Genomic DNA, 57,671 nt, shown 5'->3' on the forward strand with positions numbered 1-57,671 from the left:
TGGGCTACCCGCCGAGGACTTTCCTCAGTGCCGGCAATTCTTCGATGACGAAGTCGATGAAGGCGGAAATGCGAGGCGTTGCCCTTTGATCGGGGTGACACAACAGGTGCCAGGCTCTTGCCAGCGCTTGAACCGGTGGAAGCACCTGGATGAGTTCGCCTTCTGCATCTCCGATCGGCGTTGGCAATGGCGCTATGCCAAGGCCCGATTTGACCGCAGCCACCACGCCTAGAACGCTGTTGTTGCGAGCTGCAACGCGCGCCCCCGGCAGAGTGCTTGCGAGCCACTGGGTTGCCCGATGGTTCTCCATCACGCCGTCAAAGCCGATGAGATCGTGCTGCAGCAGGTCCTCGATCGAGTGTGGATGTCCGCGGCGCTTCACATAGTCTCGGCTGGCATAGACGGCCCAGGTGGATTCCGCAATCTTGCGCCCAACCAGCCGCTCGTCACTTGCTTCTCCCGACCGAAACGCGACATCGGCATCGCCGTTGGCAAGGTCGAAATATCGATCGCTGATAATGAAATCGATCCTCAGTCCCGAATAGCGGTCGTGGAAGCGGTCGACAAAACCCGAAGCGACGATGCGGGAAAGGACCGGCTCGGGGCAAGTGAGCCGCACGGTGCCGGTAAGGTCGTGCTTCATACCGAGAACGGTTCGTTGCAGCTTTGCGATGCTCTCTTCCACATCGGCCAGGGCCGGTAGCAACTGCTCACCCATCTCGGTCAGGCGGTAACCTGTCGGGTGCCGATGCACCAGCCGCAATCCCATTTGCCGTTCGAGCTCGGCAATGCGGCGATGGACTGTCGACTGGTTCACGCCTAGCGCACGCGCGGCCGCGAGCGTCGAGCCCTGCCTTACAACGGACAGCAGATAGCGCAGGTCGTTCCAGTCCAACATGCTCTAGTTATGCATTTTTGCACCGACCTTCCGCAACCTTGCTGCTACCGCTGTTACGGCCGGCCGGCTAGTCCTTACCCACGATAAGTGAGGAGAAGCCAAATGGACAAGGCAACAGTCCAAACGATGATCGCTGGCCTCGATGTCGGCGTGACCCGATCGGCCCAGGATCACGGCATGGCAAAACTGACGCCGGTACACCGGGAGGTGCTGAGCACTCTGCCGCAGGGAAGTCGGCAGGAAGTGCGCGTGCTGCACGCTGTGCTTCAGCCTGGCGATGTCACGCCCTACCACTCGCATCGGTTTCCTGTAACAGTCTACGTCACCGAAGGAGTGTTCACCCTGAGGCTCGATGGGCGCGAGCCGATTTCGATCGGGCCGGGCGAGGTTTTTGTCGAGCCCCCGCACGTCAATATGACGGGCAGCAACGAGGGGAACGCCCCGGCGACAACGATTCTGTTCTACGTCTGCGATCCCGACACGCCCTTCGCCGACCCGGTTCCTTCGACTGCGTAGTCGCTCGAGCGCTATGTGCGTTCGGTTGGGTCGCTGACCCGCAACGGTTCGCCTAGAGCGGGAGGAAGCCTCATCGTTATTCCCCTTAGACGCTACCTAACCTTCTACGCCCACCGCCTTGGGCCGTCTTGGAATCTCATCCTCTGCCGGTTGAGCGTCCGCTATCGGTCTGCAGACGCCAGAAGCTGTCAGTCTGTGCGCGGCCCGAAGCGGACAATCCGAACACGGAGGTTCGACTATTCTGGCTGTACCCGGATCCAGAGGTCGTTGAAGGCAACGCTGTCGTAGAAAGCCGTCGCCTTGGCGAACTATGCGCCACTCAGATCGAGAAACAGGCATAGGTGTTGACATAGGGCTTGCCGTCCTCGCCGTACCGGCCGCGTCGAAGTGGACGATGACCGTGCTCCCGTCCGCGTGGGTTTCGCGGATCACCGGCTTCAGCCTGACCTCATCTGGCGACGAACGGCTGAATGACCTCGCCGATGAAGGCGGCCCGGCTAGGATATGTCTTCGACGCGCGGGCGATCGTCCAGATCGCATCTTCCGCGAGCAGATCATAAGGGCTGCCGGTTCCTGCCGCCCATGTATCGAACGAACGCTAACGACGCCTTGTTCGCCTCGTCGGCAGAATTCTGCGCCTGCGCCATTGGCACGAAAGCCGCGATGGCGAGGCCTGCCGTAGCAATCAATGTGCTGAAGCTTGTCATATCATTATGTCGAGAACGGGATTGTATACCCTTGAGACGAGCGGGGACGACCATCTGCTTTCGACTGCGGTTATCGGCGGCAAGGACAAGCTCGTTGACGAGAACGGGCCGAGACGGAAGGACTGGGGCTATGGAACCCTGAACAGGCGCCTGTTGTTGATGGTCATTGCCGGCCTCCTATCCGGGCCCGCAAAATCCAAACAGAAGGAGTAACGAGTGTTGGCCAGTCAACGAGGAAGGCGCGTCCGCGCTGAGATTGCTCTTGCCCAGAACCTGATGCTCGCGCCCTGGGTTGTAGGGTTGCGGTTGCCGATCCTGGTTGCCGAGGCAACCGGTTCGCTGGTTTCAGGTCGGCCGGAAACCGTCAAGGCGGTGAGCGAAAAAGTTTCGGCCCTTGCGCAGGGGATTCTTGCGGCACAGGTGGCTTGGACGCGGGGCGCATTGACATTGCCGCTCGCCATAGCCGACGCGTCATCGCCGCTGGCCGATATCGGGCGATCAATGGCCCTTGCTGCTCTTGAGCCTGCCGGGCGGCAGGTTCGCCTAAATCACCGCCGGCTTTCCAGGCGCCGCAAACGGTGAAGCCGCAAGAGGCGAAAACACCCGCAGCAAGGCTGCAACTGCCGCAGTCCATCTATGAATGTCCGATGGCAGTGTAAAACTTGGCGGAATTTCAATGAAAACCTCTTCCGGGGCGGCGGCGCAGAAAATGATTTCTACCACCGTATACCCGGGCGGTCGCAATCACCTGACAGACGCGAAAAGAACGCGCCGTCGGCGGATTGACACTTCAGTCGGGATACAGCTCCTTGCCGTTAATGGAGGTGTCGGGAACTGAGCTTCGGTTCGGCGGTTAAAAAGAGGGAGAGTTATGGAGGTTAAGGTGAACGGCTTGCTGAAGACTGGACTTTCGACAGGCGTGACCGGCACGGTGGCAAGTGTTGTGACGGCGGCGTTCCTCGTCCTTCTGGCCAAAGTCGAAGGAAAGTCGGCGCTGCAGCCGACCAACGCCACCAGCCACTGGCTCCACGGCGACAAGGCTGGTGCGGTTAGGAAGGCCGACCTTGCGCACACGGCGGTCGGCTTCGGCACCCATCATGCTTCGGCCATATTCTGGGCCGCTCCCTTCGAGGCTTGGCTCGCCAGAAATCCTCCGCGGTCGCCGCGACTGATGCTGCGCGATGCCTCCGCGGTAGCCGCGATCGCTGCGGCTGTGGACTATCTCGTTGTGCCGAAGCGGCTGACCCCGGGCTGGGAGACAGTGCTTTCTAAGCGCTCCATCGCAGCTGCGTATGTAGCGCTCGCTCTGGGTTTGGCTGCCGGCGGACTAGTCGCGCAGGAGATGCGAAAAGGCGAGGTAGGGCCATAGCGCCGGGCATTTCGTGGCCATTGAACTCCCGTGCAAAAGCTTCTGTACTACGGCACGAAGTGGAGAACCGTTCGGCCGCGACCGCGGATGTGTCGATTCAGTTCGTGAACACAAACCCCGACGGCCTCGCAAATCTCGGCCTGATGACCACCCGCCGCTGACGCTGCGCTGCGCCCAGATGGTGCTTGCGGCGCGCGCATGGAGTGCGGCAAAGCCGGACCAAGATACCTCGTCTACGGCCCAGATGGGGCCGCTGGCGCGTCGCTCCATTTCCATAACTACGTGCCAGAAGCAATGAGCTCCATCATACCATCCACTGCGAACTTGTCCGCGCAGTCGCAGATCCGGAGCTTTGACCGGTCGGATTCGGATCAACGCCTGGAGCTCTGCGATGATCGCTTCCCATACCTTTCTTTGATCATCAGTTTTACTCCCGAATACCAGATCTCTAGCCCCGCCAGCCCAAGTGGAGGCGCGCTGTCGGCCGGACGTGAGTAAGAGCAAAAGCCGTTTTTTGGCTTATTCGCGACAGATCCAGCTGCAAATCCTGTTCAGGCACTTCATAGGACATGTCGCGGGACAGCAGCCCGTATCGCCTCCTTCATCAGCACCACGATCAAAACTTCTCCAGGATAGCGATGCCGAATGCCGCATTCCGCAGCCTTGCGGGATGAAATCGAATCCGTGAGTCTTCCAGCTAATTCCCGCTCTGGCGAAAAGAGGTCCGGCGACCGGAAGCGGCGGGCAACATCTGTGCCGTAGAGATCGAGCAGCGCCGCTTTCGGCAGGATGATTGCCGACGTTCTCCTATAGCCTGTTTTCGAAGAACTCTTTTGTAGGGCTCATGCGCATCTCCTTCGGGAGATGAACGCCCTCCAGCCGAGGCGACGGCTTTACTCCCCTTCAGCACGTCCAGGCACCCCTTAATTGAAGCACGCTGCTGCACGACCATCTGTCGACGATCGAGGGTGGAGAGAGATTCGCGCCGGCAAAAGTTGGCCGCCTTACAGGGGGGCTGCCAGGCGGCCAGACCGCTATCTACTTTGTTTGAGCAGTTCCAAGGAACCAACGGGTTTTCCCGCAGTTTTGTCAGTCAATGGAGGAAATTATGAACAACCAAAACATGGAACGGGATTCCGCGCCCAAGACACCAGATGACAGTGCAAAGAAGGACGTTGGGGCAACAGTGAGCGGCGCGTTCTCCAAGGCATCCGATTTGGCTCAAGAGGCAGCCGAGACGGTCAAGCAGTCGGCCGCGGATGGTGCGTCAACAGTTGCCAGCCAAGTAAAGGAAATGCTGGATCGTCAGGTCGGCAGCGGTGCCAAGGTGATGGGTCAGCTCGCAAGCTCGACCAAACGCGCTGCCGAGGACCTCGACGAAAGCGCACCGCTAGTCGCCGGTGTGGTCCGTACGTTCGCGAACCGAATCGACGGGTACGCAGACGATCTGCGGGACCAGTCGGTCGATCAGCTGGTCCGCGCCGCCTCCGATTTGACAAGGCGTCAGCCGGCATTGGTGTTCGGACTTGCCGCCCTTGCGGGTTTTTTGACATTTCGAACGCTGAAGAGCGCACCTCCGGCGTCGCCGCTTTCCAACGAGCCTATGCACGAACGTAACCGGCAAGGAGCGAACGAATTCCATGGCACATGAGCAGCTCAAGAATTCCACGCTTCCTCGCGCACTGTCCGACGTCGTTGCCGACCTTGCCGATCTTGTTCAGAAGGAGCTGCGACTGGCGCGCGCGGAGTTGTCTGAAAATCTCTTTGCCAAATTTCGGGCGGGTATTTGGATGTCAACTGCTGGCGTGCTGGGGCTGATCGCGGCATTTTTGGCAGTGCAGGCGCTTGTCTTCGGGATAGCCAGCCTTGGGATTGCAGTGCACTGGTCCTGCCTGATTGTTGCCGCCATCACGGCCGGGGCTGGAGCGCTCGCCTATTACAAGGGCCGCATGGACGCACACAAAGAGATAACGCCGACCCGTTCCATCCATCAGATCAAGCAGGACATCTCGACAACCAAGGAGCATCTGTCATGAGCCGCGAATCACGTACGGCCAATCTCGGAACGGCGGAATGGCTCATCGGCGCCGCCAAAAACAACCCGGAAGGTCTTCTCCTCGTTGCGGCCGGCTGCGCATTGTTGATGCGCCGCGGCGGGTCATCGGCCATCAGTAGCTTCGGGCATGCTGAGGAATCCCGCGGAAACAATGGCCACCGAAAGGCTCAGTCAAGGTCTTCGAGCACGCGCCCCGATAGACACGAGGCGGAAACCAGAGAAGGCGGCGCCCCAGCGGCGGTAGAGGCAGCACGTGAATATGTTACCGAGATCGGCGAGAAGGTGGCGGCAACCGCAAGTTCCTACGCATCCTCGGCATCGACATATGCGGACGAGGCGCGGCGCAACGTCTCCCAGACATCGGAACAATTCGCCCGGCAGGCCCAATCCACTCTCCAGGATACGATGAACCGTGTGGCGCAAGAGCAGCCACTGACGCTGGCGCTGCTCGGTTTTGCCGCCGGGGCGGCTGTTGCAGCTGCCTTCCGGACCACCGACATTGAGAACCGGACCCTTGGCCCAGCCGCAGAGCAGCTGACGGACACCGCAGAAAGGGCTGGCGAACGGCTAAAGGAATCGACAGAGGAGGCGGGCAAACGTCTCAGGAGGGCAGCCAAGGAGCGCGGCCTTGATGCCGATGGCCTCAAGGAGGTTGCGAGCGACGTGGCTGGTGCGTTCGGCAGCGCCTTGTCGGGCGAGCAGCCAACCGAGTCCGCGCAGGCGCCATCCGCGAGTTCGGGTGGATCGCGCGCTCAATCGGCTCAGCGCGGCATGCCCCAGTCGGGCGGCATGGGCCGCTCGCAAGATAACTCGGGCAAATCGGACCAATCGCCACAATCGGATGCCTCTCGGCCGAGCAAATCCGGACGGTCTAGCGGCAAGCGAGGTGCATAATGGGTGAGGCAAGTCTCCGCCAGCTCGAACATGATGTAGAGGCAGCCCGGGCTAGGCTCGCCGAACATCTGTCGACGCTGCGATCGCCAAATACATTGTCCGAGTTTACCGACGAGCTGAAGCAAGAGGCGCTCGAGGCAAAGGACGCGCTGGTCGAAAAAGCAAGATCGACCGCGCAGTCGACGGCGCAGGGGATCCTCGATGATCTCAAGGCAAAGGCGGCAGCCAACCCAAGCGCCGCATTGGTGATTGGGGCTGGTCTCGCTTGGCGGCTCCTACACCGTCCGCCGATCGCAACTGCTTTGATCGGAGCGGGACTATTCAGCCTGTTGCGGACACCTTCAATACCAGACATGGGCGAGCAAGTTGATCATTTCTCCTACGCCACTGAGCGCTTGAAGGAGCAGGCCGGCGAGCTGGCGGAGAAGGTCGGCGAACTGAGCGCCGAGACGGCGGAAGCAGTGAAGGAGCAAACAACTGAGCTGGCCGGCGCCGTCAAAGAGAGAGTGCGGGATTGGAGCGCCGGGACGCCGAACATGATCGACGATATGCGGCAGACCTCCGGCGAGGCGGCCCAGCGAGTAGCCGCCACAGCCGGCCGGGCTTCATCGGCTGTTCAGGACGTCATGAGCGATCGAGAGACGCGAGACAAACTCCTGCTGGGGGCCGCGGGAGTAGCCATAGCGGCCGCTATGGCTCTTGCGTATCAGCGGCGGGAAGAGGAGAGGGCGGCGGTCGATTGATCCGGAAAGCGGAGTGAACTCGAACAGCAGCCACTGAAGCTTGCGCACGAGCGACAGTCGTGGGAGACGCCGGTCTGGTCAAGATATCGCGCAGGAGCCTCTTGCTGGCCGCCGCCGCGGGACAAGCAGTTTCCACCGTACAAACTGTTTCCGCCGAGGACGTGGCTGTGATGAACAAGGTTGTGCTACTAGGCGATTCGGTGTTCGACAACAGCGCCTATGTCGCCGATGGAGCAGATCTATTGGCCCACGTTTTGCGTCAGCTCCCGATCGGCTGGTCGGCCATGCTGCTTGCCGTTGACGGCAGCGTCATGGCGGATGTGGGCCGGCAACTGAACCGCCTGCCAGCCGACGCCACTCATCTGGTGGTAAGCGTGGGAGGGAACGACGCGCTCGGCGTCTCCTCCGTTTTGAACGCTCCATCGCGGTCCGTTGCCGACACTCTGCTGAGGCTCGCCGAAATTAGAGAGCAGTTTTGCTTGGAGTATATGTCGACCCTGGATGCCGTTCTGGCGGTAGGGCTGCCGACCGCGATTTGCTCGATCTACGATGTCCGGTATGCCGACCCCGACCAGAGACGCATTGCGGTAACGGCCCTGTCGATCCTCAACGATTGCATTACACGAGCAGCCGCCGTGCGCGGCGTTCCGCTGATCGACCTTCGCATCGTCTGCGGCGAGGACGCCGACTTTGTCAACGCCATAGAGCCTTCGGAACAGGGCGGCAAAAAGATTGCCGCGGGGATCGTGTCGTTCCTTGCCAAGCACGAATTCCGAAGCGGGCGTGCCGAACTGATTGTTCGGTAGCAGCGCTTGCAGTTGACACTCTAGCTCTGTTGCCGGGTTGGCTGGCCCTGCGTCACTCAAGCGGTCCCGGCACCGACGCGGCGGCACTCACCAGGCCGCCGTACCAATGTATTTTACATACCGCTGCGCTTTGACAGCGGCTGCAAAGCGAAAACCGTGCTGCAAAGAGATCCGCTGACCGGCTGGATAGAGGCATCACCGTGGTTGTGGGTGGCACAAGGGGTCTGCAAGGAGGCCGGTACGAAACGGTCTCGAGATTGCTTCGCAACTGGGTCATATCGGGAAATTGTCACTCACTTGCCGAGCGAATAGAACCGATCACGCTTCGTAGATCCTCGAGTTTTGCAATGCCTGGTTTGGTTGACGGCCTGCAGATCAAGCGGCCTCGTCGAAATTCGAACCCGTCCAGCCCGATAAGATTCTGCCGGACTGAGGCGGAGACCTTTGTGCGAAAGGTGATCGCAATTGCTTCGGGTCCTACGTCGACCTGGCTCAACCCTAACTCCGCTGCATCTATTCGCAGTCGGCTTACCTCCAGCAGCGTGGCCGCTTCGCTCGGCATGGCTCCAAAGCGATCCTCCACCTCGTCGGCAAATGCATTGACGTCTAAATGCGTGCTCATGCGGAACAATCGCGAATACAGGCTGAGGCGTATGGCTGGCTCCCGCACATAGCTTTCTGGGAATGACCCTCCGGCCTGCAAGTTGATGTCCGGAAGTTGCATGTCAGAGCCGGGCTCGCCTCGCGCAATCGATGAGGCACGCTCGAGCAGTCGATGATAGAGCCCGACGCCGATGAGCTTGACGTGGCCCGCCTGTTCTTCGCCGAAAAGATCGCCGGCGCCGCGTAGGTCGAGGTCCCTTTGGCTGATGGCCAGGCCAGAGCCAAGCCGGTCGAGAGCTACAAGAGCCGAAAGTCGGGACCTTGTGGCTTCAGCCAATTCCTTGCCGGGCTCGGTCAAGAGAAGTGCAATGCCTTGCACCCTTCCTCTGCCTACACGACCCCGAAGCTGGTGGAGTTGTGCAAGTCCGAAACGGTCGGCCCGCCAAACGAGAATGGTGTTTGCCCGCGGTATATCAAGTCCGCTTTCGATGATGTCAGTGGCCAACAAAATGTCGCCTTCGCCTGCGGCGAACCGGACAACTATCTCGTCCAGCTCACGCCCTTTCATTTCGCCATGCGCGATCTTCACCGAGAGCTGCGGAACCAGCCTGCCCAGTTGTTCAACGACAGTCTCGATGTCATCTATGCGTGGTACGACAAAGAAGCTTTGTCCCCCGCGGCGGTATTCGCGCAATAGAGCAGCCTTGGCCGAACCGGCATCGAAAGGAGCCAGGATGGTGCGAACCGGACGCCGCTTGGCAGGTGGTGTGTTCAGGACGCTGACTTCCTGCGCGCCCGCCATCGCCAATTGAAGCGTTCGGGGTATCGGCGTAGCGCTCATGGTCAGTGTGTGGAGGCATGGCGCCAACCGTCGCAGTGATTGCTTCAGCTTGGCCCCGAACCGATGCTCTTCGTCGATTACGAGCAGCCCGAGATGGCTAAAGGACACCCCTTTGGCCGCAATAGCATGGGTCCCGACGACGACTGCGATGTTACCACTTCTCAGACCATCCTTCACTTTCCTTGTCTCTGTCGATCCGACCACCCTGGATAGGTGAGCAACTTGGATGTTGAACCCTGCGAAACGCCGGCAGAACGTATCGTAGTGCTGACGCGCGAGCACCGTGGTGGGCGCAACGATAGCAACCTGATTGCCGCAGAATGCGGCCGCAGCACACGCCCGAAGCGCCACCTCTGTCTTTCCAAAGCCGACGTCGCCGCAGACCAGCCGGTTCATGGTTTTGCCCGACGACAGGTCATCCATTACGGCTCGGATTGCGGCGGCTTGGTCGGGGGTCGCGGGGTAAGGGAATCGCGCCGCGAAGCGAGCAAGATCAGCACGCGGCGGCTTGATCATTTCGGCGGATTGGCGGGACCTGGCCTTCGCAATGGCGACCAGCCGCTTGGCCACCTTCTCGATCTCGCGGACTACAGACTGGCGCCGCTTCTTCCAGCCTTCACTGTCTAGTCGGTCCAAGGCTATCGCTTCTGGCTCGGATCCATAGCGCCATATACGGCCAAACTCCTCCACTGGTACCAGCAAGGAAGCTCCACCATGATATTCAAGCTTCACGACATCCTGTTGCAGGCCAGCCACTTCAATTTGTTCGATCGCGGCAAGGACGCCCACGCCATGGTCTTCATGGACAACCAGATCGCCGAGCCGCAGTTCGGGTTCGGCTATGCCGTTGCCGGAGCCCGCGTTTGCAGTCGATGACGGGCCGAATATGTCCGCTGCCGCGACGACTGCAATTCGGGATGGCCCGTCGACAAAGCCATCCGAGAGATCGAATTCCGCCTTGAGAAGAGAGCCTCTTTCGACAGAGAGGATTTGCGGCCAATCGGCGACCGGGTCCATCTTGCGACCGAACTTACGGTCGAGCAGCCGTTCTGCTCGGCGCAGTTCCGAAGTTTCGCCCGTGACCACCACACTAAACCCCGAGCTTGTGCGCGCCTGGGCGAACTCGGCGAATCCGTGCCCGGCTCGCGGCAGGTGGAAGAATTTGGGAATTCGGCCAACCGGGATCGTAAGACGCAAGCACTGGCGATCCCGTAGCGAGTCGTCCCATTCCTCACGCGACAAATAAAATTGTTTCGCCGCGGGCCGCCCCATCGCGGATACTTGCCGCCTGCCGCGCCACGCCTCCTCTATGAGGTCCAAGACGCGAGCTAGCGAGATTTCTTCCAATCCATCCAGGAAGCAGATGGTAGCTGTTGATGCGACGTCGAAGAGCGCCGGCAAATCGGAGTAGAGCGAGACTAGACGTTCCTCCATCGGGATCGTGCGCATCGCTGCAGGGTCGAACTCGTTGCCGGGTTCCAACATGAGCTCGGACGCCGGGCCAATTACGACTCTATGCAGCGATCGCTCGCTTCGTTGAGTGATTGGGTCATATGCCTTAAGTTCGGAGATGGCGCCGCCAGCGCCCAGTACAACACGAATAGGGCGGTCACGGTCAGCAGGAAAAACGTCGATAAGATCGCCGCGGACGGCCATCTCGCCTGGTTCGTCCACCCGATCGTCGACAACATAGCCAGTTCTCTCAGCCAATACACGCAGTGCCCTCGGGTCCACCTCCTGTCCGATCTGCAGGGTCGCGAAACCCTGGCCGATTGCCGAGGGAGGCGGTACCCGCTGCAGGGCAGATTCGATTGAAGTAACCGTGATGCGGGGTCCTTTCGTAGCGGCCGCAACAGCATGAAGAACGCTGACCCGCCGCCCCATAGTGGCTCGAGTGGGCCACACCCTGTCGTATGGCAGGCAATCCCACGGCGGCATATACAGGATGTCAGCTTTTGGGAGGAAGTGGCGCAATGCCTGCGTGATGTCAGCGGCACTGCGTTCGGAACTCGCGATATGGAGCATGTCCCTATTTCGAGTGGTTTCCAAAGCGCTGATCAATGCCGCAGCTACTGCGGCAGCTGGCGGTGTGTCGCCTTCTCCTCCTGATGCAAGTTCGCACTGTTTCGCAGACGCGCGATCAAATTGCTCGAGTTGTTCAGCCTCTCCGGCATTGCAGGTCTCTCTATCCACGTCTCACCTTCCGAACCCGGGACGAACGGCCGCGACGCGCCCGGCGTTCCGTTGGGACGGCACAGTTACCGACGCTCGGCTTTCAGCAACGTCGCAAAGCGGCAATCCGTTGCCTTGCCCAAAGTGTGATCCGGATCCTGCGCCGTGAGAATAGAGTGCCGCACTGTCTAGCAATGCGTGGATGGCGAGGTTTCCTGAGGTCAGATCGACCCGTCGTTTGTCACCCACACTGCCGGGCTCGAACAAGGACCCGGGATGTACAAGATTTTTCGCGACAAGCAGAACAGTTGCGTCAAAGTCGTACTGAAGCCATAGGACCAGTATCATGAACATGCTTAGCAAATTCGGCAATCTCAGCAGACGGCCAAGTGACCCAAGGGTCGTAAAATCTGGCCCGAAGGCGCTCGCGCCCTCCGATATGACAGCGCGCAAACTCGGATGGTTCAGCATTGCGCTGGGCATGGCCGAACTCATAGCCTCCGAGCGCGTCGCCCGCGCACTCGGCATGCCTGGTAAGGAAGGCTTGATCCGTGCCTACGGAGCGCGGGAAGTCAGCAGCGGCATTCTGTCCTTGTCGGCAGACAAAAAGCCGGGGCTTTGGAGCCGTGTGGCCGGTGATGGGCTCGACATCGCAACGCTCCTATGGGCGTTCCGGCACGACAACCCAAAGCGTGACAACGTCGGACTTGCATTGGTGCTCGTTGCCGGTGTGACACTCATCGATTTATTGACCGCGCAGAAGGTAAGCGTCTGGCATGCTCGAGGCGGCCGGCAACCGCAGGATTTCGGTGACCGCAGCGGCTTCCCGCGGGGTCTTGAGGCTGCGCGGGTCTTGCGCGTAAAGACATGTGACCTGCCAGCCAGAATTGAGCGGTGGCTACTGGCGCGAACCTGATCCTCCTTCTCTCGGCGTCGCCGCCGATAGCCAGGCATGATGCCGATCCGTCCCAAGCTGCAGATAGGCAAGGTGACGGGTGATGCTGTCTGCCCGGTCGCCACATCCTGCGTCGCAGCGCGGTCAGCCGCCAGTAATCTGATCTGGTCGACCAAGTCTTTTCCTTCTAGCGAGTTTTTGCTTTTCCTTCAGCAGCCGAACGATCGCGTCGACGGGCGGCGCAAGGTCGGGCGGCGACTTGCTGTTCGAGCGCCACAAGTATCCAAAGAAAGTTCTCAGTATGCGCATTGTCGTTACCTCCTGGACCACCAAACTTGGCTTGGGCGTTGTTGTTCCTGAACCACAGGCCAAGCGCCGCTGGGGGTGTCGTGGCGATCACCGACAAGCTGAAGGAGCGGGTGCTTCCCGCCGCTCCGAGCTGGCGCTACTGGGCCGCATGTTCGACCGGCTGAAGGGTCGAGGCTCAATCTGAAACGACGTGAAGTGCTCACGTCTCCGATTTGCAAATTATGACAGGAGGGCGGACGAGTAGAACTTCTTTGCGCTTCGAGACAACCGTTAGGACGGGCATGTCAGCAGGCGGTGTGTCTTCCGTTCGGGAACCCTGGCCGAGCCATTGCGTTCGGGGCGTGCAGCACTTGCCCTAGTGCTGAAAGATGGACAGCACCCCCTCCGATCAGCCCGCGTCCTTCCCATCCCCTCGGGGCGCGGGCTTCTTACTTCGTTTGGTGGCCCGTGGAGCGGCGCGGCTGAAGCGCGGCGGGCCTTTTTTGCTTCCGTGTGGAACTTCGGCGCGGACTGAAAGTTTCATTCGTGCAGCTGCGACATGGATGACTCCCGATGGGCCCGCGCCTTTTTTCCCGAAGGGGCGCGGGCTTTGTGCACGGAACACCGGGGCGGGTGCACATTTCGCCGGCATGCAGCGAAATGGCCGCTGCGCGCTGCATCAATCCCCTCGCATTCCAGACCCGTGTTGTCTTCACGAGATGCTAGTGATCCCCGCTATCACAGAAATATCTTGGCACACCATCGCCATCCGTCACTGGGCGCCGTAAGCGGAGATGCTCGACAGTGATTACCAGCCCCGTGTCTTTGGAACTTATTCAGGCTTATCAACGTTCGTTGACATGCCTCACGATCGAGCCAATCGTCTGCCGGGCGTCGCCACCACTGCGAAAATCGGCGGTCATCCGATCCACCCCATGTTGATTCCCTTTCCGATCGCATTGTTTGTGTCGGTGTTCCTCTCAGACCTGGTGTTTTGGTCGAACAGGAATGCTTTCTGGGCCGAGGCTTCTTTTTGGCTACTCGGCTTTGGCTTGCTTATGAGCGCCGCAGCGGCGCTGGCCGGCTTTGCCGATTTCCTTGGAAATGCGGTCGTACGCTCTTTCGGCGCCGCGTGGCACCACATGGTAGGCAATGTGATCGCAGTGGTACTCGCCTTGGCTAACTTTGTTTTGCGGCTCAGTGCAGGCGCAGTCGAGGGGACTCTGCCTTGGGGGTTGGCCCTGTCTACGCTTGTTGTCCTGCTTCTTGTTTACACTGGCTGGAAGGGCGGGACGCTCGTCTACGAGCACAGGGTAGGAGTACACCCTGAGGAGGGAGAGGACACCAGTTCTCGTGCGGGACGATCTTGATTGAGGTCGTGGCATGGTGCGGGGACACGTTGTCGTAGTCACCGGCGCTTCGAGCGTCTCACGAAAAGGGCGCGGCTGGTACTGATTTCGAGAAACGAAGCGCTCGACAATATCGCTAAGGAAATGCGTCGGCTCAGGCGTGAGGCACTACTGAGGGGCGTTGCGGTTTGTTCGTTTACGTCGAGGACGTCCAGGCACAGAGGGCCTAAGGAACAAACAGCACCCACTTTGGTTAAAGCTGCGCGTGCCACCAGACACGCGTTTCTCACACTCGGAGACGACGATGGCTACGAAAAAGGAACCGCAGAGCAAGGCCAAGGGCCTCGAAGATCTTTTCCACGACGGACTGAAGGACGTCTACTACGCTGAGCGCAAAATCCTGGCTGCGCTGAAGAAGATGGCCAAGGGTGCCGAATCCGACCAATTGACCGCCGCATTCGAAAAGCACCGCGACGAGACGGAAGCTCAGATCGAACGGCTGCAGCAGGTCTTCGAGATTTTCGGCAAACGGCCACAAGGAAAGACATGTCCCGCGATCGACGGCATCATTGAGGAAGGGCAGGAGATTCTTGAGGAATTCAAGGAAGCTCCAGCTCTGGACGCCGGTCTTGTGGCGGCGGCGCAAGAGGTTGAACACTATGAGATCGCCCGCTACGGCACCCTGATCACCTGGGCCGGACTGCTCGGCCTGAAGGATGCCGTGCCGCTGCTCGAGGAGACGCTCGAAGAGGAAAAGGCGACTGACGAAGCGCTGACGCAGCTTGGAGAAACCAGCGTCAACGAGAGAGCGATGCAGGAAGCTGCCTAGTTAACAGAGAACGCGCCTCCGGACGACGGCGGCGCGCCTTTGTCTCCGGTGCAGGCGGGCCGGGCGCCAAGACTGCGGCAACTCCTGTTCGAGCCTAACATCTCGGTCACGTGCTTAACGAAAGCACGATCGCGTCCTAGACGTTCTTCGGCTGCACTAGACTGATCGACGTCGTCAAACCACACCTGCAGTCCCCACGCTGCGCTGTCGTGCTTGCACTTCGACACGGAACCCATGCGCGAGGGGAACGTCGAGCCGCGCGTGGTGCAACTGAGAGACTGGGCGCGCGGGTGCGCGCGCCGCGGAGGTTCGCGGAGCCGCTGGCCGTGTTGGCGTGCCGGAAGCGCCGATCAGAGTGTGTCGCGGCCGGTGCGCGGGCGTGCCTCCTGATGACCAGCGGATTGCGGGAGCGATCAAAGACGAAAGGCGCGGCAAGCATTACGAGCCGTGGTGACCGGAGGATTGGCTGCCGAGGTCACCCTCCCGCCGCCTTAAGGCTCCGCGCGGCTGCCTCAATGGCCGCGCCATCATTGCCAAGCCTATCGATCAGTTCTTGGGCCTGGCCACCGCTTATGCCCGTTCGCTTGCCAGGGCGTCGACGGTCAAAACGTCTGAGCTGGCGATCTCGCGAGTTTCCGGAAGAGCATCGTCTGCGGTAAGGGGCAGTGCGGCCTCTCGATCAATTTCGGCTTTAGCCTATGTGTCGATCGTGATCGCCGTGAATACTGCCTTCACGTCCAAATTTGGTATGCGCGGTGTTGGATTTTTCGTGCCGTTCGTCGCCCATCTTAAGGCCTCCGTGCAGATTTTGTCGTCAACGCGGGACGCGACCGAATGATCCGGCGCCAAGCCCAGTCGGACAAAGCAGATCTTCACCGGGTTCAACGCATGACGATGCCGATCGAAGCGGACGCATCGGCGGGCTTTTTGTTGTGCGGACCAAAAAAGCGCTGAGGGGAAGCGGGGATCGCGCCAGTGCTTTGCGAAAGGCCAGGTGAAACAAAGCAATGAGCGCGCGAACGGTGAAGTTTGTTGACCGCTGGCGCGCGCGCCATTCGACCTGCTCTCTTGCTGAATTCCTGCGCACCTGACTGGCTGCGAGGTCCGGCGTGCCCATAAGGGGGCTTGGTGCGGCTCACGCAACCGAGGCTTCCCTTTGCCGGCCCGCAGACCTCAGCATAGGAATCAATGTACGGGAATTACCAAGCCGTAGCCGCCTTGGAACGAATAATCCCGCTCGAACTTACTTTAGCAATCCAGGTCCCTCACTCGGATCACCGGTCACTCGATCGGATTGGGCCCGCCCTCGCATAGGGGCGGGCCATTGTTTCCGGGCGACCTGACTGACAGGAGTGAACAACAATGTTTGCAGATGAGATTGCGGCAAGGCGTCTGAAAACCCTAGTCGACCACTATATGGAGACCAGGAAAAGGCGGCACGATGTGGTTTCAACATCGAGAGCTGAAACCGCCATACGGGAAGTTCTTCCCAATTGCCCTGTGTCCGGGAAAGCCCTTGATGACATGGTCGCCGCCTGTGCCGTCGAGCATGGTCTCGGCGTGCTGTTCGACAGGTCAGAAATCACCGACAGCGTCACCTGACCCGCTGGCCTGCGCCAGCGCTCAGACACGTCGAATGTCCGGTTCCTACATATCCCCGGTTGGTACGTTTCCGACACTATCCATGAGCCTCCATGCATCGAGATAGTCCATGGAGGTGGACTGAGCATGCCGAGATATTTTTTCCATATCCGGAACGAGGAGGGGCACCTCATCGAGGACCTCGAGGGGCAGGAATTTGCGGATTTGGCGCAGGCTGAGGAGAACGCGATGGCATCCGCCAAGGAGATCCTGGCGGAAGGACTGCTCAGCGGGAAGCCAATGCTGACAGGTGCGATCTTTGAGATATGCGACGAAAAACACGTATTGGTGTTGCGATTTCCCTTCTCCGATGCCGCCAAAATGCCCGGTACCCGCCCTTAATGCTTAAGTGATTGGCTTCGGGACTTTAGCACCCCATATGTAGTCCTATCGTTCGCACGTTGTCACGTGTCGCTTGGCAGTTAATTGTAAGAATGCGGCCGTTTCGCTCATTTTTTGCAGTTAATTATAAAATTGGTCGGGCTGAGATTCTCAAATTAGCTGCTAAGGAATTAACTCTCAGACCACGCGATTTGGGCATTGGTGGCCGAGCCACAGCAGATACGGTTCCGCCGATTCTCGAGCGCTCGATTCGCATATTATCTGCAGCGGCCGCAGCACGATTATCAAATTAAGTGCTCATTCTCAAATTACGTGCAAAGCTAAACCTCTGATATCATTGACTTTGCATTCTCACAATTAACTGCCAAGCGACATGAATGTCGAAAATGACATCCCCGGCCGCAAGAGCGGCCGAGGATGAGAAATCAAGCATTCAGGGTCTTGGTGAAAGGCATCGCGCGGATCCGTTTGCCCAGAGCTTTGTAGACAGCATTGGCAACAGCTGGCCCGATCGGCGGTACACCCGGCTCACCGATACCAGAGGGCGAATTGGCCGAGGCGAGGATATGTACCTCCACCACCGGCATCGCATCGATCCGGAGAGGCGTGTACATATCGAAGTTGCCCTGATCGACCTTGCCTGAAGTCAAGGTAATCTCCTCGCCCATGATGGCGCCCAAGCCGAACCCTATGCCACCCTCCACTTGGGCGCGGACCTGGTCGGGATTAACCGCCAGCCCGCAATCCACCGCAGCAACGACGCGTTCGACCTTGAAGCCGCCGCTATCGTCTGTCGAGACTTCGGCAATCTGTGCGACGACCGACCCAAAACTTTCGGCCACGGCAACACCTCGGAAGCGGCCCTTCGGCAGCGGCTTCGTCCACTCTGCCTTTTCCGCTGCGAGTTTGAGGACGACTGCATGGCGCGATTGCGGTTCGAGCATCGAAAGACGGAACTCGATCGGATCGCGTCCGGCCGCCTCGGCAAGCTCGTCGACGAAGGTTTCCGCAGCAAAGGCAGTATGCGTCGAACCGACCGAACGCCACCAGAGGACCGGCACCCCCACATCCGTGGTGGTCAGGCCTACCATCTGGTTTGGAATAGCATAGGGCAGATTGTTGGCCCCTTCGACCGAGGTCGGATCGACGCCATTCTGGACCATGCTGTCGAACATCGTCTTAGCCATGATGGACTGGCCGACAATGTGATCGCTCCAGGCGACAAGTTTTCCGCTGGCGTCGATGCCGCCCCTGAGGTTATGCACATAGGAAGGGCGATATCGCCCAGCGCGCATGTCATCCTCGCGGGTCCATTGCACCTTCACGGGCGCCCGGAAACCGATGGCATTGGCGACATAGACGGACTCGACAACCACGTCGCCGTCGAATACGGCGCGGCGGCCGAAACTGCCGCCGGTCTTCAGTACGTGCAATCGCACCTTGTCGGGTGTAATACCCACGATCTGGCTGGCGAGCATCTGGTACACGTCAGGGAATTGATGTCCTCCCCAGATCTCCAGCGTTCCATCGTCATTCTTGCGTGTAACCGCGTTGAGCGGTTCCATCGCCGAATGCGCCAGATACGGAAATTCGAAGCTGGCTTCCAGCACCTTGGCCGCGGCCGCAAAGCCGGCATCGACGTCGCCGTCTTTGCGTGCGGTGGCAACAGGCGCCTTGCCCGCTAGATCCTTGTACATCGCCATGAGTTCCGGCGTGCCGCGCTTTTCGGCGGCCGTCTCGTCCCACTCGATCTTGACGGCTTCGCGTCCCTTGATCGCAGCCCACATGTGCTCGGCGACGACGGCGACACCGCGCGGTGTCTCGACGACGTCGACGACACCCTTGACCGAACGCGCGGCCGCAGCATCGAAGGACTTGACCTTGGCACCGAACAGCGGCGGATGGATCATCACGGCCGTCAGCATGCCGGGTAGTTTGACGTCGATCGTGTAGTGCTCGGTTCCGTTCGTCTTGCGGGCACTGTCGAAGCGCTTCAGCGTCGCGTTGCCGATCAATTTCCAGTCACTTGGCTGCTTGAGTTTGACATCGGTCGGCACGGGCATCGTCGCAGCCTTGGCAGCGAATTCGCCAAAGCCGCTTTTCTTGCCGGATGGATGGGACAGCACACCGTTTACAACTGTGATCTCGGAAGGTTCCACGCTCCATTCGGACGCGGCAGCAGCCACCAGCATGGCACGGGTCGCGGCGCCTGCCTTGCGGTAGCGCTCCCAAGAGGTCATCATCGAGGTAGAACCGCCCGTTCCCTGGATGGCGCCGCCAAAGGCGATGTTGCCGTAAGCCTTGACGTTTCCGGCCGCGCCCAGCACATCGATAGTCGACCAGTCCGCATCAAGTTCTTCCGCCACCAGGGTGGCGAGACCGTTGTAAGAGCCCTGCCCCATCTCGAACTGGGACGAAAGAACCGTGACCTTGCCGCCGCCGTCGATTGTCAGATAGGGGGTAAAGGCGAGCGCGCCCTTCGCGTCGGTCGCGGTCTCAGCTGCGGCAGCCGGCGAGGCGGACAGGATTTGGAAGCCGACGGCGATGCCGCCGCCCACCGCCAGCGCACCAAGCATGAACTGCCGGCGCGACGACTGCACTTTCTCGACGGGAAGAGCTAGGGATTGCATCAGTTTCGGGATCATCGCTCAGGCCTCCAAACGCTTTGCAGCTTCGTGAATCCCGGCACGGATCCGGTGATAGGTGGCGCAACGACAGAGATTGCCTGTCATTGCGGCGTCGATATCGTCGTCGGTGGGTTTTGGATTGTTCGTCAGCAGGTCGGTTGCTGAAATGATCTGCCCCGACTGGCAATAGCCGCATTGCGGGACGTCGAGATCGGCCCAGACGGTCTGAACCGTTTCCGCGACCTTGCCGTTGAGCCCCTCGATGGTCGTCACCTTTGCATCGCCGATATCGCCGACGAAGGTCTGGCAGGACCGTACGGGGGCGCCGTCCAGCAGGACCGTGCAGGCACCGCATTGTGCCATGCCGCATCCGAATTTCGTTCCGGTCAGTCCGACGAGGTCGCGGATCGCCCAGAGAAGTGGCATGTCCGCTTCGGCCTCGACCTGATGTCCAGTGCCGTTGATCGTTAAAGTCACCATGGTGCTCTCCTTGCGTTCTGACGCGCGCAGAGTTCGATGCCGGCTGGCCGGGTCAACCTGTAGACGTGCGTCATCTGCCGAGGAGCTTATGGGAGCGTGCCGGTGGCTGATAGATTCGATCCTGCCGAATTATTGCTCATTTCTGTCGAGCGATAGCCTATTGAGAATTTTCTCTCGTAACTCCGTTCGGGCGTGCATTCTCCCTATCCAGTTCGCCGATAAGCTAACCGACGGCGCTGCGTCTGGTGGAGTCGTCTGAATTGAGGATCGCCTTTACATCGCGAAGGGGAGGATGGCCGAACATGCGGCGATACTCCCGGCTGAACTGCGTGGGGCTTTCGTAGCCGACCGTCAGCGCCGCCGACGCTGCGTCAAACGATCCGGAGAGCATCAATTCCCGCGCATGATGCAGCCGCAAGTGCTTCTGGAATTGCAGCGGGCTCATAGCCGTCATAGCGCGAAAGTGGTGATGCAAGGTCGAAACACCCATATTCGCCACGTCCGCGAGGTCATCGACGCGTAGTGGGCGCGTGTAGTTCTCCTTCAGCCAGGCGACCGCTTTGGCTACCCGATTGCTGTTTGTGCCCGCGAGCGCGAAGCGGCGGAGCCGCGCTCCCTGGTCGCCGGTGAGCAGGCGATAGAGAATTTCGTTCTGGATATGATTTGCCAAGAAGGGGATATCATTCGGCGAATTCGCGAGCGCAATCAGCCGCAAAAAAGCGTCGACCAATTCGGGCGTGGCCGCCCCCACCACTGCTCCACGGTCGCGGTCCGCTATATTCGTCGGGTGCAGATCATGGTCGGCGATCAGGCGCCGCATAGCCTCGAGGTTCAGTCGCAACATGGCAGCGACATAGGGCTCCGCTGAACTTGCCGCACAGATCTGGCCCGTCATCGGCATTCCGATAGCCGTAAGAAAAAAGCACGATTCGTCATAGATGAGTGTTTCGTCGCCAACGTTGACGCGTTTGCTGCCCTTGATGATCAGCGAGAGGCTTGGTTCGTACACAGCAGAGAATGGACCGACCGGCTCAGCGATGCGGTAGAGCGAAAGCCCCGGAATCCCGTGCTTGAAGTTAAGACCATCCCAGGGCAGTCCCGAGAGCATATCGAGAATCCGTTCGCGAATGCCGGCGGTTTGTGTGCGCAGATCTTCCCAATCAGGCGGTGTTCCAGTCATTGGCATCCTCTGCTTTCAGGCGATTCTATCCCGAAGCCATCGCAAGTTCTATCACGAATTCTTGATGATGAGAGTATCAGGCAAGAATTCCGTACGATCAAGCTGACCTTCCTGTCGCTTGGCAGTTAATTGTAAGAATGCGGCCGTTTCGCTCATTTTTTGCAGTTAATTATAAAATTGGTCGGGCTGAGATTCTCAAATTAGCTGCTAAGGAATTAACTCTCAGACCACGCGATTTGGGCATTGGTGGCCCACAGCAGATACGGCTCCGCCGATTCTCGAGCGCTCGATTCGCACATTATCTGCAGCCGCCGCAGCACGATTATCAAATTAAGTGCTCATTCTCAAATTACGTGCAAAGCTAAACCTCTGATATCATTGACTTTTCATTCTCACAATTAACTGCCAAGCGACATGACACATGAGAGCCAGGGGAGGCAACGGTGGCAGTGACCGTTTTCCATCCCGTCGAAGCCGTTCATGACTGTTCCAGTTTTGGGGCCGGTTGCAGACTGGCAACTTCCGGCGTCTAAGATGGTGACGGCGGACATTGGACCCGGCGCGACCGAGGTCCCTGACTGACCGAGCCTGTGTGGAAACGGTTGATTTGATAGAGTGATTCCCGATCAGCGAGGGGAGTCGGGATGAAGCGATTTGTCGAGGGCGAGGATCGCCGGCAAGCGACACTGCTTCCCGAGTGCCTGGATGATTACGTGACGCAAGACAATCCGGTCCGGGTCATCGAAGTCTTCATCGACGAACTCGACCTCGGCGCCGTGGGCTTTGCCGGGGTCGTGCCGGAAGCGACCGGGCGGCCGGCCTATCATCCCGCGACGCTGCTGAAGATCTATCTCTACGGCTACCTCAACCGCATCCAGTCGAGCCGCCGGCTCGAGCGGGAGACCCAGCGCAAACATCGAGCTGATGTGGCTGACAAGCCGGTTGATGCCGGACTTCAAGACGATCGCCGACTTCCGCCGCGACAATGGGCCGGCGATCCGCGCGGCCTGCGCCCAGTTCGTCGTGCTGTGTCGCCAGCTCAGTCTGTTCACCCGGGCCGTTGTGGCCATCGACGGGAGCAAGTTCAAAGCCGTCAACACCCGCGACAAGGACTTCACGGTGACTAAGGTCGCCAAGCGTATCGAACAGGTCGAGGCCAGCATCGCGCGCTATCTGGCGGCGCTCGACCGCGCGGACCGGCAGGACGATGATGTCGCCGAGGCCAAGACGGTGCGCCTCAAGGAGAAAATCGAGGGCCTGCGGCGGCAGATGCAATCACTCAAGGAGATGGGCAAGCAGGTCGAGGCCGCGCCTGACAAACAGGTCTCCCTGACCGATCCTGACGCTCGGTCGATGGCGACCAGCGGCAAGGGCACCGGCATTGTCGGCTACAATGTCCAGATGGCCGTCGATGCCGAGCACCATCTGATCGTCGCGCACGAGGTGACCAATATTGGCAGCGACCGGGCTCAATTGACCTCGATGGGACAAAAGGCGCGGGATGCTACCGGGTGCGAAGAGATCACGGTGCTGGCCGACCGCGGCTATTACAACGGCGACGAGGTGCTGGCCTGCGAGGGCAGCGGAGTTTGCCCTGCATTCCCAAGACACAGACATCCGGCAACGCCAAGCGCGGCCTCTTCACCGTGGCCGACTTCATCTACGACGCCGGGAACGACCGCTACACCTGTCCGGCCGGCAAGCACCTGACCAGAGGAAAGGTGCGTTCGGACCGCCGGGACAATATCGATCACTATCGCAATCTCACCGCCTGTTCGTCCTGCGCGCTCAAACCCAGATGCACGCCCGACAAGCACAAGCGCCTGAAGCGCTGGGAACACGAAGGCGTCCTCGACAAGATGCAGGACAGGCTCGACCGCATGCCCGAGGCCATGACCATCCGCCGGCAGACCGTCGAGCACCCGTTCGGAACCCTCAAGGCATGGATGGGCAGTACCCATTTTCTGACCAGGACCCTCGAAAAGGTCAAAACCGAAATGAGCTTGCAGGTGCTCGCCTACAACATGAAGCGCATGATCAACATCTTCGGCGTCAACGCCGCTGATGAAGGCAATCGCCGCCTAATCCACGCCCGCATGCCGGCGCGCGCTATCGCCGTACGCGCAAAAACAGCGGCCGTCATACGCAATCTGCAATCGCGTTTTCACACGACCTCGACCCAAAGCAGACATTCGAAAGACCGTAGGCCTATCCGAAAGCCCTCTGCTGCAAAGGGCTAGCAAAGTTCCTCCGGCCATAGCGCGTCGGACGCAAGAATTTCGCAGAGTGATTAAGCTAAAACATGTGCTCCTCTCGCGGAGAGAGTATTTACGTTGGATCAGCTAACAGTTCAAAAGAACCGATCGCGTGTACCGATTGCTCTTCTTGTTCGCCAGTGCAAGAATGCCACGGCGGCGGGCCAAATCGATGAAGCTTGCATGGGCGACATGCGACGGGTCGGGATGCTTTTCCGGATGCTGGCGGCAGCGACGGTCGTCGCGTGCGGTATCCTGGGCACATTGTTTCCCACGCAGGTAGCAGGGAATCCGTCGCAAGAATTCGCTCAGGAAACGTCGAAGGGCGTGATCTTCCTGTCGTCCACCGACAGCACCCTTCCTGCAAATTCGGAACTCATGAAGGGAATCTTCGGAGCGCTTGGGGCCGACCGCAAGCGTGACTTCGCCATCTACACCGAATTTCTTGACGCCTTCAGATTCACTGGTGATCGACAGGCGGCCGTGAGTCGTCGCTTTATCGGTGAGAAATACGCCAATACGCCACTCGACGTCGTGATCGTCGTTGGATCACAGGCGCTGCAGTTTCTGCGCGCCAACGGCGACGAGGTTTTTCCCGGTGTGCCGGTGGTCTATGCGGCCATTCGGCCTGAAACCATCCGCAGCGATCCGCCGCCGCCCAATTTCGTCGGCATCGAAAGCCGGCTCGATGTGGCGGCAACAGTCGATCTGGCCCTGACCCTTCAACCGGAAGCGAAGGAACTGATCGTGGTTTCCGGCACGGCCGATTTCGACAGGAACATAGCGGCAAGGGCCAAGGCTGATCTCCAACGGTTTTCGGGCAGGCTGCAGCTGGGCTACCTTTCAGGCCTGCCGATCGAGGACCTGCTCGCCACGGTGGCCACATTGTCCAGAGATTCTATCGTTCTCTATCTGTCCATAATGGAGGATGGAACCGGCCGCCGCTTCGTCCCGCGCGATGTTGCCGCACGTCTTTCGGGTGCAGCCGGCGCGCCCGTCTACAGCTTCTACGACACTTACGTCGGCGCGGGCATCGTCGGCGGCCACATGGACACGTTCGGGGCGGTCGGCAATCAGGCGGGTCGCATCGCGCGCCGTATCCTGGACGGCGATCTACCGAGCGAAATCGCCAGCGCCGGCGTCACCCAACGCTTGATAGTCGACTGGCGGCAGTTGCAGCGCTGGGGCTTCGACGAAGCAAGTCTCCCGGAAAACGCAGAGATCCGACACCGCCCGCCGTCGCTTTGGGAGCAATATCACGGGTTGGTGCTGGCGGCGGTCACTCTTCTTGCACTCCAACTCCTTCTGATCGTCGCGCTGCTGGTCGAACGACATCATCGACGCCAGGCAAAGGCGCAGTTGCGCGAAAGCGAGGAGCGCATGGCGCTTGCAGCCCAATCGGCCAATCTTGGGCTGTGGCAATGGGACCTGGTGCATGACCGCATCTGGGCGACGGATTTGTGTCGGAAGCTGCTCGGGATCGGGCCAGACAAGCCTCTGACGCTGGAATCCTTGTTCGACGCGGTCTGCCCCGACGACCGAGCAAGGGTTCGACGCACGATGGAGGCGGCAAGGTCGACTGCCGAAATGTACGAGTCGGAGTTCCGTATAAACCTGCCCGGTGGTGATACTCGATGGATTGGCACGATCGGCCGCTCGAGCTTGGACGCGCGCGGCAAAGCGGTCCGAATGACCGGCGTACTAACCGACCTGACGGCGCGCAAACGAGCCGAGGAGGCGATCCGCGAATCGGAGGAGCGCTATCGCGTCGTGGCCGAAACCGCCTCTGATGCCATCATTACAATCGACAGCACGAGCATCATTCTCTTCGCCAACCGTGCCACTGAAAAGATCTTCGGCTATACCGTCGCGGAGATGGTCGGCAATGAGTTGACGATGCTGATGCCCAATCATCTCAGAGGCGTTCACCGGTCCAGTCTCGCCCGATACCTGAAAGACGGCCGTCGCCACATTTCCTGGGAAGCGGTAGAATTGCTGGGGCTCCATCGAGACGGGCAGGTCATTCCCCTCGAGCTTTCTTTCGCCGAGTACGTCAGTAACGGCGAGCGGCGATTCACCGGTATCGCTCGCAACGTTTCAGAGCGCAAGCAGGCCGAGGAGGAGTTGCGGGAAAGCGAGGAGAGATATCGGAACGTCGTGGAAACACAGACGGAGCTGATTTGCCGATATTTGCCCGACACCACGCTGACTTTCGTCAACGATACATATTGCCGCTACTTCGGGAGAAACCGTGAAGATCTGATTGGCACGAGGTTTATCGAATTCATTCCGGAGCTGGCGCGTCCCGCCACTCTTCAATACGTCGAGACCCTCGGGACGAACCCGCGCACAGAGACCTACGAGCACGAGGTATTGCGGCCGGACGGTAGCACGGGCTGGCAGCAATGGACCGACCGTGCAATTCTCAATTCAACCGGAAAGACCATTGAGATCCAGGGTATCGGGCGCGATGTAACCGAATTGAAGAATGCCGAGAAGGAGGCGCAGCAACGTCGCGAGGAAGTTATGCATCTCACCCGCGTTGCGGTGCTCGGCGAGCTTTCGGGCGCGCTTGCACACGAACTGAACCAGCCGCTGTCGGCAATTCTCAGCAATGCCCAAGCGGCGAGGCGCATGCTGGGCCGGGATATGCCGAGCCTCGACGACCTGATGGAAATCCTGGATGACATCATCGCGGACGACAACCGCGCCGGAGCAGTCATCCAACGCTTGCGGGCGCTCCTCAAGAGGGGAGATACCCTTTTCGACTCTTTGGATCTCAACGAACTCGTGACAGACGTGCTGCAACTCGCTCGCAGCGAGCTTGTCGAAAGACGAGTTGTGGTCACGACAGCTCTCGCGCCCCTTTTACCGAATGTCGTCGGGGACCGCATTCAATTGCAGCAGGTACTTCTCAATCTGGTCCTCAACGGCTGTGAGGCAATGACTGGCCTTGCGGCATCCGCACGCCGGTTGACAATCTCCACGGTCCAGAACGGCGATGGCCTCGTCGAAACAAAAATATCGGATCACGGGGCAGGCATTGAGTCTTTGATGCTGGAGAAGATTTTCGAGCCGTTCGTGACCACGAAGAACGGTGGCCTTGGACTCGGATTGTCAATATGCCGGTCAATCATCACTGCGCATGGCGGGCATTTGTGGGCGAGTAACAATCCGGATCGTGGCGCAACCTTCGGCTTCGCGATACCTATGAACTCGGGAGGAAAGCACTGACGATTGTCGCTCCTGTGGTCTTCGTCGTCGATGACGATTCGGCCGTTCTGCGGGCACTGACGAGGCTTATTGCGGCCAGCGGGCTCGAAGCGCGGCCGTTCGCGTCACCTGCGGCTTTCCTCGCCGCGCATGATTTCCACCTGCCCGGCTGCGCTGTCATCGATGTCGCGATGCCGGGGTTAAACGGTCTTGAGTTGCAGGAGAAGATGGTCGAGAGCGGATCGCGCCGACCAATCATCTTTCTCACCGGATACGGAGACATCCCGACTACCGTGCGAGCGATGAAAGCCGGGGCGGCAGATTTCCTCACGAAACCTGTCGACGAGCAGGTTCTGCTGACAACGATTGGCCACGCAATCGAGAAGGACGCGGCAGCGCGCGAACTTCAGGAGGAGGGAGATTCATTTCGCCAGCGCTATGCGTCCCTTACGCCGCGCGAATGCCAGGTCTTCGCCCATGTGGCTGCCGGGCGTCTCAATAAGCAGATCGCCGGCGATCTCGGGATTGTGGACAAGACCATCAAGGTGCACAGGGCGCGAGTTATGGAAAAAATGAACGCGCGATCCTTGGCCGATCTCGTCCGGATCGCCGATCGCCTCGGCTTGGATCGGCTGCCCGGCAGGTAGCCGCGTTCAGTTGAGCGGTATTGGACCAAGGGGCAACTACGATTCCGTTTGCCCGGCTGTCATATACATCTGGCACTTGGCTTCTGGATCATGGCAGGCCCCATTCTGCACATAGCCATAGTAGACGATGACGCCTCCGTGCGTAGGGCGCTGGCACGTCTCCTGGTTGCCTTTGACATCGAAGCAAAAACGTTCGCCACCGGCGCCGAATTTCTGGAATCCCTGTCGCATGGCCCGCCCGACTGCTTGATGCTCGACGTGCACATGCCAGGGATGACGGGTCTGGAGGTTCAACTGTCCCTTGCCGAATCGGGAATCCATCTCCCGGTAATCATTATTACGGCTCACGACGAGCCAAAGGCGATCGGTCAAACACTGAAGGCCGGAGCAATGGCTTGCCTTTCGAAACCGTTAGACGAAATGGTTCTGCTCGAAACCATACACAGTGCCTTCGGCCGCGGGCCGCGGCCTCCCAGCCAGGTACGCGGATAGTCCAGCGCCGTCGAGCGGGAATGGCTGCGGTGTATGCGCCGAGTAAGCTGCAATTTCGCACGCTCGTCGCTCCATTGGGCCAAGGTCCAACTAGCCCCGCACGTAACTCGGGAACAGGATCGCTATCAAAGCACGCTGCACGCACAGCGCGCATGGCGGAGGATCCTTGAGGCATGCGGCACAATATGTTGATCCTGGAGGCCGCACGTTCGGATCGCACCCCCACGCAAATAGGCCGGAAGCCATGGCCACGTCCGCGGCGGCGGTCTTAGCCAGCGCGGACCGCGCCGAAACCGTCGAGGAGCATCTCGGATGAAAGCATATTTGAGATTCGGCCCGGGATCGGCAGCGGGCTTCGCAGCGCTGATGTTCTTCGCATCGTTTGGCGAGCCGGTCCATGCACAAACAGACCAGAGCGCCATTTCCGATACCGAAGTGGCGGCCTCGCTTACGCTCGATGAACTCAAGATCCTGACTGCGCGTATAGCGCTCTATCCCGACGACCTCGTCGCGCTCAGCATCTCGGCGGCGATCTATCCGCTGCAAATCGTGCAGGCGGCCCGCTTCCTCGACGAGAAGGTGAAGTCGCCCGAACTCGAGCCGAGCGACAAATGGGACGGCAGCGTGATCTCGCTCCTCAACTATCCCGAGGTCGTCAGGATGATGAACCACGATCTCGACTGGACCGAGCAGCTCGGCGAGGCGGCTGCAAACCAGCAGAAGGACCTGCTGGTCGCTATCCAGCAGCTGCGCGACGAGGCGGTGGCGAAAGGCGTCCTGAAATCGAGCGGCCAGGTCCAGATCGTCAATGAGGGCGACAACGTCGTCATCAAGTCACCCGATCCCCAGACCGTCTATGTGCCGACCTATCCGCCTGAGATGCTCTACCAGCCCGGCTACGTCGTGCAGGGCGAGCCTATCGTCTATGAGCCCTGTCCATCCTACTACTATCCCACCGCACCCTACTGGGCGGGTTTTGTTACGGGGGCCGCCTTCGCTGCGGTCGTCGACTGGAACGACTGGGGCACCTGGGGCGGCGACGTCGACATCGACGTGGACATCGGCGACCGGATCGATTTCGATTTCAACAAGATCGACATTGACAACCTCGACGTCGACAAGCTGCGGAAGCTCGATTTCAAGAACGTCGACCGTTCCAAGATCGACCTGCGCAACGCCAACATCGATCACGACAAGCTCGTCCGGAATCTGAAGAGCAAGGATTTCAACAACATCGCCGACAAAGCGAAGAACCGCGTCGGTCCCGGCAAGCGTGTCGATCCGGCCAGCGCAACGGCGCGAGCGCAGGACCTCAAAGGCAAGGACGTGCGCAAGAACGCCGCCGAAGGACTTAAGGACCGGCCGAAGTTGCCGAAGCCAGGGAGCAAGCAGGCCGACGCCAAGCAGATCGGCGACCACCTCAAGAAGACGCCGGCCGCGCATCAGCAGGCAAGGCCCGCTGCGCAGGAGGTGAACCAAAAGCACATAACCAAGAAAAAGCCGGCAGCCCGGCCCGACAACCGCCCCAAGACTCCTTCGGCGATCGGCGGTCACTCTGCCGGCCGGGTCGCGGTGAACCACTCCAACCGCGGCTTTCAGAGCCGCGGCGGCGGGCACATGGGCGGCGCAAGACGGTTCCACCGCTAGCTGCAGCCACCGCAACGAAGACCAAGCTCTCGAGGCAAGACCATGATCCGCTCCGCCGTTGCCGCCGTCCTTACGATCCCGATCCTCACCTGCGCGATCGACCTTGCCGGCGCTCAGGATGCAGGGCTGGGCAAGACCCAAGAACTTCAGCCGTTCGTGGGAGCGCAGCCGCCATCTTTCTCTACGGTCGAGGAACTCGCCGAGGAGTTCCGCCAAGCGCTTGGCGCTGGCGATAAGGAGAAGCTGGCAACACTGCTGGGCCTCGCTCCTGCCGAGGTGGTGAAATCCCGAGAGATTGACGGTAGCGTCACGGAGATCCGCGAGGCTGCCGCGCAATCCATCGAAATCGAAGAAACGGCACCGGACCGGCGCCTGCTTTTGCTTGGCGATCTGGGATGGCCGTTCCCGTTCCCGGTTGTGGAGACCGGCGGCAAGTGGACCTTCGACACGCTGTCCGGCCTGGAGGAAGTGGTAAACCGACGCATCGGCGAGAACGAGCTGACCGCGATCGCGAACATGCGCGCCTATTTCAATGCGCAGGAGCAATATCACGGCGCCGACTGGGATGAGGACGGTGTCGCCGAATACGCGCAGAGGCTGATCAGCACTCCAGGCACCTATGACGGCCTCTATTGGGAGCCCGGCGACGGTGTGCCGGACAGCCCGGTTGGCGCCGAGGTCGACCAGGCCGAGCTCGCCGTCGCGGCGGAGGACGGCTATTTCGGCTATCGCAACCGCGTCCTTTCCAGACAGGGGCCCAACATCGCCGGCGGCCAGTACGACTATGTCGTTAACGGCAACATGATCGGCGGCTTCGGGCTGATCGCGACGCCGGCCGAGTACGACCGCACCGGCGTCATGACCTTCGTCGTCAACCAGTACGGCACCGTGTACGAGAAGGATCTCGGGCCGGACTCCGCGGAGATGGCGGCGAAGATCACATCCTTCGATCCCGACGACAGCTGGAAAGTCGTCAACGACCCAGGCGATTGAAATGGATACGTTGAGTGTTCCCGCATCCAGTCCGGCCGGCAGCCTGGCAGAAGTCGCGGCCAGCCGGCCGGATATGGTCTTCATCGAGGGCGGCACGTTCCGGATGGGGTCCGACCGCCATTATCCGGAGGAAGCGCCGCCCCATCGCGTAACCGTGGAAGACTTCTGGATCGATCGCGCTCCGGTGACCAATCGCGAGTTCCGCCGGTTCGTGAACGCGACGGGTTATGTGACGGTGGCCGAAAAGAAGCCACGTGCGGGAGACTATCCCGGCGCGCTGCCGCACATGCTGAAGGCTGGTTCGTTGGTGTTCTCCCCCCCGAAGCAGGCCGTGGACCTTCGCGACTGGACACAGTGGTGGAGATTCAGATTCGGTGCAAGCTGGCGCCGACCCTACGGGCCGCGAAGCTCGACCAGCGGGCTCGACGACCATCCGGTCGTCCACGTCGCCTACGAGGATGCCGAGGCCTACTCCGGATGGGCAGGCAAGGAACTCCCCACCGAAGCGGAATGGGAGTTCGCAGCTCGTGGCGGCATCGACGGCGCCGAGTATGCTTGGGGCGATGCCTTCATGCCCGACGGCAAGGCGATGGCGAACACTTGGCACGGAGTCTTCCCTTACCTCAATTCGAAAGCGGACGGCTACGACCGCACCTCGCCGGTAAGGACGTTCCCGCCGAACGGCTACGGCCTCGTCGACATGATCGGGAATGTATGGGAGTGGACGTCCGACTTCTACGCGGCGAAGCACGCGGAAGATGCACCAAGTCCGTGCTGCATCCCGAAGAACCCGCGCAATCCCCAGGTCGAGGAGAGTTTTGATCCGCGCGAGCCGGAAATCGGCATCCCGCGCAAGGTGGTCAAAGGCGGTTCGCACCTCTGCGCCCCGAACTACTGCCGGCGCTACCGCCCCGCGGCGCGCCATGCTCAGCCGGTCGACAGCTCGATGAGCCATGTCGGCTTCAGGTGCGTGGTCCGCGAAAAGGATCTCGGTCGAACAACTGTATTCGCATGAGAGGAGACGACAATGGGCAATGATCTGGAAAGCAGTGGCAAGAAACCGCAAGATAGTCCCACGAGCGGTCGAAACTACGAAGGGATGAGCCGGCGCAGCCTGCTGCTGGCCGGCACCACTCTTGCCGCGGTATCGACCTTGACGCCGCTGGTCAAGACTGTGCAGGCGCAGGAGAGCCAGCCGGCCGCTGCGAGCGGCAAACCCAACATCCTGTTCATCATGGGAGACGACATCGGCTGGTTCAACATCAGCGCCTACAACATGGGCGTCATGGGCTACCGCACGCCTAATATTGACCGGATCGGCAAGGAGGGCGCCGTCTTCACGGACTGGTACGGCCAGCAGAGCTGCACGGCCGGCCGCGCTGCTTTCATCACCGGACAGTCGCCGATCCGCACGGGCTTGACGAAGGTCGGAAATCCGGGCGCGGCCCTCGGGCTAGGGCCTGACGATCCATCCGTCGCCGACGTTCTGAAGTCGCTCGGTTACGCCACTGGGCAGTTCGGCAAGAACCACCTTGGCGACCGCAACGAGCATCTCCCGACTATGCACGGCTTCGACGAATTCTTCGGCAACCTCTATCACCTCAATGCAGAGGAAGAGCCCGAGAACCCAGACTACCCGAAGGATCCGAGCTTCCGTGCAAGGTTCGGGCCGCGGGGCGTCCTTAAGTGCAAGGCAAGCGATACGGAGGACCCGACGATCGACCCGCAGTTCGGCAAGGTGGGCAAGCAGATCATCGAAAACACCGGCCCACTGGATAAGGAACGCATGGAGACGGTTGACGAGGAGTTTCTCGCGGCGGCCACGGACTTCATAAAGCGCAAGAACGGCGCAGGCGCCCCCTGGTTTTGCTACTTCAACACTACGCGCATGCATATCTTTACGCACCTGAAGCAGGAATCAGAGGGCAAGACCGGACTGGGTCTTTACCCCGACGGCATGGTGGAAACGGACGGGCATGTCGGCCAACTGTTGAAGCTGCTGGACGATCTTGGTGTCGCCAGCAACACAATCGTCGTCTACACGAGCGACAATGGCGCGGAAGTCTTCACGTGGCCTGACGGCGGCACGACCCCGTTCAAAGGCGAGAAGGCGACGAACTGGGAGGGCGCGTTCCGTGTCCCTTGCCTGATCCGCTGGCCCGGCGTGGTGAAGCCAGGCACCATCATCAACGATATATGCGCACACGAGGACTTCATACCTACGTTCGCCGCGGCGGCGGGCGAGCCAGAGCTTGTCGAGAAAGTCGTGAAGGGCCACGAGCTCAACGGGAAGACCTTCAAGGTCCATCTCGACGGCAACAATCTCATGCCCTTCTTCAAGGGAGAGGCGACGGAATCGCCGCGCGAGGGCTTCCCGTATTGGAGCGACGACGGCGACCTGATGGCGATCCGTGTCCACAATTGGAAAGTGTCCTTCATCGAACAGAACACCGAGATCAATGCCGAAACGCCATTGGGGGTCTGGCAGGGTCAATTCACCAGGCTCCGCGCGCCCCTGCTATACAATCTTCGCGCTGATCCGTTCGAGAAGGCAACCACGAGCATAAACTACGGCGACTGGTTGGCGCACCGGACGTTCGCGTTCGTGCCGGCGCAGGCCGTTGTTGCGAAATATCTTGAGACCTTCAAGGAGTTCCCGCCACGCGCAAAGGCGGCGAGCTTCACCGTCAGCGACGCGATGGACAAGATCACGACGGCGAGCCCGGGCCAGAACTGAGCTGGGCCAGACATAAAGGTTGCTCCACTAAATCCACCCGGCTTGCCCACGGATGGGCCGGGTCTGGCGAATATGATGGGAGAAGTTCGATGAGAAATCGGCCTCTTGCAGTTTTTGCATTTGTCATCGCCACACTCTGTTGTCTGACCCGATGGGCCTACGCACAGATAGACCCCCTGTTTTCGTGGAACGACGGCGCCGCCAAGTCAGCCGTCGCCGATTTCGTCAAGCGCGTCACGACGCAGGGCGGGCCGGATTTCGTGCCGCCGGACGAGCGTATCGCGACGTTCGACAACGACGGAACGCTGTGGAGCGAGCAGCCGGTCTACTTCCAGGTCGCCTTCGCAGTCGACCGCGCCAAGGCGCTCGCGCCCGAGCACCCGGAATGGAAGACGCAACAGCCGTTCAAGACGTTGCTGGAAGACGGCATCAAGGCCCTGGCAGAAGTCGGCGAAAAAGGCCTGCTGGATATCGTGGCGGTGACCCATACCGGCATTAGCACGGAGGAATTCTCAAAGATCGTCCTCGATTGGACGGCGAGCGCGCGCCATCCGCGCTTCGATCGGCCCTACACCGACCTCGTTTACCAGCCGATGCTGGAACTCATGACCTATCTGCGCGCCAACGGCTTCAAGACGTTTATCGTGTCCGGTGGCGGCATCGAGTTCATGCGGCCGTGGACGGAGAAGACCTACGGCATTCCGCCGGAGCAAGTGGTCGGTTCGTCTGGCGTCACCGAATTCCAGATCGACGGCAAAGGCGAAGCGGTGCTGCTGAAGCTGCCGAAGGTCGAGTTCGTCGACGATGGGCAGGGCAAGCCGGTGGGCATCAACCGCTTCATCGGCCGCCGGCCGATCTTCGCGTTCGGCAATTCCGATGGCGACCAGCAGATGCTGGAATGGACCGCCGCCGGCAGCGGGGCGCGCTTCATGGGGATCCTGCATCACACCGATGCGGAGCGCGAGTGGGCTTACGACCGGGCTTCGCCTATCGGCAAGCTCGACAAAGCCTGGGACGAGGGCGTCGAACGCGGCTGGGTCATTGTGGATATGAAGGCTGATTGGAAGGTGATCTACCCTTTCGAAAAGCAGTAGCGCAGAGATGTCGGCGTTCAAGCAGCCGAGATTAGGAAGCGGGACGGCAGGCGCGGACATCGGCAGCGATCGGCCATATGACTTCAACATCGAGGTCGGCTTGTCGCTCGTGAATTTCTGAGGAAGGGGCACCATGACCAATTCAATGTCGCGTCTGCTCGCCGCCCTGGCGTTTGCAGGATTTTCCTCGATCGCGTCAAACGACGCCTCTGCCACCGAAGCGGTGGCGGGGCGCTACGTTCCCGGGCTTTACGCGGGACCGGGAGCGGGCATCGTGCCGCCAGTGCCGGGCGTCTATTGGGGCATCTCAAACGTCTACTATCATGGCAAGATAGACGGCGAGGTACCGTTTGGAGACAACACGATCGCGTTTGGGCTCGAAGGTGATCAATGGGTGACCGCGCTCGCCGCGGTCTACGTCCCCGAGATCGACCTGCCCGGCAACTGGACTTACGCCGTCCAGGCGGCGGTGCCGATCGGATGGACAAAGGCGGAGGCAGCCGTCGGGCTCTTAGGGGCTGATGACGAGGTTAGTGGCTTGGGCGATATCTCCATCGCTCCCGTCGTGCTGGGCTGGCACAACGATGCGCTAAACACCTTCTTCTCCGCGTCACTCACAGTTACCGCACCCACCGGCGAATGGGAGGAGGGCGAACTCGCCTTCGTCGGCCTCAACTACTGGACTTTTACGCCGGCGATCGGCTTCACTCGCCTCATTCCTGAGCATGGGCTCGACCTGTCGGCCAAATTCGGCGTCGACATCAATACGGAGAATCCCGACACCGATTATTACAGCGGCGCCATGGCGCATCTCGATCTCGCGATCACGAAAAGCGTCACGGAGAACTTCTCCATCGGTGCGCTGGCAGGCTTCCTCTATCAATTCGAGGATGACGACAGCGCCTTCGCCGATGCGCGCGACGGTTTCAAGGGGCGCTCCATCGCAGTCGGGCCCTTCGTCAAGTACAAGGCGAAGTTCAGTGAGACGAGCGAGGCCGACTTCGCCCTGCGCTGGGCGCACGAGGTCGACGTCAAGAACCGGATGAAAGGCGACGCGATCTTCTTAGACATCACCGGAAAGTTCTGAGTCCCAAATGTATGAGCGGTTCTTCGGACAACCTGGCGGAAGATAGCGGGCGTCGCTCGGCCCAGCCGGCTGCCGCATCGGCATCGGACCCTCCCCGGCTCGACGAGCGCGCGGGGTGGAGCCGCCCGCTTCAGACGCTGCTCGCCGTCACCACCGTATCCCTCATCCTCATCGTTTCGGCTGCACTGATAGGGCTCAACTATTATCGCTCGCGCGCTGCCGCCGTCGAGGACGCCGAAACGAGCATGCGGGTGTTTTCCGCTCGTCTCGTCGAGCGCTTCAACGCCCTGTCCAACCAGACGACGGCGTCGATCGGCATCGTAGCCTCGGTTCCGAACGCCTTCCTGTCGGCGCCACCGGAACGGTCGGATGATAAGGCACGGCTCTTGCGCGAGATCATCAGCCGAGCCCCGCATCTGGACGGTGCCTATGCGGGCTATCCGGACGGCTCCTTCTTCCATGTCGTCAACCTGGCAACCCCGGGATGGACTGACGCACTCTCCGCGCCGGAGGGCGCCGTGTTTGCGATCCGCATCCTGCGCCCCAACCGCGACAGCACCATCGAGACGGTGACGTTCCAGGACGCGGGGGGCAAGGCTATCGCGGACAATGCTCCGATGCGGTTCGACTACGATCCGCGCACGCGGCCCTGGTACAAGGCGGCCGTCGATATCGTGAATCCCGTGTCGATCGGTCCCTACCAGATGGCGACGACCGGCAAGCTCGGCATGACCGTCGCCCAATCGCACAGCGGAAACCGCCGCATCGTGATCGGCGCGGACATCATCCTCGATACCATCACGGATTTTCTCGCGGCAGAGCGCATCACGCCCCGCACCGTCGCCTTCATCGTCGACACGTCCGGCAATCCGGTCATCCACTCGAACCGCGAGTTCATGCAAAGGCTGATGTCCGACACCCGTTCCGGGGACGGTGACGCTATCGTAGACAGCATCCGGTCCGATGATTCCTGGACCGACGCGCCCCGAGTCATTGAAGCCGACGGCCAGAATTTCCTGGTCCTCGTCACGCCGCTCCGATCGGCGCTGCTGCTCGCCCAGCACCGCATCGTCGTTGCCGCGCCGCTCGCCGAACTCACGTTGGATGCGCACCGGTCGCTCATCCATGCGCTCCTCATCTCCGCTATGGTGGTGGTCGGCGCGATCCTCCTGGCGCTGGTCGTATCCCGCGTCATCACCAAGTCGCTGCATCTGCTGACGGACAGCGCTCAGCGCCTCCAGAGCCTCGACTTCGCCACGCCGGTCGATGTCAGGTCCCATGTCACCGAAATCACCTCGCTCAGCCGGGCGATGAACCGCGCGCGTGATGCGATCTTCACCTTCGCACTCTATGTGCCGAAGGAGTTCGTCCGGAAAGGGATTCAATCCGGCTCCTTCACCGGCCGCACCGCATCGCGGCAGGAGGTTACCGCCCTCTTCACCGACATCTACGATTTCACCACCATCAGCGAGGCGTATTCGCCGGAGCAGGTGGTGGAGATGCTGTCCGAATATTTCGATATATTCGAAGACGCGGTGACTGAGCACAACGGCTCAGTCATCCAGTTCCTCGGCGACTCGGTTTTCGCCATGTGGAACGCGCCGGTTCCGGATGAGAACCATGCGGAGAATGCCTGCCGCGCGGCCGTCGAGGTCGAGCGCCGCCTGAAGCTCTTTAACCAGTCCCAACGTGCGGACGGGCTGCCCGAATTCCGCACCCGCTTCGGCATCCACACGGGTCAGGCCGTGGTAGGAAGCGTCGGCGCGCGGGAGCGGCTGCAATACACTGCCATGGGCGACACGATAAATGTCGCATCGCGGCTGGAGGGAATGAACAAGACCTACGGAACCACGATTCTCGCGAGCGAGGCGGTCCATGGGGGCTGCTCGAGAGTCATTCATTTCCGCTCACTCGGCACGGCCCAGGCTAAAGGCAGGACCGGATCTATCACGATCTATGAGGTCACAGGGATGGCTCCGAAGTAGGCACTACCGACTGGCGTCTTCAAAATTCTTCTTTGCCGGCGGACTTTGGCCGTCAGGCGCAACTCCTGCCCACATCAGGTGGGACGAATTGAGCACGGAGGGACAAGGATTTGCGTCGTTTTTACCGAACTTACGCTGTACCCTTTGCAGTACCGCTCTCGAGTAGCAGCCGGCGTTACGCGTCCCCTATGATGTAAGTCTGCTTTTGAGCATCGACGCGAATGTCGGCTTGTGGCGGGCGCAACTACGATGTTCAGGGTGGTGGCCGGCAACGTCTGCTATTGGGCAACAGCGAAGATCACCTCAACGGCCGACATTGGCGCGACCACGACCTCCAACGTGGCCCCAGGCAAGGTCTGCTTTCAGGCGGTGGCAAAGCTGACCTCAACGGCCGACATGGGCGCAAAGCTGCCGTCCACCTCGCGGTAGACGTCAGTCGTCTTTCGGTCATGAGCGCTGGCTGGACCGAATGTCGGGTTTCTGGAGGGAAAATAGGTCCCGAAAGGTCCGCATCGGGTCACGGATTGTCGTAGCGCTGCCCAGAAGGAAGGGCATTGAAGGGTCGGAACAGGTAATCCGTATCGGGTACCAAGCGCCAGATTTCTACCACTAGTGGATTGGCCGTCAACTTTCCACCTCAGCAGGCATCAACTCAACCTGATATCGACCGACCACAAGGGCATGCCGTCTGCCTCACGCCAGCACATGAAGCCGGTGGCTTTGCAGTCAACCTGCGCGCCGTGACATCGCGGACGATAAAGAGCGTGCCGCCCCTACCGCGCCGCCTGAGTTTGATTTGTTTGCCCATACTCTGCCCCCCTACAAGAGCCACCAGCGGACCTTTCTCCGCCAGAAACCAGAGCAAATTCCAGAGCTAAAACCAAGAGCTAAAAAGTGAAAATAGTCACCGGTTCCTCAAACCAAAACGGCGAATTAGCGATGAAATTCAATTAGTTAGGGTGCAGATTTGAGAGGCGAAATGTGGCGGAGAGGGAGGGATTCGAACCCCCGATGGGCTTGCACCCATGCCGCATTTCGAGTGCGGTGCATTCGACCACTCTGCCACCTCTCCGCGGTCATGGTCCGCCGTTGCCGGCGCGGCGCACTAGATAACGGCTGGACGGACAGGTTACAAGGGCCAATCTGCCTGATATCAGGCTTCTCTCCGGGCCGTATTGGTCGTTGTTCGCTACCTCCGCCGCCTGTGCCAACGGCACCGTCTTGCTTTCGGCCGTTTGCCTTGACTCGCGCCGCACCTTCGGCTAGGGACAGCGCGCAATCGGCGTGGAGGGCTCTTCCGCGCCGCTTGCTTTTTGAACCCGCAGACTGACAAAAAGACGGCCGAACCGCCTGAAGCGGTTCGTCAAGGCCGACCGAACAGCGAAAGGCAAAAAATGTTCGCAGTCATCAAAACGGGCGGCAAGCAGTATCGCGTCGCCGCCAACGATCTCCTGAAGATCGAAAAAGTCGAAGGCCAAGTCGGCGACATCGTCGAGATCGGCCACGTGCTCGCGCATGGCGAGGGCGAGAATGTGACGTTCGGCGCGCCGTTCGTCGACGGCGCTTTGGTCACCGCCGAAGTCGTCGAACAGGGCAAGAACCGCACCGTCATCGCTTTCAAGAAGCGTCGCCGGCAGAATTCGCGTCGCAAGATCGGCCATCGCCAGCTTTTGACCACCGTGCGGATCGCCGAGATCCTGCTGGGTGGCGCCAAGCCGACGAAGAAGGCCGCGGCCAAGGCCGAAGCGAAGACCGAGGCGAAGGCCGAGATTGCTGCAAAGGCCGAGGCGAAGGCTGAAGCCGCGCCGAAGGCCGAGGCAGAGGCTGCACCGAAGAAGGAAGCCAAGGCAAGCGAAACCGCCGCGCCGCTGTTCAAGGCGCCGAAGGGCGAGCCGGACGATCTGACCGTGATCAAGGGCATCGGCCCGGTTGCGGCCGGCCAGTTGAACGAGCAGGGCATCACGACCTTCGCCCAGATCGCCAAGCTGTCGGACAAGGATATCGCCAAGATCGACGAGCATATGCCGTTCAGCGCCGACCAGATCATGGACTGGCGCGAGCAGGCCAAAGATTTGGCGAAGAAGTAAAGCGGGCCGGCGCGATCGTCGCCGGTTCGGACTTGAAACGGAACGCGAACGCGTTCATAAGACCCTTTAAGCGCCTAGCGGCGCATCGGAGTTAGTTAGATGGCACACAAGAAAGCTGGCGGTTCGTCGCGCAATGGTCGCGACTCCCATTCCAAGCGGCTCGGCGTGAAAAAATTCGGCGGCGAAGCCGTGATTCCGGGCAACATCATTATTCGTCAGCGTGGCACGACGTGGCATCCCGGCACCAATGTCGGCATTGGCACGGATCACACGCTGTTTGCGCTCGAAGCTGGCGCAGTCACCTTCAACAAAAAAGCCAATGGCCGAACCTACGTATCGGTGAACCCGATGACCAAGGCCGCGGAGTAGCCGGTTCCGCACGAGAACACCGGCACCCATCTCGGGAACCGGTGTCTGGCCAAGCCAGGAAATGGATCAGGGGAGATGGGTTTCCATCTCCCCTTTTTCTTGCCTGGAGGACTGACATGGTTGCCGAAGCGGATGACACAGACGGTGAAAGTTACGCGATAGATTGCCCGGTCCTGGTGACCGAGCGGCTGGTCCTGCGGGCGCCGCGCGAAAGCGATATCGAGCAACTGGTGGTGCTCGCCGACAATCGCCATATCGCCGAAATGCTGGCCCGCATGCCGCACCCCTACGGCGAGGCCGAGGCACGCGCCTTCCTTGCGATGACGGCATCGCGCCGGGCCGGCATTGCCTATGCCTTGACCTTGGCCGGCACCGAAACCTTCGTCGGATGCGCCGGCCTCAACACCACCGATCGCGGGCTGGAGCTCGGCTACTGGATCGGCGAGCCCTACTGGAAGCGCGGCTATGCGACGGAGGCCGCGCATGCGCTGGTCGACCTCGCCTTCCAGAAGACGGCGATCCAGGTGCTGCATGCCTCGACGCGGGTGATCAATCCGGCCTCGCGCCGGGTCATCCACAAATGCGGCTTCCAGTATGCCGGCCAGGGCATGCTGAACTCGATCGTTGCCGGCCAGGTGCCGGTCGAGCGTTACCGCCTCGATCGCAGGACCTGGACGAGTCTCAGGAACTGGGTCCATTTCTGATGGACGCTGATCAAACCATCTCGACCCAGACCGGCAGGTGGTCCGAACCGACTGCCTGCCGGTCGACCCACAGGCGCTTCAGCGATTTGGCCAGCGAGGCGCTGGTGAAGACATAGTCGATGCGCTTGTGGCGGCTGGCGTCATCAGGCCGCTTGGGGTCGACCCAGGTGACGAGATCGGTGCCTGCGGCGGCAAGGCGCAGAACGGCATCGACGGCAAGATCCGCGGTCACCGGCATGCCGAATTCGTGATCCAGGCGGCCGGCGAATTCGACATATTCTGGCGATCCGGCCAGCATGTTGAAGTCGCCCATGACGACGAAGCCTTCGGGACAAGGCAGGTCCGGCAGGCCGACTTCGGCGACGCCCGACAGCGCGCCGCCCTCGATCGCATAGTTCAACAGGCGCCGGCGCAGAAACCGGATCTGGCTGGCGCGTTCGACCGGGCTGCGATGGTCGAGATGGGTGGAATAGAAGCGGATGAAGCCAAGCGGCGTCTCGATCAGCGCCTCCAGCGCGCCGCGCTGAAAATTCATCACTTCGAAACTGCGGCTGCGCGGCAAGAGGAGATTGCGCGACAGATGAACGGGGGTTTTCGACAGCACCATGTTGCCGAGCTGGAAGGTGGTGGTGATGGCGCGGCCGTTTTCCAGGCGCGAGCCGACATTGGCCTCGAAATTGCTGCCGTAGACGGCGAAATATTCGGGCAGCGCCTCGCCAAGTTCGGCCACCATGTCGCGGCCGCCATTGTTGGGGTTGTTGCGCGAGACCTCCTGCAGCGCGATCACGTCGGCGCCGCGCACGGCATCGGCGATGCGGCCGACATCGTAGCGGCCGTCAAGACCGACGCCGTAGTGGATGTTGTAGGTTACAAGCTTCATTGCGACTCCGGCGATGTTCAGACTCGGACCATGTTCAGACTCGGGCAATGTTCAGACTCGGGCCATGTTGATAAACAGCCTCGCCCTTCGCCCCGCCTTGGTTTAGAGCAGTGCCAAACGTTAGAGCAATGCCGCAAGGCCGTTAGCAGAAACTCAGCAATACGATGAAATTTCTCGATCAAGCCAAGGTCTATGTCCGCTCCGGCGATGGTGGCGCCGGATCGGTGTCGTTCCGGCGCGAAAAGTTCATCGAATTCGGCGGTCCCGACGGCGGCGACGGCGGCCGCGGCGGCGACGTCTGGGTGGAGGCGGTCGATGGGCTGAACACGCTGATCGATTATCGCTACCAGCAGCATTTCAAGGCCAAGACCGGCACGCACGGCATGGGTCGCAACATGACCGGCGCCAAGGGCGCCGACGTGACGCTGAAAGTGCCGGCGGGAACGCAGATCTTTGCCGAGGACAACGAGACGCTGATCTGCGACCTGACCGTCGTCGGCCAACGCTTCCTGCTGGCCAAGGGCGGCAATGGCGGCTTTGGCAACCAGCATTTCAAGACCTCGACCAACCAGGCGCCGCGCCGCGCCAATCCGGGTCAGCCGGGTGAAGAGCTCAACATCTGGCTCCGGCTCAAACTGATCGCCGATGCCGGCCTGGTCGGCCTGCCCAATGCCGGCAAGTCGACTTTCCTCGCCGCCGTCACCGCAGCCAAGCCGAAGATCGCCGATTATCCCTTCACCACGCTGCATCCGGGTCTCGGTGTGGCCCGCATCGACGGGCGCGAGTTCGTCATCGCCGACGTTCCCGGCCTGATCGAAGGCGCGCATGAAGGCGTCGGCATCGGCGACCGATTCCTCGGACATGTCGAACGCACGCGGGTCCTCCTGCATCTCGTCTCGGCGCAGGAAGAAAATCCGGGGAAGGCCTACAAGACCGTGCGCGCCGAACTCGACGCCTATGGCCATGGACTGGTCGAAAAGGTCGAGATCGTGGCACTTTCCCAGGTCGACACGCTCGATGCCGAGGCGCGCAAGAACAAGGTCGCTTCGTTGAAGCGCGCCGCCGGCCGCGCGCCGATGCTTTTGTCCGCGGTCACCGGCGAAGGCGTCGAGGCAGTTCTGCGCGCACTGATGACGGTCGTCGCCGAGGCGCGCGAAGCTGTCGCCGCTCCGGTCGAGACGCGCTGGAGATAGCGATGGCCGCGCAGTCGCTGAAAAAATACCGGCGCATCACCGTCAAGATCGGCTCGGCGCTGCTTGTCGACCGCACGGCGGGCCTGAAGCGCGACTGGCTGGCCTCGCTTGCCGACGACATTTCAGTGCTGGCCGAGAATGGCGCCGAGATCCTCGTCGTGTCGTCCGGCGCCATCGCGCTTGGCCGCACCATTTTGGGCCTCGGCAAGCGGGCGCTGAAGCTCGAGGAAAGCCAAGCGGCGGCGGCCGTCGGGCAGATTGCGCTGGCCGGCGCGTGGTCGGATGCGCTCGGCAAGGGCGGCCTGAAATCGGGCCAGATCCTGCTGACGCTCGGCGATACCGAAGAGCGCCGCCGCTATCTCAATGCGCGCGCGACGATCTCGACGCTGCTCAAGATGAAGGCGGTGCCGGTCATCAACGAGAACGACACGGTTGCGACCTCCGAAATCCGCTATGGCGACAATGACCGGCTGGCGGCGCGCGTGGCGACGATGATGGGCGCGGATCTTTTGGTGCTGCTCTCCGACATTGACGGGCTCTACACGGCGCCGCCGGCGCGCGACCAGCATGCCAGGTTCGTTGCTGTCGTGGACCGCATCACGCCTGACATCGAGGCGATGGCGGGTGCGGCTGCTTCGGAGCTTTCACGCGGCGGCATGCGCACCAAGCTCGACGCCGGCAAGATCGCCACCGCCGCCGGCACCGCCATGATCATCACATCAGGCACACGGCTGTCGCCGCTGCTGGCGATCGAGCGTGGCGAGCGGGCGACGTTCTTCCGGCCGAGCGCCAATCCGGTCAAGGGCTACAAGACATGGATCGCCGGGCAGCTCGAACCGGCAGGCCGGCTGACAGTCGATGCCGGCGCCATCGGCGCGCTGCTGTCGGGCAAATCGCTGCTGCCGGCCGGCGTCAAGCTGGTCAGCGGCAATTTCTCGCGCGGCGACACGGTGGCGATCCTGTCGCCCGAAGGCCGCGAGATCGCGCGCGGACTGGTTGCCTACGATGCCGCCGATGCCGTAAGGATCGCTGGCTTGAAAACAGCCGAGATCGAAACGGTGCTCGGCTATGAAGCGCGATCGGCGATGATCCACCGCGACGACCTTGTGGTGAGCCATTCCAGTGACCAAGTACGGACCGGCGACCAAGTACAGGCCGCCGACCAAGTGGTCGGTGACGAGGTGCATAGCGGAGGATGAGCCATGCTGAAGCTGCATGAAAAATCCCGGGACGATACGGTGGCGCTGATGGCCGATATCGGCCGCCGCGCCCGCGCCGCCGCCCGACCGCTGGCCGTCGCCACAGCCGAGCGCAAGCACGCCGCGTTGATCGGTATGGCGCAGGCGATCCTTCGCCACGAGCAGGATATTCTCGACGCCAACACCATCGACATCGAAAATGGCGAGCAGTCGGGGCTTTCGGCTTCTTTCATGGACCGGCTGAAGCTTGATCCCGGCCGCATCCGTGCCATGGCCGACGGCATCAGTGAAATCGCCGGGCTGCGCGATCCGGTCGGCGATGTCATTGCCGCATGGGACCGGCCGAACGGCCTGCATATCGAGCGCGTGCGCACGCCGCTCGGCGTTGTCGGCGTCATCTACGAAAGCCGGCCGAACGTGACGGCCGATGCCGGCGCGCTGTGCCTCAAGGCCGGCAATCCGGTGATCCTGCGCGGCGGCTCGGATTCGCTCAACTCCTCGGCGGCGATCCATGCCTGCCTGGTCGAAGGGCTGAAAGCGGCGAAGCTGCCGCAGGATGCCATCCAGCTGGTGCCGACCGCCGACCGCGCCGCCGTCGGCGAGATGCTGAAAGGACTTTCCGGCAATATCGACGTCATCATTCCGCGCGGCGGCAAGAACCTGGTCGAACGCGTCCAGAACGAGGCGCGGGTGCCGGTCTTCGCGCATCTCGAAGGCATCTGCCATCTCTACATCGACCGCTCGGCTGATCTCGACATGGCGGCCAGGATCGCGGTCAACGCCAAGATGCGGCGCACCGGCGTCTGCGGCGCGGCCGAGACGCTGCTGGTCGACCGCGCTGTTGCCGCCACCCATCTGATGCCGATCCTCGGGGCGTTGCGCGCGGCAGGGTGCGAAATCCACGCCGATGCCGAGGTGCTGAAAGTGTTTGCCGACGCCCAGCCTGCGACCGACGCCGACTGGGTGAGCGAATATCTCGATGCCATCATCGCGGTAAAACTGGTCGATGGCGTTGCCGGCGCCATCGAGCACATCGAGACTTTTTCCTCGCACCACACCGAGGCGATCGTCGCCGAGGATGCGGACGCCGTCGAACGGTTCTTCAACGAGATCGATTCGGCGATCCTTCTGCACAATGCCTCGACGCAATTCGCCGATGGCGGCGAATTCGGCATGGGTGCCGAGATCGGCATCGCCACCGGCAAGATGCATGCGCGCGGCCCGGTCGGCGTCGAGCAACTGACCTCGTTCAAGTACCGCGTGCGCGGGACGGGACAGGTGAGGCCTTGAGCTTATTCGCTACCAGGGCTTGAAGTTTGCGCCCAGCCACCCCCCTCTGTCCTGCCGGACATCTCCCCCGCAAGGGGGGAGATCGGATGTCGCATAGACTTTCGCCAACCTCCGGCGTCGCAGTAAGGGCGCCAGGGATGAAGCCGCCAATCTCCCCCCTTGAGGGGGAGATGCCCGGCAGGGCAGAGGGGGGCGCCTGACGCATGCTATCCCCTTCCGAACAACCCGTCCCCTCTCGCTACCTCAACATGCCGCATGCCGAAAAGGGCTTGGCCGTCGGACTATTCGGCGGCTCGTTCAACCCTGCCCATGCCGGCCATGCACTGGTCGCCGAGATCGCGCTCAGGCGCCTGGCGCTTGATCAGTTGTGGTGGATGGTGACGCCGGGCAATCCGCTCAAGAGCGCGCGGGAACTGGCGCCGCTGGCCGAGCGGCTGCGCCTGTCCGAGCAGATTGCCCGGAACCCGAAGGTCAAGGTCACCGCCTTCGAGGCGAGCCATTATGTCCGCTTCACCGCCGACACGCTGGCCCTGGTCAAGGCGCGCAACCCGGGCGTCGACTTCGTCTGGATCATGGGCGCCGATTCGCTGCGCGATTTTCATCGCTGGCAGCGCTGGCGCCAGATCGTGATGACGTTTCCGATCGCGGTGATCGATCGCCCTGGCGCGACGCTGTCGTTCCTGTCGTCGGTTGTCGCCAAGACCTTCGACTACGCGCGTGTCGACGAGGGCGACGCGCCGCGGCTCGCCCGCATGAAGGCGCCGGCCTGGACCTTCATTCACGGCCCGCGCTCGTCGCTGTCGTCGACCGCGATCCGCAAGATGGCGCAGGGGTGAGAATCTCCTTCTCCCCTTGTGGGAGAAGGTGGCCGAGCGAAGCTCGGTCGGATGAGGGGTGCTGGAAGGATCGCTACCTTGAAGACCTAAGCACTTGAAATTCTTTGATCTTTTTACGCCTGATTTTCTTCCAGCACCCCTCATCCGTCTCGGCGCTACGCGCCGATCCACCTTCTCCCACAAGGGGGAGAAGGGAAGACCGCTGATGTCGCATTTGCGGCTGCCTTTCCCCGGTCCGTGAGCGATCCTGCGCGGACATGGCGATTCTCGAGCGAAACCAGACCAGACGCGACCCGGCGCAGGGCAGCCCGCCGGCCCCGGCGATCGCCATCGCCAGCGTCGTCCTGTCGATGGCGCTGGTAGCGGTCGGCAACGGACTGATGTTCGCCTATATCCCGGTCCGGCTCGGCGCCGAGGGCTTCGATCCGACCTGGGCTGGGCTGATCGTCACCGGCCTCTCGGCCGGCGGCCTGGCAGGCTGCATCCTGACCGGTCCGCTGGTACGGCGCGTCGGCCATGCGCGCGCATTCATGGTGCTGTCGGCGCTGATCGTGCTGTCGAACGCCGCCGTCGGGGCCGGGCCGCACCCGCTGTCGTGGATCGCGGCACGCGCGCTCTACGGCTTTGCCATATGCGGCCTGTTCATCGTTGCGCAGAGCTGGCTGAACGACGTCATCGCCAACACCATACGCGGCAGGGTCATGGCCTTCTTCTACGTCGCCTATGTCGCCGGGCTCGGTGTCGGCTACTCCACACTGGCGCTGATCGACATAAGGGCCGCGGACGCGCCGCTGGTCGGCATCGCCTTCACCGCGCTGTCGATCCTCCCCGTCGGGTTGACGCGGCTCGCCCAGCCGCCGCCGCCGCAGGCGGCGTCGGTGGCGCTTGGCCGGGCCTGGCGGATTTCGCCGGTCGGCGTCGCCGGCATGCTTGCCGTCGGCGGCCTGTCGATGACGATTTCAGGATTTGCGCCGATCCATGCCACGGCCAAGGGCTACAGCCAGGCCGATGTGGCACTGCTGCTGTCGGCGATGCCGATCGGCACATTGATCCTGCAGATCCCGCTCGGATGGATTTCCGACCGCACCGACCGGCGCTTTGTGCTGGTCGCCGCTTCGGCGCTTGCCATGGTGGCGGGCCTGTTCGCGCTGGGCTTCGATGGTGGTGCGCTGGCGGCGCTGGTCGTCATCTATGTGGTCTGGGCCGGCGCGTCGGAATCGATCTATTCGCTGGCCAGCGCACATGCCGCAGACCGCGCCGGCAAGGACGACATGGTGGCGCTGTCCAGTTCGCTGCTGTTCGCGTGGTCGCTGTCCGGCTTCATCGTGCCCGGCATCGTGACCGGGCTTTCCGCTGTCTATGGAACGCAGGCCTTCATCCATGTGGCCGTCGTCATTGCCACCGTTTTTTGCCTGTTCGTGCTGTGGCGTGTGGTGGCGATGTCGCCTGTTCCCGCCACCGAGACCGGCAATTTCGCGCCGATGAGCGCGCAAGCGCCGCTGCCGGTGGAGCTGGCCTTCGCGCCGGAGGAACAGCGCGGTCGCTCCGACTATTAAAGTCCGCACTCAATCGGATACAGGTCGAGGCTCTAAAGCGCATCGCGCCTTAGGTCCTTTTTATGCATGTCGTTATCGCAAAACCGCTGCGCGCTTTGCGCGACATGCATTAGTGCCGATGCCTGAGCTAGTCAGGGTTCCGCACTACATAGATCGCCGCGATCTTGCATCGCACCAAGCGCCTTCATATTGCCGCTGCGCGAGGCGGCATAAAAAGCTTCGGCAAGCTCAAGGCCATGTTGTTTTTCCACCCGGAAGCGAGGGCGCGCCTCGCGCACGTGGCTGCGCGCACGGGCAGCGAGCTGGCGACAAGCCGCGGGGTCGCGCTGGATAGCGGCTGCGACCTCCCCAAACTCCAGCCCGAACACATCGTGCAGCAGAAAAGCCGCGCGCTCGTTCCGGCTATTGCCTTGTGGCCGAGGCTTCTTGCCGCGGTGCTTCCGGTGGTGGCGCGGGTATAGAAATGCCTTCGCTGTCGAAGGCCTGCTTGGCGCGTTTGGTGAGATCGATCTGGGTCGCGAAGAAATCCGCAGCCGAGGTCCAGTAGCGCAAGGTGATCGCGATGTTGCTGTCGCCGACGGTCGCCACAAAGGCAATCGGCGCCGGCTCCCGCCTGACGCGTCGCTCGTCGGCGGCGACGCCCAGCATGGTCTTTTGAGCGAGATCGATGTCGTTCCACGAGCCGATGGTCAGCGTGATATCGGCGCGGCGGACGCCGTTGCGTGTAAAATTGCGGACGGGCTGGTTCCACAGCGTCGAATTGGGAGCGAGCACGTAAACGCCCTCGACCGTTCTCAGCGTGGTGGCGAACAGTCCTATTTCCTCGATGGTCCCGGAAATGACCCCGACCTCGACATATTCGCCGATGCGGAATGGTCGCAGCGCCAGCAGCATGATGCCGGCGGCAATGTTCTGCAGCGTGCCCTGCAGCGCCAGGCCGATGGCCAGGCCGATGGCGCCAATGGCGGCAATGATCGAGGTCGTCTGGACGCCGAACTGGCCGAGCACCATGAGGACGACGAGGATCAGTATGGCGTAGCGGACGATCCGCGAGAAGAAGTGGCGCAGCGTCGTGTCGAAGCCATGGATATGGCCGAGGCCGGCGTAGATCGAGCGCTGGGCAAGGCCGGCGACAATATAGCCGAGGACCAGCAGGATGACGGCGCCGATGGCCGAGAACGAGTACGAGACGATCAGAGCGCTGAGCTGCGCAAGGCCGGACTGCACGGTGAGGAGAGCGTTCTGAGGGTCGACAGGCATGAGGGGGATCCGGTTGGTCAATGCGCCGATAACCCTCGCCGGGCGGCAAGAGTTCCGATTTTTCTTCAACTGCGGAACCGGAAGAACGGTTCTTCGTTGGCTACGGCAGGGCTGCCGTCTTGAAACTGCAACGCAACTCTGCCTATCTAAGGGGTGTCACCTGCTTTGAAGGGTGATTTGGTTGTTCTTGCTGCGAAAGGAAATACACTGAGAACAGCACTTTGGAAGAAGGCCGACATCGTGCCTTCGCCGGCCGGGATCAGCGTAAACGACGCCGTGTCCCGCGCCATCAAGACAGTCCTTGCCAGTCTGGAAGACTCCAAGGCCGAAAACATCGTCTCAATCGACATTCAGGGAAAATCGAGCCTCGGTGACTATATGGTCATCGCGTCCGGCCGATCGCACCGTCATGTCTCGGCTGTCGCCGATCATCTCCTCAAGGCGCTCAAGGATGCCGGGCTCGGCACGGCGCGCGTCGAGGGACTGGCCGGTGCCGACTGGGTCCTGATCGATTCGGGCGACATCATCGTCCATGTCTTCCGCCCCGAAGTCCGCGACTTCTACAATCTTGAAAAGATGTGGCAGGCGCCGGACCTCGAGGAAGAGACCCTCCACTGAGCCGCATTTGATTGATGCATGTCGTGTCCCAAAACCGGTGACCACTTTGGTGACATGCATTAGCGGCTCTTCGAGGCAGGGATGAAAATTACCGTTCATGCCGTGGGCCGGATGAAAGCCGGCCCCGAGAAGCTGCTCGCCGACCGGTATTTCGAGCGCTTCGCCAAGAGCGGACCGGCCGTGGGGCTCGAATTCTCAGGGGTCGTCGAGATCCCTGAGGGCCGCGCCCAGACCGCCAACGAGCGTCGCCGCGAAGAGGGCCAGAAACTGCAGGCGCAGTTGCAGCCTGGTGCCGCGCTGATGCTGCTCGACGAACGCGGCAAGAGTTTTTCCTCCGAGGATTTCGCCGGGCGCATCGGCCTGCTGCGTGATAGCGGCCGCAAGGCGCTGGTCATCGCCATCGGCGGCGCCGACGGTCATGACCAGTCGCTGCGCGATCAGGCCGACCTGATGGTGTCGTTCGGCGCACTGACATGGCCGCACCAACTGGTCCGTGTCATGTTGGGCGAGCAGCTTTACCGGGCGGCCACAATTCTGTCCGGCCATCCCTATCATCGCTCGTGAGCCGTTGCAGGTTCAACCGAAACCGGTGGATTGGCGTCCGCCGCCCGGATTTTCGCCTCAATGCGTCACGAGGCTGTTTTGCGGTCGGCAGGCTCTCGAACATGGTTGATTGTTCGTGAACGAAGCCACGTATAGAGTCGGGCTTCAATGGCTGAAGGTTGGAAATCGCGAACGGGCTTTTGGCGCGCAGGCTGCGGCTTGGCAGCGGCGGTGCTTGTGCTGTCGCTCGGTGCCGCGCGGGCGCAGAGCAGGCTCGACATGGCGCCTGACCCGGACCAGAGCCGCGCCGAATACGAACGGATATCGCAGGAGATCACGCTGTCGTCGGAGCGGCTGGCCAAGCTCGCCGCCGACATGGCGACGGTCAAGAAGGACCATGCCTCGATCACCGCGGCGCTGATCCAGTCGGCGATGACCGAGCAGAAGCTCGGCCAGGACATCGAGGACATCGGTGCCAAGCTGGAAGGGCTGAAGGGCGACGAGCAGAAAATCCGTGCCTCACTGGCTGCCAGACGCGACGTTCTGGCCGAGGTGCTGGCCGCGCTGCAGCGCATGGGGCTCAATCCGCCGCCGGCCATCCTGGTCAAGCCGGAGGACGCGCTGTCGTCGGTGCGCAGCGCCATCCTGCTCGGCGCCGTAGTGCCGGAACTGCGCCAGCAGACCGAGATATTGCTGGCGGAACTCAAGGAGCAGTCACGGGTGACAGCCTCGATCGAGGCGGAGCGGGCGCGGCTGACGGCGGCAGTCGCCGAGCAGACGGCGGAAAAGAAGCGGCTCGGCATGCTGCTCGAAGCCAAGCAGAAGCTCGAGGCCGAGACGCAAACGGCCCTGGCGGCGGAAAAGCAGCGATCCGCAGCACTGGCGGCCAAGGCCGGCAGCCTGAAGGAACTGATCGCCTCGCTCGAGGCCGACAAGGCCCGCAAGGCTGCGGACGCGGCGAAGGCAGCCGAGCAGACGGCCGCCGAACAGAAAGCCGCCGAACAGAAAGCCGCGGAGCAGAAGGCAGCGGGTGCCGACAAGGTCCCGGCACTGGGGGTTCCGGCGCAGACGGCTCCGGCACAGAAGGCCCCGGAACAGACGGAACTGGCGGCCCTGCCGGTGCCGGAAGCCAACCGGCTCACCGCCGCTGCGCCGTTTTCGGCGCTTCAGGGGCAGATCGCGTTGCCGGTCACCGGCAAGATCAAGCGGCGGTTCGGGACCAGCGACGATAACGGCGCAGTGATGCTTGGTGACATGGTTGCGACACAATCGGGAGCCATCGTCACCGCGCCGGCGGACGGAAATGTACTTTATGCGGGACCTTTTCGCTCTTATGGTCAACTCTTGATCCTGAACGCAGGTGACGGCTATCATGTCGTTCTCGCGGGGATGAGCAGAATCAGCGTCGCGTCTGGCCAGTCGGTGCTCGCAGGAGAGCCGGTCGGCGCGATGGGAGAGGCCCGGGTGGCGAGCACCTCGGCATCGAAGAATGGAAATGCCACGCCGGAACTCTATGTTGAGTTCCGCAAGGATGGAAAACCCGTCGATCCGACCCCATGGTGGGCGGACCGTTTGTCTGGAAGGACGTGAGATGATGCGGAAACTGTCGCTTCTGTTTGCCGGTGCGCTGATGGGCGCATCCGCGATGAGCCTGGTCTATGGCGCGCCCGGCTCGACGGCGAACGCTGCGGGCTCCGAGACCTATAAGCAACTGGCGATCTTCGGTGATATTTTCGAGCGGGTGCGGGCGCAATATGTGACGCCGCCCGACGACAAGTCGCTGGTCGAAAACGCCATCAACGGCATGCTTACCTCGCTCGACCCGCACTCCTCCTATATGAACGCCGAAGAGGCGCAGGACATGCGCGTGCAGACCAAGGGCGAGTTCGGCGGCCTCGGCATCGAGGTCACCATGGAGAACGACCTGGTCAAGGTGATCACGCCGATTGACGATACGCCGGCTGCCAAGGCGGGCGTGCTTGCCGGTGACTATATTGCCAAGATCGACGGCGAGGAGGTTCGCGGCCTGAGCCTCAACGATGCGGTCGAGAAGATGCGCGGGCTGGTCAACACGCCGATCAAGCTCACCATCCTGCGCCAGGGCGCCGACAAGCCGATCGAGCTGACGGTGGTGCGCGACATCATCAAGGTCAAGGCGGTCAAGTTCCGGGTCGAGAACGACATCGGCTACATCAAAATCACCTCCTTCACCGAAAAGACCCATGATGATCTCGAGAACGCCATCGAAACCATCGAGAAGCAGGTGCCGAACGAAAAGCTCAAGGGCTACGTGCTCGATCTGCGCCTCAATCCGGGCGGGTTGCTCGATCAGGCGGTGAGCGTGTCCGACGCCTTCCTCAACCGTGGCGAGATCGTCTCGACGCGCGGCCGCGATCCGAAGGACGTCACCCGCTTCGACGCGCGGCCGGGCGACGATATCGACGGCAAGCCGCTGGTCGTGCTCGTCAATGGCGGCTCGGCCAGTGCGTCCGAAATCGTCGCCGGCGCGCTGCAGGATTTGCGCCGCGCCACGGTCGTCGGCACGCAGTCGTTCGGCAAGGGTTCGGTGCAGACCATCGTCCCGCTCGGCGAGAACGGCGCGCTGCGCCTGACAACGGCGCTCTATTACACGCCGTCCGGCAAGTCGATCCAGGGCAAGGGCATCACGCCCGACATCAAGGTCGACCAGCCGTTGCCGCCGGACCTGCAGGGCAGGGACCTGACGCGCGGCGAGTCGGACCTGAAGGGCCACATCAAGGGCAGCGAGGAGGGCGATGCCGGTTCAGGCTCGGCAGCCTATGTGCCGCCGGAGCCGAAGGACGATCTGCAGCTCATCTTCGCCCAGCAGTTGCTGCGCGGCGAGAAGACCGATCCGGCGTTCCCGCCGAATCCGGACAAGGCTGTGCTGAACCAGTAGGGGCCGTGCTGAACCAGTAAAAGTCGATCAGCCGGACAACAGGTCTGGCTGCCTGATCGAAGCGATGTAATGCTGCCGGGGCCGCAAGGCCTCGGCAGTTTGATTCGGGGACCGCGGCTGGGGATGCGGCTTGGCTGACATCAGTAGTGACATCGAACGCCCACTCGGGCAGGCCGTCCGGCCGCCGCGCGCGGCCCGCAGGATCAGCGCTGGCGTGGTCGCGGCCACTGTCGTGGTGCTGGCCGTGATCGGCGTTTCCGGCGCGATTGCGCTGCGTGAAAGGCCGTTTCGAAAGCCGGAAGAAGTCGCCGTTTCGACGCCGAAGGCGACAGCCGTGGTCGAACCCGCAGCGCCGGTCACTGAGCCGGCGCCGCTGCCGCAGGCGCAAGCGGCACCCAAGACAAGCCGATCGAAGACGGGCGGATCGAAGACGGGCGGGCCGCAGATCATTCACATGCAGACCGAAGCGGGCGACGGTCCGCCCGGGGCCATCGTCATCCACGACCCTTCGACGACCGGCCAGAACCTGAGGATCGCGCATATTCCCGACAGGGCACTGGTCGAGTCCGGCGAAACCGGTCCATTGCCGGTTCGTGCTGCCGACGGCAGGCGGCCATTCGATGTCTATGCGCGACCGTGGTCCGGTGCGCGCGGTGCGCGCGTGGCGATCGTCATCGGCGGGCTTGCCGTGTCACAGACCGGCACGCAGGCGGCCATCGCCAAGCTGCCGGCCGAAGTGACGCTGGGCTTCGCGCCGCAGGGCAACAGCATCGGCCGCTGGATGCAGGCGGCGCGGCAGAGCGGCCATGAGATCGTCATGCAGGTGCCGCTCGAACCGTTCGATTATCCGAATGTCAATCCCGGCCGCAACACGCTGACGGTCGTGGCGACACCGGACGAGAATTTGGAGAATTTGCGCTGGGCGCTGTCGCGGACGACCAATTACACCGGCGTCATGAACTATATGGGCGCGCGTTTTTCGGCCGATGCGGCGGCGATGGGGCCACTGATGGCCGAGCTTGGCAGGCGCGGCCTGGCCTACGTCGACGACGGTTCGTCGGCACGCAGCCTGGCGCCCGAACTGGCGTTGAAGAACGGTGTGCCGTTCGCCGCCGGCGACACGTCGATCGACGCCGTGCGGGATCGCGGCGCCATATTGAAGAAGCTGGACGAACTGGAAGCCACCGCGCGGGCGAAAGGCTTTGCCGTCGGCATCGGCTCGGCCTTCGACCTGACGGTCGATACCGTGTCGTCCTGGGTGATCGAGGCCAAGAAGCGCGGCATCGAGATCGTGCCGATTTCGGCAGTGGCGGTGGATCCGGAAAAAGGTTGAGCAATGGCGAAGAAAAAACCGGTCGACCCCGAAACGCTGCCCTATCGTCGCTGCGTCGGAGCGATGGTCCTCAACGGAGACGGGCTGGTCTGGGTCGGGCATCGCATTGCTGAGCCGGACAGCGAATTCGACGGCACGACGCAGCTCTGGCAGATGCCGCAGGGCGGCATCGACAAGGGCGAAGAGCCGCTGCAGGCGGCACAGCGGGAACTCTACGAAGAAACCGGCATGCGCAGCGTCTCGTTGCTGGATGAGGCGCCGAACTGGATATTTTACGACCTGCCGGCCCATCTGGTCGGCGTCGCCTTCAAGGGAAAGTATCGCGGCCAGACGCAAAAATGGTTCGCCTTCCGCTTTCACGGCGATTTGAGCGAGATTGAGATCAATCCGCCGCCGGGCGGCCACACCGCCGAGTTCGACAGATGGGCTTGGCGGCCAATGGAGGAATTGCCCGACCTGATCGTGCCGTTCAAGCGTCAGGTCTATGAGGATGTGGTTGCGGCATTCCGGCACCTGGTTGCGTAGCTTGGCGCAAGCCGCGCTCGCGCCGACCACGGTTGCCGCGTCGGCGCGGTGGCCTTATTGCTGGCCAATCCGCTGCAGACGGGATTGGCATGAACGGCACTTCCAAAAAATCTCTTTCTGAAAGGGTCGCCGTCAAAGCCGCGCCGATCAGCGAAGCGGCGGCCGGCGCCATATTGACCGTCGATCTCAGCGCCATCCGCGAAAATTACCGGCGGCTCAAGGCGCGGTTGGGCGGTGTCGGCTGCGCCGGTGTCGTCAAGGCCGACGGCTACGGGCTCGGCGGGCCGCAAGTGGCCGCGGCGCTGGCGGCCGAAGGCTGCGCTGTTTTTTTCGTCGCGCATCTGGCCGAGGGTGCCTCGCTGCGCCAGGCGCTCGGCGCACGGGCGGCGATCTATATGCTGAACGGCATTCAGCCGGGCGCCGAAAGCGAAGCCGTCGCAGCGGGACTGGGCGTGGTCATCAACAGCGCTGGCCAGCTCGCCGCCTGGCGCGCGGCGGCGCAGCGGGCCGGCCGCAAGCTCAAGGCTGCAATCCAGGTCGACAGCGGCATGTCGCGGCTCGGCATGGCGGCAGCCGAGGTGGAGGCCGTCGCTGCCGATCCGCAGGCTTTCGACGGTATTGACGTCACCTTGGCGATGAGCCATCTCGCTCGCGCCGACGAGCCCGAACATCCGGCCAACGAGCAGCAGCGGCTGGAATTCGAGCGGCTGCGAAGGATGCTGCCAAAGGCGCCGGCCTCGCTCGCAAATTCCTCCGGCATCTTTCTTGGGCAGTCCTTTCACTACGACCTTGCCCGGCCCGGTGCGGCGCTCTACGGCATCAATCCGACGCCAGCGCAGGAAAATCCGATGCTGCCGGTGGTGCGGCTTCAAGCAAAAATTATCCAGACGCGCAGCCTCGAGAGGGGAGCCGGTGTCGGCTATGGCCATATTTTTCACGTCACCGATTCGCTGATCGCCGCAACGATCTCGCTTGGCTATGCCGACGGCTGGCATCGACGTGCGGCCTCGGCCGCCTGGTTCGAAAATGTGCGCTTGCCGTTCCTGGGCCGTGTGTCGATGGATTCGATCGTCCTTGACATTTCGGCCCTGCCGCCCAGCAGGCTGAAGGCGGGCGACCTCGTCGAACTGATCGGCCCGTCGCAGACGGTCGACCAGGCGGCCGGCCACGCCGGCACCATCGGCTATGAAATCCTGACCAGCCTCGGACACCGCTTTCACCGGCGCTATTTGAATGGATAGCGCGCGGGCTTTTTTAGGCATGTGTCGTCGTCCCAAAACCTCCTGCGTACTTTTGGGCGACATGCTTGGGCACTTGGCGGACGCGGTAAAATCCGGCAGACAGAAAGCCACGATGCCGCCCGCTGACAAGACATCGTTCTGGAGAGCTATGCGATGAAGATCTGCGTGCTGGGCGGCGGCGTCATCGGGGTCACCACTGCTTATTACCTGGCCGAGGCCGGCCATGAAGTGACGGTGATCGACCGCCAGAAGGGCCCGGCGCTGGAAACCAGCTTTGCCAATGCCGGCGAGATCTCGCCAGGCTACGCCTCCCCCTGGGCCGGTCCCGGCGTCCCGCTGAAGGCGATCAAATGGCTGCTGATGAAGCATGGCCCGCTGGTGGTACGGCCGACCCTCGATCCACATATGTGGGTATGGCTGGTCAGGATGCTGCGCAACTGCACGGCCGAGCGCTATGCAGTCAACAAGGCGCGCATGGTGCCTTTGGCCGAATACAGCCGCGACACGCTGAAAGCGCTGCGCGAGGCGACCGGCATCGCCTATGACGAGCGCAGCAAGGGGACGCTGCAGCTTTTTCGCACGCAACAGCAGCTCGACGGCACAGCCGGCGATGTCGAGGTGCTGAAGACATATGGCGTTCCCTACGAGATCCTCGATCCCGACGGCTGCATCGCGGCCGAGCCGGGCTTGGCAGGGATCCGTGAAAAGTTCGTCGGCGGCCTGCGGCTGCCGGGCGACGAGACCGGTGACTGCAAGATGTTCACTGACCGTCTGGCAGAGCTCTGCGCAGCGCGCGGCGTCACCTTCGAGTACGACACGTCGATCAGGCGCATCGTGCGCAAGCGCAACCAGATCGCCAACATCAATACGAGCAAGGGATGGAAGGCCGCCGACGCCTATGTGATGGCGATGGGCAGCTATTCGGCCAAGTTCATGCGCAGCCTGAAACAACCCATCCCGGTCTATCCGGTCAAGGGCTATTCGATCACCGTGCCGATCAAGGATGCTGCCGCAGCACCGGTCTCGACGGTGATGGACGAGACGTACAAGGTGGCGATCACCAGGCTCGGCGATCGCATCCGGGTCGGTGGCACCGCGGAGATTTCCGGCTTTGACCTGACGCTGAATGAATCGCGGCGGCGCACGCTCGAACATTCGCTCGGCGACCTTTTTCCAGGCAGCGGCGACATGCGGTCGGCGACCTTCTGGTGCGGGTTGCGGCCGATGACGCCGGACGGACCGCCGCTGATCGGCCGCACCGAGTTTTCCAACCTCTATCTCAACACCGGCCACGGCACGCTCGGCTGGACCATGGCCTGCGGCTCGGCCAAGGTCCTCGCCGACATCATTTCCAGCCGGGTGCCGGACATCGATGTCCGCGATCTCGGACCGGAGCGATACCAGCGGTAGGATCGGAAGGATTCTTCATGCATTTGAGCGGAGGAACTTGCCGCGTGACTCGGGATCAGTCTCCAGCACACCTCGCCGCGTCAGAGAAAATATCGTCAGACGAACAGGCTCCGCTCCCGTTCCACCGCCCTGGTGATGAAGCTCGCGACGATCTGGACGCGGCGCAGCGGCCTGACCGATTCGTGATAGACCAGCCAGTAGGCGCGGCGAATGGGCGCGACGATGTCGACGGCCACCAGTTCCGGCATCGAGTGGGCGACAAAAGTGTGCAGGATGCCGATGCCGGCGCCGGAGCGCACCGCTTCGGCTTGGCCGAGCGCCGAG

General features: G+C 61.7%; 48 protein-coding genes, 1 tRNA gene and 3 pseudogenes (1 of these 52 running past the window's edge). 42 read left to right on the top strand and 10 right to left on the bottom strand.

What is annotated here, in order from left to right; genetic code table 11:
- Positions 1–4: 4 nt before the first annotated feature.
- Positions 5–898: a LysR family transcriptional regulator gene (locus tag M727_RS36250; RefSeq protein WP_051505591.1), complete on the bottom strand. Its 894-nt coding sequence runs from the start codon at positions 896–898 to the stop codon at positions 5–7.
- 102 nt (positions 899–1,000) lie between these two features.
- Between M727_RS36250 and M727_RS0111490 the strand changes: the two genes are divergently transcribed.
- From M727_RS0111490 to M727_RS0111545, 7 genes are all read left to right on the top strand, one after another.
- Positions 1,001–1,414, top strand: a complete 414-nt coding sequence (locus M727_RS0111490) for a cupin domain-containing protein (RefSeq protein ID WP_036262137.1) — start codon at positions 1,001–1,003, stop codon at positions 1,412–1,414.
- Between the two features lie 1,590 nt (positions 1,415–3,004).
- Positions 3,005–3,490, top strand: coding sequence for a hypothetical protein (locus M727_RS0111510; RefSeq protein WP_027152815.1), 486 nt, complete (start codon positions 3,005–3,007; stop codon positions 3,488–3,490).
- 1,108 nt (positions 3,491–4,598) lie between these two features.
- Positions 4,599–5,141, top strand: a complete 543-nt coding sequence (locus tag M727_RS0111525; protein WP_156941520.1) for a hypothetical protein — start codon at positions 4,599–4,601, stop codon at positions 5,139–5,141.
- Positions 5,131–5,526 (top strand): phage holin family protein, encoded by a 396-nt coding sequence (locus tag M727_RS0111530; RefSeq protein WP_023803797.1) that lies wholly within the window; start codon positions 5,131–5,133, stop codon positions 5,524–5,526. Before M727_RS0111525 ends, M727_RS0111530 begins: the two co-directional genes overlap by 11 nt.
- Positions 5,523–6,440 carry a hypothetical protein gene (locus M727_RS0111535; protein ID WP_027152818.1) on the top strand — a complete coding sequence of 306 codons (918 nt, stop codon included), beginning with the start codon at positions 5,523–5,525 and terminating at the stop codon, positions 6,438–6,440. The genes M727_RS0111530 and M727_RS0111535 overlap by 4 nt, the downstream gene beginning before the upstream one ends.
- Positions 6,440–7,183 carry a hypothetical protein gene (locus M727_RS0111540; protein ID WP_027152819.1) on the top strand — a complete coding sequence of 248 codons (744 nt, stop codon included), beginning with the start codon at positions 6,440–6,442 and terminating at the stop codon, positions 7,181–7,183. The genes M727_RS0111535 and M727_RS0111540 overlap by 1 nt, the downstream gene beginning before the upstream one ends.
- Before the next feature lie 101 nt (positions 7,184–7,284).
- On the top strand, positions 7,285–7,989 hold the full coding sequence (locus M727_RS0111545; protein ID WP_245268528.1) for an SGNH/GDSL hydrolase family protein: 705 nt from the start codon (positions 7,285–7,287) through the stop codon (positions 7,987–7,989).
- 289 nt (positions 7,990–8,278) lie between these two features.
- On the opposite strand, the gene M727_RS0111550 is transcribed toward M727_RS0111545, so the two are convergent.
- Positions 8,279–11,626 carry a DEAD/DEAH box helicase gene (locus M727_RS0111550; protein ID WP_027152821.1) on the bottom strand — a complete coding sequence of 1,116 codons (3,348 nt, stop codon included), beginning with the start codon at positions 11,624–11,626 and terminating at the stop codon, positions 8,279–8,281.
- A 198-nt stretch (positions 11,627–11,824) separates the two neighbouring features.
- On the opposite strand from M727_RS0111550, the pseudogene M727_RS42355 reads away from it, so the two are divergent.
- The 7 genes and pseudogenes from M727_RS42355 to M727_RS0111585 all read left to right on the top strand — a co-directional run.
- Positions 11,825–11,941: pseudogene (locus M727_RS42355) on the top strand (glutathione-dependent formaldehyde dehydrogenase); the annotation flags it as partial.
- Positions 11,942–11,951: 10 nt separating this feature from the next.
- The gene (locus M727_RS36255) at positions 11,952–12,521 is read left to right on the top strand and encodes a hypothetical protein (RefSeq protein WP_051505593.1); all 570 of its coding nucleotides are present in this window, start codon (positions 11,952–11,954) and stop codon (positions 12,519–12,521) included.
- Between the two features lie 1,127 nt (positions 12,522–13,648).
- Positions 13,649–14,158, top strand: a complete 510-nt coding sequence (locus M727_RS0111560) for a DUF2231 domain-containing protein (RefSeq protein WP_051505601.1) — start codon at positions 13,649–13,651, stop codon at positions 14,156–14,158.
- A 283-nt stretch (positions 14,159–14,441) separates the two neighbouring features.
- The gene (locus M727_RS0111565) at positions 14,442–14,966 is read left to right on the top strand and encodes a ferritin-like domain-containing protein (protein WP_027152823.1); all 525 of its coding nucleotides are present in this window, start codon (positions 14,442–14,444) and stop codon (positions 14,964–14,966) included.
- Positions 14,967–15,519: 553 nt separating this feature from the next.
- Positions 15,520–15,804: a hypothetical protein gene (locus tag M727_RS43985; protein ID WP_156941521.1), complete on the top strand. Its 285-nt coding sequence runs from the start codon at positions 15,520–15,522 to the stop codon at positions 15,802–15,804.
- Positions 15,805–16,328: 524 nt separating this feature from the next.
- Positions 16,329–16,568, top strand: coding sequence for a hypothetical protein (locus tag M727_RS0111580; RefSeq protein WP_027152824.1), 240 nt, complete (start codon positions 16,329–16,331; stop codon positions 16,566–16,568).
- A 126-nt stretch (positions 16,569–16,694) separates the two neighbouring features.
- Positions 16,695–16,949, top strand: a complete 255-nt coding sequence (locus M727_RS0111585) for a hypothetical protein (RefSeq protein WP_027152825.1) — start codon at positions 16,695–16,697, stop codon at positions 16,947–16,949.
- Positions 16,950–17,374: 425 nt separating this feature from the next.
- Here the strand turns inward: M727_RS0111585 and M727_RS0111590 are convergent, their stop codons facing one another.
- The 3 genes from M727_RS0111590 to M727_RS0111600 form a co-directional block, all read right to left on the bottom strand.
- Complete coding sequence (locus M727_RS0111590; RefSeq protein ID WP_027152826.1) at positions 17,375–19,594, bottom strand: xanthine dehydrogenase family protein molybdopterin-binding subunit; 2,220 nt, start codon at positions 19,592–19,594, stop codon at positions 17,375–17,377.
- Between the two features lie 3 nt (positions 19,595–19,597).
- Positions 19,598–20,056 carry a (2Fe-2S)-binding protein gene (locus tag M727_RS0111595; protein ID WP_027152827.1) on the bottom strand — a complete coding sequence of 153 codons (459 nt, stop codon included), beginning with the start codon at positions 20,054–20,056 and terminating at the stop codon, positions 19,598–19,600.
- Positions 20,057–20,279: 223 nt separating this feature from the next.
- Complete coding sequence (locus tag M727_RS0111600; RefSeq protein WP_156941522.1) at positions 20,280–21,242, bottom strand: AraC family transcriptional regulator; 963 nt, start codon at positions 21,240–21,242, stop codon at positions 20,280–20,282.
- A 638-nt stretch (positions 21,243–21,880) separates the two neighbouring features.
- Between M727_RS0111600 and M727_RS36265 the strand changes: the two are divergent.
- From M727_RS36265 to M727_RS0111670, 12 genes and pseudogenes are all read left to right on the top strand, one after another.
- Positions 21,881–23,321: pseudogene (locus tag M727_RS36265) on the top strand (IS1182 family transposase).
- 353 nt (positions 23,322–23,674) lie between these two features.
- Complete coding sequence (locus M727_RS39140; protein ID WP_027152829.1) at positions 23,675–26,725, top strand: PAS domain S-box protein; 3,051 nt, start codon at positions 23,675–23,677, stop codon at positions 26,723–26,725.
- Positions 26,726–26,739: 14 nt separating this feature from the next.
- Complete coding sequence (locus M727_RS0111615; protein ID WP_245268529.1) at positions 26,740–27,351, top strand: response regulator; 612 nt, start codon at positions 26,740–26,742, stop codon at positions 27,349–27,351.
- A gap of 90 nt (positions 27,352–27,441) precedes the next feature.
- On the top strand, positions 27,442–27,843 hold the full coding sequence (locus M727_RS0111620; protein WP_027152831.1) for a response regulator: 402 nt from the start codon (positions 27,442–27,444) through the stop codon (positions 27,841–27,843).
- Positions 27,844–28,155: 312 nt separating this feature from the next.
- Positions 28,156–29,490: a DUF3300 domain-containing protein gene (locus M727_RS36275; protein WP_051505594.1), complete on the top strand. Its 1,335-nt coding sequence runs from the start codon at positions 28,156–28,158 to the stop codon at positions 29,488–29,490.
- Positions 29,491–29,532: 42 nt separating this feature from the next.
- Positions 29,533–30,483: a DUF2950 family protein gene (locus M727_RS0111630; RefSeq protein ID WP_027152832.1), complete on the top strand. Its 951-nt coding sequence runs from the start codon at positions 29,533–29,535 to the stop codon at positions 30,481–30,483.
- Between the two features lie 73 nt (positions 30,484–30,556).
- Positions 30,557–31,498 carry a formylglycine-generating enzyme family protein gene (locus M727_RS0111635; RefSeq protein WP_051505602.1) on the top strand — a complete coding sequence of 314 codons (942 nt, stop codon included), beginning with the start codon at positions 30,557–30,559 and terminating at the stop codon, positions 31,496–31,498.
- An 84-nt stretch (positions 31,499–31,582) separates the two neighbouring features.
- Positions 31,583–33,220 (top strand): arylsulfatase, encoded by a 1,638-nt coding sequence (locus M727_RS0111640; RefSeq protein WP_245268552.1) that lies wholly within the window; start codon positions 31,583–31,585, stop codon positions 33,218–33,220.
- Positions 33,221–33,309: 89 nt separating this feature from the next.
- Positions 33,310–34,314 (top strand): HAD family hydrolase, encoded by a 1,005-nt coding sequence (locus tag M727_RS0111645; protein ID WP_027152835.1) that lies wholly within the window; start codon positions 33,310–33,312, stop codon positions 34,312–34,314.
- Positions 34,315–34,447: 133 nt separating this feature from the next.
- Positions 34,448–35,401, top strand: a complete 954-nt coding sequence (locus tag M727_RS39145; RefSeq protein ID WP_051505595.1) for a transporter — start codon at positions 34,448–34,450, stop codon at positions 35,399–35,401.
- Between the two features lie 11 nt (positions 35,402–35,412).
- Positions 35,413–37,386 carry an adenylate/guanylate cyclase domain-containing protein gene (locus M727_RS36285; protein WP_084646705.1) on the top strand — a complete coding sequence of 658 codons (1,974 nt, stop codon included), beginning with the start codon at positions 35,413–35,415 and terminating at the stop codon, positions 37,384–37,386.
- 249 nt (positions 37,387–37,635) lie between these two features.
- Complete coding sequence (locus M727_RS0111670; protein ID WP_027152836.1) at positions 37,636–37,815, top strand: hypothetical protein; 180 nt, start codon at positions 37,636–37,638, stop codon at positions 37,813–37,815.
- Positions 37,816–38,368: 553 nt separating this feature from the next.
- Here the strand turns inward: M727_RS0111670 and M727_RS0111675 are convergent.
- Positions 38,369–38,458, bottom strand: a tRNA-Ser gene (locus M727_RS0111675).
- Between the two features lie 322 nt (positions 38,459–38,780).
- Here M727_RS0111675 and M727_RS0111680 point away from each other — a divergent pair.
- The 3 genes from M727_RS0111680 to M727_RS0111690 all read left to right on the top strand — a co-directional run bounded on the left by M727_RS0111680 (position 38,781) and on the right by M727_RS0111690 (position 40,546).
- Positions 38,781–39,473: a 50S ribosomal protein L21 gene (locus tag M727_RS0111680; protein ID WP_027152837.1), complete on the top strand. Its 693-nt coding sequence runs from the start codon at positions 38,781–38,783 to the stop codon at positions 39,471–39,473.
- A gap of 99 nt (positions 39,474–39,572) precedes the next feature.
- Positions 39,573–39,842: a 50S ribosomal protein L27 gene (gene rpmA, locus M727_RS0111685; protein WP_023678077.1), complete on the top strand. Its 270-nt coding sequence runs from the start codon at positions 39,573–39,575 to the stop codon at positions 39,840–39,842.
- A 116-nt stretch (positions 39,843–39,958) separates the two neighbouring features.
- Positions 39,959–40,546 (top strand): GNAT family protein, encoded by a 588-nt coding sequence (locus M727_RS0111690; RefSeq protein ID WP_027152838.1) that lies wholly within the window; start codon positions 39,959–39,961, stop codon positions 40,544–40,546.
- 10 nt (positions 40,547–40,556) lie between these two features.
- On the opposite strand, the gene M727_RS0111695 is transcribed toward M727_RS0111690, so the two are convergent.
- The gene (locus tag M727_RS0111695; RefSeq protein ID WP_027152839.1) at positions 40,557–41,426 is read right to left on the bottom strand and encodes an endonuclease/exonuclease/phosphatase family protein; all 870 of its coding nucleotides are present in this window, start codon (positions 41,424–41,426) and stop codon (positions 40,557–40,559) included.
- Between the two features lie 164 nt (positions 41,427–41,590).
- On the opposite strand from M727_RS0111695, the gene obgE reads away from it, so the two are divergent.
- The 5 genes from obgE to M727_RS0111720 all read left to right on the top strand — a co-directional run bounded on the left by obgE (position 41,591) and on the right by M727_RS0111720 (position 47,500).
- On the top strand, positions 41,591–42,619 hold the full coding sequence (gene obgE / locus M727_RS0111700; RefSeq protein WP_027152840.1) for a GTPase ObgE: 1,029 nt from the start codon (positions 41,591–41,593) through the stop codon (positions 42,617–42,619).
- A gap of 2 nt (positions 42,620–42,621) precedes the next feature.
- Positions 42,622–43,818: a glutamate 5-kinase gene (gene proB, locus M727_RS0111705; RefSeq protein ID WP_027152841.1), complete on the top strand. Its 1,197-nt coding sequence runs from the start codon at positions 42,622–42,624 to the stop codon at positions 43,816–43,818.
- Between the two features lie 3 nt (positions 43,819–43,821).
- Entirely contained in the window at positions 43,822–45,108 is a 1,287-nt protein-coding gene (locus M727_RS0111710) for a glutamate-5-semialdehyde dehydrogenase (protein ID WP_027152842.1), read from the top strand.
- Positions 45,109–45,356: 248 nt separating this feature from the next.
- On the top strand, positions 45,357–45,944 hold the full coding sequence (locus M727_RS0111715) for a nicotinate-nucleotide adenylyltransferase (RefSeq protein WP_027152843.1): 588 nt from the start codon (positions 45,357–45,359) through the stop codon (positions 45,942–45,944).
- A 257-nt stretch (positions 45,945–46,201) separates the two neighbouring features.
- Complete coding sequence (locus M727_RS0111720) at positions 46,202–47,500, top strand: MFS transporter (protein ID WP_027152844.1); 1,299 nt, start codon at positions 46,202–46,204, stop codon at positions 47,498–47,500.
- Positions 47,501–47,667: 167 nt separating this feature from the next.
- On the opposite strand, the pseudogene M727_RS39890 reads toward M727_RS0111720, so the two are convergent.
- A pseudogene (locus tag M727_RS39890) lies at positions 47,668–47,895 on the bottom strand (sigma factor-like helix-turn-helix DNA-binding protein); the annotation flags it as partial.
- Positions 47,896–47,902: 7 nt separating this feature from the next.
- Positions 47,903–48,760, bottom strand: a complete 858-nt coding sequence (locus M727_RS0111730) for a mechanosensitive ion channel family protein (RefSeq protein WP_027152846.1) — start codon at positions 48,758–48,760, stop codon at positions 47,903–47,905.
- Between the two features lie 240 nt (positions 48,761–49,000).
- On the opposite strand from M727_RS0111730, the gene rsfS reads away from it, so the two are divergent.
- The 8 genes from rsfS to M727_RS0111770 all read left to right on the top strand — a co-directional run bounded on the left by rsfS (position 49,001) and on the right by M727_RS0111770 (position 57,347).
- The gene (gene rsfS, locus M727_RS0111735; protein WP_023800052.1) at positions 49,001–49,378 is read left to right on the top strand and encodes a ribosome silencing factor; all 378 of its coding nucleotides are present in this window, start codon (positions 49,001–49,003) and stop codon (positions 49,376–49,378) included.
- Positions 49,379–49,459: 81 nt separating this feature from the next.
- Positions 49,460–49,942: a 23S rRNA (pseudouridine(1915)-N(3))-methyltransferase RlmH gene (gene rlmH / locus M727_RS0111740; RefSeq protein ID WP_027152847.1), complete on the top strand. Its 483-nt coding sequence runs from the start codon at positions 49,460–49,462 to the stop codon at positions 49,940–49,942.
- Positions 49,943–50,089: 147 nt separating this feature from the next.
- Positions 50,090–51,511 (top strand): murein hydrolase activator EnvC, encoded by a 1,422-nt coding sequence (locus tag M727_RS0111745; protein ID WP_027152848.1) that lies wholly within the window; start codon positions 50,090–50,092, stop codon positions 51,509–51,511.
- A 1-nt stretch (position 51,512) separates the two neighbouring features.
- Complete coding sequence (locus M727_RS0111750) at positions 51,513–52,838, top strand: S41 family peptidase (RefSeq protein WP_027152849.1); 1,326 nt, start codon at positions 51,513–51,515, stop codon at positions 52,836–52,838.
- A gap of 130 nt (positions 52,839–52,968) precedes the next feature.
- Entirely contained in the window at positions 52,969–54,171 is a 1,203-nt protein-coding gene (locus M727_RS0111755; protein ID WP_027152850.1) for a divergent polysaccharide deacetylase family protein, read from the top strand.
- 3 nt (positions 54,172–54,174) lie between these two features.
- Complete coding sequence (locus M727_RS0111760) at positions 54,175–54,696, top strand: RNA pyrophosphohydrolase (protein ID WP_027152851.1); 522 nt, start codon at positions 54,175–54,177, stop codon at positions 54,694–54,696.
- Positions 54,697–54,785: 89 nt separating this feature from the next.
- Positions 54,786–55,937, top strand: coding sequence for an alanine racemase (alr, locus tag M727_RS0111765; RefSeq protein ID WP_027152852.1), 1,152 nt, complete (start codon positions 54,786–54,788; stop codon positions 55,935–55,937).
- A 153-nt stretch (positions 55,938–56,090) separates the two neighbouring features.
- Positions 56,091–57,347, top strand: a complete 1,257-nt coding sequence (locus M727_RS0111770; protein WP_027152853.1) for a D-amino acid dehydrogenase — start codon at positions 56,091–56,093, stop codon at positions 57,345–57,347.
- Between the two features lie 95 nt (positions 57,348–57,442).
- Here M727_RS0111770 and M727_RS0111775 read toward each other — a convergent pair whose 3' ends face one another.
- Positions 57,443–57,671, bottom strand: the 3' end of a protein-coding gene (locus M727_RS0111775) for a LysR family transcriptional regulator (RefSeq protein WP_027152854.1). It continues 653 nt past the right edge of the window; 229 of the gene's 882 nt are visible here — the last part of the coding sequence; its start codon lies off the right edge, out of view; its stop codon occupies positions 57,443–57,445.

The organism is Mesorhizobium sp. WSM2561 (genome assembly GCF_000513915.1).
GTDB classification, from domain to species: Bacteria; Pseudomonadota; Alphaproteobacteria; order Rhizobiales; family Rhizobiaceae; genus Mesorhizobium; species Mesorhizobium muleiense.

Bases quoted from the DNA above. Each gene is read 5' to 3' on its own strand.
- M727_RS0111630 (WP_027152832.1), top strand. From the start codon at position 29,533: ATGATCCGCTCCGCCGTTGCCGCCGTCCTTACGATCCCGATCCTCACC.
- M727_RS0111640 (WP_245268552.1), top strand. From the start codon at position 31,583: ATGAGCCGGCGCAGCCTGCTGCTGGCCGGCACCACTCTTGCCGCGGTA.
- M727_RS0111690 (WP_027152838.1), top strand. From the start codon at position 39,959: ATGGTTGCCGAAGCGGATGACACAGACGGTGAAAGTTACGCGATAGAT.
- M727_RS0111760 (WP_027152851.1), top strand. From the start codon at position 54,175: ATGGCGAAGAAAAAACCGGTCGACCCCGAAACGCTGCCCTATCGTCGC.
- obgE (WP_027152840.1), top strand. From the start codon at position 41,591: ATGAAATTTCTCGATCAAGCCAAGGTCTATGTCCGCTCCGGCGATGGT.
- M727_RS0111745 (WP_027152848.1), top strand. From the start codon at position 50,090: ATGGCTGAAGGTTGGAAATCGCGAACGGGCTTTTGGCGCGCAGGCTGC.
- M727_RS0111530 (WP_023803797.1), top strand. From the start codon at position 5,131: ATGGCACATGAGCAGCTCAAGAATTCCACGCTTCCTCGCGCACTGTCC.
- M727_RS0111635 (WP_051505602.1), top strand. From the start codon at position 30,557: ATGGTCTTCATCGAGGGCGGCACGTTCCGGATGGGGTCCGACCGCCAT.
- alr (WP_027152852.1), top strand. From the start codon at position 54,786: ATGAACGGCACTTCCAAAAAATCTCTTTCTGAAAGGGTCGCCGTCAAA.
- M727_RS0111590 (WP_027152826.1), bottom strand. From the start codon at position 19,594: ATGATCCCGAAACTGATGCAATCCCTAGCTCTTCCCGTCGAGAAAGTG.
- M727_RS0111560 (WP_051505601.1), top strand. From the start codon at position 13,649: ATGCCTCACGATCGAGCCAATCGTCTGCCGGGCGTCGCCACCACTGCG.
- M727_RS36250 (WP_051505591.1), bottom strand. From the start codon at position 898: ATGTTGGACTGGAACGACCTGCGCTATCTGCTGTCCGTTGTAAGGCAG.
- M727_RS0111490 (WP_036262137.1), top strand. From the start codon at position 1,001: ATGGACAAGGCAACAGTCCAAACGATGATCGCTGGCCTCGATGTCGGC.
- M727_RS0111585 (WP_027152825.1), top strand. From the start codon at position 16,695: ATGCCGAGATATTTTTTCCATATCCGGAACGAGGAGGGGCACCTCATC.
- M727_RS0111670 (WP_027152836.1), top strand. From the start codon at position 37,636: ATGTTCAGGGTGGTGGCCGGCAACGTCTGCTATTGGGCAACAGCGAAG.
- M727_RS36285 (WP_084646705.1), top strand. From the start codon at position 35,413: ATGAGCGGTTCTTCGGACAACCTGGCGGAAGATAGCGGGCGTCGCTCG.
- M727_RS0111770 (WP_027152853.1), top strand. From the start codon at position 56,091: ATGAAGATCTGCGTGCTGGGCGGCGGCGTCATCGGGGTCACCACTGCT.
- M727_RS39145 (WP_051505595.1), top strand. From the start codon at position 34,448: ATGACCAATTCAATGTCGCGTCTGCTCGCCGCCCTGGCGTTTGCAGGA.
- rlmH (WP_027152847.1), top strand. From the start codon at position 49,460: ATGAAAATTACCGTTCATGCCGTGGGCCGGATGAAAGCCGGCCCCGAG.
- rpmA (WP_023678077.1), top strand. From the start codon at position 39,573: ATGGCACACAAGAAAGCTGGCGGTTCGTCGCGCAATGGTCGCGACTCC.
- M727_RS0111620 (WP_027152831.1), top strand. From the start codon at position 27,442: ATGGCAGGCCCCATTCTGCACATAGCCATAGTAGACGATGACGCCTCC.
- M727_RS39140 (WP_027152829.1), top strand. From the start codon at position 23,675: ATGGGCGACATGCGACGGGTCGGGATGCTTTTCCGGATGCTGGCGGCA.
- proB (WP_027152841.1), top strand. From the start codon at position 42,622: ATGGCCGCGCAGTCGCTGAAAAAATACCGGCGCATCACCGTCAAGATC.
- M727_RS0111715 (WP_027152843.1), top strand. From the start codon at position 45,357: ATGCCGCATGCCGAAAAGGGCTTGGCCGTCGGACTATTCGGCGGCTCG.
- M727_RS0111710 (WP_027152842.1), top strand. From the start codon at position 43,822: ATGCTGAAGCTGCATGAAAAATCCCGGGACGATACGGTGGCGCTGATG.
- M727_RS0111720 (WP_027152844.1), top strand. From the start codon at position 46,202: ATGGCGATTCTCGAGCGAAACCAGACCAGACGCGACCCGGCGCAGGGC.
- M727_RS0111565 (WP_027152823.1), top strand. From the start codon at position 14,442: ATGGCTACGAAAAAGGAACCGCAGAGCAAGGCCAAGGGCCTCGAAGAT.
- M727_RS36255 (WP_051505593.1), top strand. From the start codon at position 11,952: ATGAACATGCTTAGCAAATTCGGCAATCTCAGCAGACGGCCAAGTGAC.
- M727_RS0111580 (WP_027152824.1), top strand. From the start codon at position 16,329: ATGTTTGCAGATGAGATTGCGGCAAGGCGTCTGAAAACCCTAGTCGAC.
- M727_RS0111600 (WP_156941522.1), bottom strand. From the start codon at position 21,242: ATGCCAATGACTGGAACACCGCCTGATTGGGAAGATCTGCGCACACAA.
- M727_RS0111680 (WP_027152837.1), top strand. From the start codon at position 38,781: ATGTTCGCAGTCATCAAAACGGGCGGCAAGCAGTATCGCGTCGCCGCC.
- M727_RS36275 (WP_051505594.1), top strand. From the start codon at position 28,156: ATGAAAGCATATTTGAGATTCGGCCCGGGATCGGCAGCGGGCTTCGCA.
- M727_RS0111750 (WP_027152849.1), top strand. From the start codon at position 51,513: ATGATGCGGAAACTGTCGCTTCTGTTTGCCGGTGCGCTGATGGGCGCA.
- M727_RS0111730 (WP_027152846.1), bottom strand. From the start codon at position 48,760: ATGCCTGTCGACCCTCAGAACGCTCTCCTCACCGTGCAGTCCGGCCTT.
- M727_RS0111540 (WP_027152819.1), top strand. From the start codon at position 6,440: ATGGGTGAGGCAAGTCTCCGCCAGCTCGAACATGATGTAGAGGCAGCC.
- M727_RS0111525 (WP_156941520.1), top strand. From the start codon at position 4,599: ATGAACAACCAAAACATGGAACGGGATTCCGCGCCCAAGACACCAGAT.
- M727_RS0111695 (WP_027152839.1), bottom strand. From the start codon at position 41,426: ATGAAGCTTGTAACCTACAACATCCACTACGGCGTCGGTCTTGACGGC.
- M727_RS0111535 (WP_027152818.1), top strand. From the start codon at position 5,523: ATGAGCCGCGAATCACGTACGGCCAATCTCGGAACGGCGGAATGGCTC.
- M727_RS0111645 (WP_027152835.1), top strand. From the start codon at position 33,310: ATGAGAAATCGGCCTCTTGCAGTTTTTGCATTTGTCATCGCCACACTC.
- M727_RS0111595 (WP_027152827.1), bottom strand. From the start codon at position 20,056: ATGGTGACTTTAACGATCAACGGCACTGGACATCAGGTCGAGGCCGAA.